The sequence below is a fragment of the Staphylococcus durrellii genome (assembly GCF_015594545.1).
GTDB lineage: Bacteria > Bacillota > Bacilli > Staphylococcales > Staphylococcaceae > Staphylococcus > Staphylococcus durrellii.
The window spans coordinates 1-57,671 of record NZ_JADIIO010000002.1; the positions used below are offsets into that span (position 1 = coordinate 1).

Genomic DNA, 57,671 nt, shown 5'->3' on the forward strand with positions numbered 1-57,671 from the left:
ATGCCCAATTTTGAGAAATACAATTTATCCCAAGTAAAAACTGAAAGGTTTTATCAACTGCCTAAATATTTATTTGAAGATACATATTTCAAGAAAATGTCAGCAGAAGCCAAAATTATGTATGCATTATTAAAAGATCGTTTTGAATTATCCATCCAGAACGAATGGGTAGATAAAAATAATAACATTTACTTTATTTTCAGTAACAAACATTTGTGTGAATACTTAGGATATGCAGAACAAAAAATCATAAAATTAAAAAAAGAATTAGTGAATTTTAATTTGCTAACTCAAGAACGTGTGGGCCTTAATAAACCCAATAGATTGTATTTATTAAAACCTAATTATGATGGTGAATACAGTCGTACCAAGGAACTTCCAAATTCACAGTTCCAGAACAATGAATTTGGAAGTTCTAGAACTATGAATTTAAGTGGTCAAGAACTTCCAAATTCACAGTCTAATGATACTGACTTAAGTAATACTGATTATATAGAGACTGAGAATAATGATACGCATGATATGAATGATATATACAACAATCGAATAAAAAACAATTATTCGGATCATACAAATCATCAACAAACCGAATTTAATAATGATGCGCTTAAGTTCCAAGTGCTCGAAGAATTGCCCCAACAACTTCAAGATTATTTAAGTAAATTTGAAATTAGAGAAATTCGGATTATTAAAAGTGTGTTACTCAAAGGTAAGAAATCATTTAATAATGCACATGATACCTATTACCGTTTAGAAGATGTTGAGTTTGAAATTGTAAGTGTCTTGAAACGTTTTAAAGCGATGCTGCTACAAAAGAATGAAACCGTTGAAGCTATGCAAGGGTATTTAATGCAATCCATTAAAGCTGAATTCGAAGAAACACATGCACTTTATATGCGCCGTCAAAACATGAAACAACATAATATCTTTAATCAGTAATTCAAATAATCTATAGCAATCAAAAAGACCTCGAAATATTCGGTTAAGTCATCAGATTATTTGACCGGAGATAGTGAAAAAGATTCAGAAATTGTTAGTGATTTAGAACAAGGTTTATATCGAAAACGTATGTTGAGTTATGGTGGATTGCTTAAACAAAAACATAAAATTTTAAATTTAGACGACGCCGAAGATGGCAATTTAATTAATACAAGTGACGAAGATAAAACAACAGACAAAGAAGAAAAAGCACATTCAATTACTGCAATTTGGAATTTTGAAAAACAAAATTATTACTTAAAAGATTTGAAACGTTAGCTTAAAAGCTAGCGTTTTTTTATGTTTTTTGCCCCTGCGGGAACTATAGGATTAACCAGCATGGTTATCCAGTTTTTACGCGAAAAATAATTTTGTGCGTAACTGGGCAGTGTCTGAATTTTTTTGCCAGCACATGCCAAATTTTTAATTTGCATGTAACTGGGCAGTGTCTAAAAAAATAGTCACTGGTTTTGCTCAAATTTTTGTTTGTGAAATTAGAATATATTTATTTGGCTCATATTTGCGTTTTAAGAACGTATATAAGCTTTTAGGTATAATTCTATATAAATAACTCTTAATTCTTCAAAATACCCCTTTAAAATTCAAATAAAGGTATATAAAAATAAAGAGCCAACCCAGATAAAATGGATTGGCTCTTTATTGCTTATTTTTGCAAAGTAGATTATAAAAAACTACTGTTAATAAGCGCTAAACGTTATAGCCATATTATAACAAGAACATGCATTTATGCCGAGAAAATTTATTGAGCGTTGAGAAGAACCCTTAACTAAACTTGAAGACGAATGTCGGCATAGCGTGAGCTATTAAGCCGACCATTCGACAAGTTTTGGGATTGTTAAGGGTTCCGAGGCTCAACGTCAATAAAGCAATTGGAATAAAGCATCTATGATTATTTGAAAACATAAGTTATAATACATTCAAAAATATTTTTGAATGAGGTGTAATTATGATTCAGACTATTGTAACTGCTGCTATTCTTTATATTGCGACAGCAGTAGATTTATTAGTGATTTTATTAATATTTTTTGCTAGAGCAAAGACTAGAAAAGAATATAGAGATATTTATGTTGGTCAATATTTAGGGTCTATTATTTTAATATTAGTTAGTTTGTTTTTAGCTTTTGTATTAAATTATGTTCCAGAGAAGTGGATATTAGGTTTATTGGGTTTAATACCAATTTATCTTGGAATTAAAGTAGCTATTTATGATGATTGTGAAGGAGAAAAGAGAGCTAAAAAAGAATTGAATGAAAAAGGATTGTCTAAATTAGTTGGTACGGTTGCAATTGTTACGATAGCAAGTTGTGGTGCTGATAATATTGGTTTATTTGTTCCGTATTTTGTGACATTAAGTGTTATTAATTTATTAATTACTCTGTTTGTCTTTTTAATTTTAATTTTCTTCTTGGTATTTACTGCACAAAAATTAGCTAATATTCCAGGAGTTGGAGAAATTGTTGAGAAATTTAGTCGTTGGATTATGGCTGTTATTTATATAGCTTTAGGTTTATTTATTATTATTGAAAATGACACTATTCAAACAATTTTAGGATTTATATTTTAATTTAGGGTGTGATTTTATATGAGTTATGAAAATGCTTGTGATGTGATCTGTGTACATGAGGATAAAGTTAACAATGCTTTAAGTTTTTTAGAAGATGATAAATCTAAGAAATTACTTAACATTTTAGAAAAAATTTGTGATGAGAAGAAATTGAAAATCATATTATCTTTGATTAAAGAAGATGAGTTGTGTGTTTGTGATATTTCTTTGATATTGAAATTGAGTGTTGCTTCAACTTCACATCATTTAAGGCTTTTATATAAAAATGAGGTACTTGATTTTTATAAAGATGGAAAGATGGCATATTATTTTATTAAAGACGATGAAATAAGAGAGTTTTTCTCTAAAAATCAGGAGGGTTTTTGAAACGAGTGAAACGAGTTTCTTCTTGTCTTGATACTATATAGAAATAATATTCTTAATAAGGATTAAATAAACTTTGAAGCAAAAAATGATTAATGCTTTTACAAAAATAATATTTTAGTTCATTTGGAAAAACTATCAATGCTTCTGTTATATTAGCATATAATTGAAGCATTAAAATAAAGGAAAGAGGTTTTTAAATGAACTTAATTTCTAAATTAATTCAAGAAGATATAGAAAATAATCCGGAATTAGAAACATTGTATAAAGAGCAGGATGAGAATTTCGAATTTGCTATGAGATTAGTTGAATTGCGTAAAGAAATTGGATGTTCACAAAAGCAACTTGCTCAAAAACTAGAAGTGCCTCAGACAACTATTGAAAATATTGAAAACGGAGATACGCGTCCGACCATGTCTCTTTTAAAATCAATTGCTAATGTAACGCAAAAATAATTGCATGTTGAATAGATATAAATTCGTAACAAATAAGACAGTATTTATTATGAAAATTAATTTTTGAAATCTGAAAGATTAGTATATAAATAATGAGAATGAAGTATATAAGTCATACAACAATTTAAACTTTCAGGAGGATAAAATAATGGAAAAAGAAAAAACAATTAAAGAAGAAATCCAAGAATTTTACTTGAATGGTGGAACCTATAATGAAGTAGAAATCGATTTTGGAACACCTAAAGGATCAGAAGCATTATAAAAATTAAATATTACAAATGAAAATGATCAAAAAGCGGTGGACTATTATTTTTGATTATTAGATTTTGGATGTGGACTTCTATCTTTGAGAAGTCCATTTTTAAATTCAATATAAATAATTATTAAGTAGCTATAATGAAAAAATAGAAAGATTAATAGATTAATTTAAGTAGGAGTTGATGTGGAAAGTTTTCAATTAGTAATATCGAAATGAATCACTTCATGATATTTTTAAACTTTTTTGAGTATAAAAAATAAGAGCATAAGGAAATACAATGCCACTTGCGTGTCAATCAGCATAGCTGATGTATTTTCCTTTAATATTTCTGATCCGTTTATTCTATTTAAAACACTGGTGTAATAGCGTTTTATTGATTTTTATACACACTAAAATTAAGTGATTATAAAGTTATACATTTTTATGTAAATGGCATCGAGTATTTTGCACTTTTATTCAAAATCACCTTGATATAGAGCCTTTCATATTGATTTTTATACATGGTGTATAAGTTTTTAATGAGATTTGATACACGATGTATAAGTCGGATTTTATTAAAAACAGAAAGTTTTCAATGGAAAAGTGACTTAGAGTCGAACTAAAAAAGAGGAGAAACATTGAAAGAAATAATAAGTTTTTTACTTTACCTTTTACTTTTTTTGAGTTTATAAAAAGATACTTCTATCGAAAAACATTAGACTATTATGCTCTAATGTTTTTTATTTTATGGAATGAATGTAATCAACATAGTGTGCTGATTGATATATTTTTTATGGTAGATTTGCTATTTAAAAAGGAAGGAAACCTCCACAAAAATTTTGGTTGTCTTGTGGAGGTTTTTGATTTATTAAGGGTATCTATTTCACTTTAATTTTAGAGTTTTTAAAGTGAATAATGAAAGCGTGTTGTGACAACATGGTTTTATTATAATATTTTATTTTTATATAATTTTACGATATGATGTTTCTATAAAGGAGGAGTTCAAATGAATTTAGCAAAAAAACTCTATTTAGAAAGAAAAGATAAAAACTTAACTAAAAAAGAGTTATCTAAAGAACTAAATAAACTAAGTGACTTTTCCAATTATTCGAAAAAGAAGATAACACTTTTAGAATCTAATCAGAAAGAATTTACTTATCGTATCGTTGATGATCTTGCAAAATATTTTAATATGACCATCTATCAATTTTTAACAAAAAATTGGAAATCTTATAACACGGAAGAGATTACTTTGATTGATAATAATATTGAAGAATATTTTCATGGGTATTCAGAGCGAATGCCTAAAACGTTTAAAAATTTATCTGACATAATCTATAAATTTGATTTAGTAAATCATGACGATTGGGTAGGCATCCCTAAATATTATTTTATAATGGGAGAGTATTATGAGTATCTACATCGAGATGTTAGTAAAGAACGTAGCAATATTCTTATTAATAGAGCTGAAGGTCTCCTAGATAAATTGGAGCAATTTAGTTCATATAATCATAAAAATGATTTGCAATTTCCTATAAACTTAGAGACAGATTTTGCAGGATATACTAAATTTAATGACAAACGTGAACCTATTAATATGAATATATTAATTCAAAATATAGAATTCACCTTAGGTGAAATTAGGCAACTTTTTGAAGATGACTATTTTGATTTTGATGAGGAAGATATAAAATATTTTAATTTGTTAAATCATTATAGAGAAAAGTTAGATATAGGATTTGAAGATATTGAAAAGGATTTAGGTATTTCAAGTGCAGAGTATATGAAATGGGAAAAAGGTGAAGTTGATCCTAACATTAGTGATATTATAAAATTATGCGATTACTTAAATATAAATATTGATTTAATTTCTCTAAGATCGTTGCGCACACTGAACAACATTAATTCTCAATCAGTTGGATCATATATCCTCCAAAATACTAATATTCATAACTCTGAAGAGTTATCTAAAGATTATTATTTTTCAGAGAGACAAAGCATCATATTAATTCCTAAATATTGCTACGAATATATGTTTGATTACTTAAAAGATAAAACTCATAAAGACATTGGAATAAAGAAAGCGACTCAATTTACTAGAGAATTTTTTGTGAAATGGTATGAATTTAATAAAGCTAGGCAATTCTTATTTTATTCGTTAACTGGGTTGGTTGCTAAGGAGAATTTTATTCATTACACAGAGAAAGAAATTAAAAGATATTTAGGGGATAGTTACTACCCTGAAAATCCAGTGAAGTTTTTAACACAATTAACGTTAGATAGAGTTGAAAATTATGGATACAAAGATAAAAAACAAATTATCAACAGAATTAAGCATATTGATATAGAAAGAGTCCTAAAATCGTCTGAAAAGGTGAATCTAAGACCTGAGATAAATTGATTTGAATCTATAACAAAATTCCTCTATTAAGTAGAACTTAATAGGGGGATTCGAGAAAGGAATAGCATTATCTGATTATGAAATGCTGATGGTTGTACTCATAATCATTGGTTTAGTATTAATTAGCAATAAAGACCAAAAAATAATCACTCTAAATTTTTGACCGAGTAGGTAAAGTGGATGTTTATTACTTTACTGAAAGCCTAGCGTCTTTCGAAGAGGCTCATTAGGACAACATGTTAGCGCATGTTGTCCTTTTTACACGTTTAAATAATAGCATAGTTTTTTTCAAGTATTCAATAACCTTCTTTAAATAAGATAATAATACATAACTGATAATTTATTGAATACACGTGCATACATTATACATGTAGATTGTATGCACGTATAATGTATGCAGTGAAACACAAAGTAGAAGTTGCGTTGTTTTGAGCGAAGTTGGTTTAATCATAATAAAGTTGAACTGACATAATTCAACTTATCGGAAGTGGATATGCTTCAAAAGATACAGATGGTATAATAGTGGAGTCGCCTTAACTTCCGGCGGTATTTTCGGCGGAAGGAGGTGAAGTCATGAGTTTAATATTTGTTAGCATAATTGCACCCATAGTATCAGGGTGTATGGTTGCGATTTTCACGTTTTGGCTAAACAATCGCAATAAGTAAGGCGACAGAGCCTCACCATTAAAAGAACCCCCAATCTATGACTGTAGATTGGGGGTTCGGTGATTCATGAGTCTAATATTTGTTAAATACATTATAACATTATAGTGGATCGGAATGCAAAATAAGAATAAATATATACATAGTCTAAATAAAGAAAAATTTACTTAGCTTTGCCTCCACTTAATTCATTCACTGCTAGTATAGCTTGCGCTATGTTTTCAGCAGTGAATTCATCATTTAAATTAGAGAAAGTATCATTAGGATCTTTTGCTAATTTTCCTACTTTTATTAAGTCCTCAAAAGAAGCATCATTTAAATTTGTTGGCATTTCTAAGAATTTATAAAAATCAATATATTTTTTAATTTCTTCATAAGGTCTATTTTCTAAAACCATTTGAACCCAAGTCGCATACGCTACTTTTTCGCCGTGTCCAAGTTTATGAATGTCTCCTGATAAAGCTGTAAACCCATTGTGTATTGCGTGGGCTGCAGCAATGCCCTCATTTTCAAAATCAAGCCCTGAAAGTAAAGTGGTTGCTTCGATAATAGACTCCACTTGAGGGGTTACAATACCTTGTGCTGCAGAAAAATAAGCGCTTTTATCGTATTTAAATATTGTTTCTTCTGCTTTTTCAGCAATGCTAAAGAAGCTAATATTGGTTTTCCATCTACGGTTTAAAGTTGCTTTAACTTCTACTAAAGTAGCTAAAGTATCGCTCATGCCTGCCGCAAACGATTTAACTGGTGCTTCGACTATAATTTGTGAATCTGCTAATACTACATTTGGGTTTTTATAGTAAAATCTGTAACCAGTAAAAACACCTTCATCTGAATAGATAACTGATAAAGCACTCATAGGGGCATCTGTAGAAGCAGTTCTTGGGACAATAATAACAGGGGAATTAAGATCATCAGAAATTGCTTTTGCTGTATCTAACGTCTTTCTTCCTCTAATCCGAAGAATTACATTTATGTTATGGTCTTTAGCTATTTGGCTAAGTCTTGCTATTTCATTTTCAGAGGCTTCTCCATTAAATTCTTCGTACTTGTAACTAACCTCGCTAGATTTAAAACTCTTATTTATATCTTTATTTGTTAGTGATCAAACTAAACTATCTGAAATAATCAAGGGTGCGTCATCTAATTTATTAACCTCCTTAGCTAAACTTTTTATTTCTCCTTTTCCTTGTATATATCTACTTGGTGATTGAAAAATGTATTTTGACATACAAACTTCTCCTTAGTATTTGATATACACTTATTTTAGCCTTTCTATTCATAGGTATAAATCATAAATCGTTGTAAATGTGAAAGGCTATATGTAAAACAATTACTTATTCGAATGATTTAACTTCTTTGTTTTTTGAGCACGTTGTATTTGGGGTGTGGGTCGTTTTCTTATTATTTAAATAGGCAAATAAGCTTTTGTTTAAGTCGAAATTTTAATTTTACGTGTTTAATATACTTCTTTTGAGGTTATTTGAGTTTGTAAGTAGGATATTTCTTATGTTTTTTTATCAACGTTAGGAATTACTTAGTATTAACGCAGTTTGAAATATTACATTACTGGAGGGGTTTGATGGATTTTATCATTACAGTAGTAATAGGTTTAATCGTTGGCGTGGCATTTTCAATCTGGTTAACTAAAAATAAAATTACCAATCTTATTATTAGTTTGATTTCAGCAGTGATTGGTGCATTCATTGGTCTAACAATGTTAAATTCTTCAGGCAATGCATTACCAAATTCAGCAGGCATGTTCTTTATAATTCCGACATTTGTTGGTTCTGTTTGTCTGACTTTACTTGTTTTGTTTATTATTAAAACGAACAAAGATATTGTAACAAATTAAAATAGTTTACATGGCTATTGTATATGTGAGATTGTACTAATTTTTAGTTTTGGGTTAAACAAATGTAATAAATAATAAGGCGACATAGTAAAACCAAGAAGCCCCCCTTGCTATTCTCAGTAGTGAGGGGGGTCAATGTTCCAATGGATTTGCTTTTTATTAAACAAATTAAAATACCATAGGCTATGGAAATGAAAAATAGTTACTCCCTCAAATTTCCATTCAAGCACAATTATTTATAATAAAGTGCCGATATCCTTTAGCTTATTAAGAATTAGCTTTTTTGAGGCTTCTATCAGTATTTATTGATTTTCAAGATTATTAGATATGTTTTTAGCGGGTGCAAGTATTTCATAATTAAGATTATAGAATTTTTTATATTTTTGGATAAACAAGCATAAAAAATGAAGAAGTAAAAAGTTATTATATGAATCATATACTTTATAAACTATTATTAAGTTGAGAATCTATAATTTAAATCTTCGAGAAAAGGAATGATCCTTTGAAAATATCCTTAATATTATTAAAGTTTTTCTATCCATTATTTTTTATATTCCAAATTTCTAATTTTTCTATAAAAAATAATGAGGGAAAATATGAACACTTAAAAAAACCAAAATATATTATTAATAGTTTGTTGCTTCCTTTAATGTGGGGAATAGTAAATATGATTTCCAGTATTACTCTTATGTTTTCACATTCACACTATAAAAAAAACTTCTTTTTAGCTTATAACGCCCAATTAATAGCACAGGGCTTTGGGTATTTACTGTTTTTTAAATATCAATCACTGTTTTTCTCATTTATAATTAAAACAGTTCAATCACTGTTTATGATAGTGAGTATTAAATCAGTAACCAATAAGAAAAATGTCATCCGTTTATTTTTAGGAATACATTTAGTGTGGATTATCTATGAAATATATATAATTATAAATTTTTGGTCATTAAATAAAAAACTAGATAAAAGGTGATTATATGAAAAAATTCGTTTCAATTGTATTTATTTTTACTACACTCTATTTATTAAATAATAAGCAAAAAGAAAAATATAATCCTGTTACGAAAAAGAATGGCGCATATTATGTGAATAACCACATTATTGTAAACAGAGAGTATAAAGTTTGTCCGTTTTATATACCTTTTCCAAAATCAGAAGCAAAAAACAATTTAAAACTTATGATTAAAGATGCCCAAAAACAAGGGTTTCAACTAATTATTATTAGTGGCTTTCGGTCGTATTTTAAGCAAATGCGGTTATTCAATATGTACGTTCATCGCGATGGTCTAGAAAAAGCGAAAACTTATAGCGCTGAACCAGGATATTCTGAACACCAAACAGGTTTAGCTTTTGACGTTGCTTCTCCCGGTTTAGATGAATCAATAAAAGAACAGTTTCAATTTACAAAAGAAAGCAAGTGGTTGCAAGATAACGCACATTTCTATGGATTTATTATCCGATATCCTAAGGGTAAAGAACATATTACAGAATTTATGTATGAACCTTGGCATTTAAGATATATAGGAAGAGAAGATGCAGTGGGAATAGCAAACAAAAATCTCACATTTGAAGAATATTTTGATTTAGCTTAAGGCAATTTTTATGTAGGAACTTAAGTTGACCTAAAATCAATATCGGTAAAAAATTCAGACTTTAAGTATCACTGTACACTTTTATATGAATGATGGGATGACTTAAAAAGTATAAAGTTCAAATTTTTTATAAAAAGTGAACTTAACAAGGCAAAAATACGTATATTTTAATGAGTAGCAACAAAAAGGGGGATTTGTTCAAACCTATATTAAATGTACTTCGTAAGATTAAAAGAATCTAATTGTGCTTTTGCGCTTAAGCTTTAACGAAGGTTAGGCAACACGAATGATTCATAAAAATATTAAAAAGGGGCGAAGATTTATGAATAACAAATTATTAGTATTTTCATCATCAGTATTAGCTACAGGTGTATTGTTAGGAGCAAGTAATGGATCAGGTGAAGATAACACAGCACACGCTGATACTACAAATAACAACATGAATAATATGAACCAGAAAGACATGTCTATGAATCACAACATGGACAACATGAACGGTAATATGAATCAAAAAGACATGTCTATGGATGATAACATGAACAATATGAACGATAATATGAATCAAAAAGACATGTCTATGGATGATAACATGAACAATATGAACGATAATATGAATCAAAAAGACATGTCTATGAATCACAACATGGACAACATGAACGGTAATATGAATCAAAAAGACATGTCTATGGATGATAACATGAACAATATGAACGGTAATATGAATCAAAAAGGCATGTCTATGGATGATAACATGAACAATATGAACGGTAATATGAACCAAAAAGGCATGTCTATGAATGATAACATGAACAATATGAACGGTAATATGAACCAACAAGCAATGATGCCGTATTATAATTATACGGGTTATACAACATATGATGGTGATTTTACTCAAGATTATGATTTTGTAAGAGCATTAAAACACGATAACGTTATGATTGATGGATACAAAGTTAATACAGCAGCTGCCGATAAAGACGTTGCCACAAGTAAAAAAATGGATGACACAATTGTAGATATGAATAAAGATGGCCAAGTAGTTCATATCACTTTCGATACTAAGGAACATGCAGTAAGTAAAGATATGTTCAAGAAAGAGCATATGTCTAACCACATGTCTGACGAAGGTCAAACAGAAAATGGATCATATATGACTTACGAAACAAACAACGGTATGTACAAAGCCTTTTTCGATGAGCAAGGTTATTTAATGAAAGTAATGATTAGTTAATATTCAATAACTTCATAAAAAAAAGGACCTCAGTTGAGGTCCTTTTTTTATGATTGTTAATAGTTAAAATAAAGTCGATTCTAATTTAAGAATATATTATTGAAATAAGTCTCTCATCTTTTTATATAATCACAATGTTTTAAGATTTATCTGTTTGTAATAATGTTTTAATGTACATCTGGTCATCATGATCATATTTTTTCCCTTTATAGTTTTGTGGCTCATTAATACCCGTAAGTAAAATCACTTCATTATTTTTATCTGTTGCATGCAGAAGTCCTCGTATTCCTTCTTTTCGTGAGTAAGACTTTAAAACACTATTTTTTTTATAACTATGAGGTAAATGTTCAATCATAAATTCAGTGATTGCTTTAGGATCTTCATAACCCACTTGCTCAGCAGCAAGCATCAACTTATGAACGCCTTCAGGTAATTCCTCCACAGTCATGCCCATTTTGTCAAAACCTCTTAAACCTATTCCTGTTACCATCGTATTTAATTTTTTGCCAATGCTTTCAGTATATTGTAAAGCATTATTTATTGATTCTCTAACTGCTAAAGCAGTATGCGCGAAATCTAATATAACAGTATAATGCTCTATTTCAACTATTTGAAAACGATGTGCTGGTGGCTCAATAATAGTTGAAGCTTTAATGATATCATTTGTAGCAAAACCCAATTTATGCAAACTAAAAATGCTTGTAGCTAAATTAATATAGTTATGTCCTCCTTTAAAGTTCGGTTTAACACAAAAACTCTCTCCATCAATTACAATATCTACATGACTGTTATGGACATTATATTGATAATAAGCTTGCTGTTTATTCGAAAAATGCCATTTATCTTTCACGATAGGGTTATATTCAGTCGTGTTCAAATTAACTAAATTTGATTTGCTCAACTCATTTAATCTCAATTTAGCTTTCAGATAGTTATTCATAGTACCATGATATTCGAGGTGTTCAGGGCTGAAATTAGTGAATACTGATAAATCATTCTGAATAAAATCTGTACGTCGTTGATCTAATGCTATCGATGTTGCTTCGTAAACGATATAATCGTAATTTTCATTATAAAAATGTTCTGTAATTTCACCCATTTCAAAATACATTGGCGTAGTTTGGGTCGTGTGATTAAATTTCATCTTTTCATAATTACAGTCAAAAATACCTAACGTTCCAATAATAGCAACTCTTTTACCCAACTGTGATAATAGGTTCCCAATCATATGACTTGTCGTTGTCTTACCATTTGTCCCTGTAACTGCAATGAATTTTAATCCATCAATTGCTTTTCCGTAAAATAACGTTACTAGATTGTTGGCTACGCTAGGGAAATTATTTATATATATAATAGGCATGTTAAATTCAAGGTGATTAAGTTTAGATGAATGGGCATCTGTAATCATAAGCAAAGGTTTCATTTCATTAGCGCGTTGCGCATAGTAGTCTGTATTATCTGAATCTTTCAACATAAAAATGGTATTTTGTTTTATATCCTGGTACATTGATGTAATATTTTGACAAATTGTATTCGTATTAACTTTCATGCACGTAGGATTTGTAATTGTGTTTTTTTCAATAGATAAAAGAATATCTTGAATCGTAATTTGCATTAATTTTCACCCAACATTTCATTTTTTTTGTAATATCAATTAATATTTCGTATTTTTATTAAAAAATTAATTACAAAATATACGTATAAATATAAAAAAAGGATCACATGAATTTGTGATCCTTTTCAATAAATTTAAAATATCATAATAATCAGATTAAATGTCACTACTAGCCATAACCATTTGACCTTTAGGTTCAGTATTATTAGGGGAAGGTTCTAATGTAAGAGCGATTTTATCATTCTTATCAATATCTATATTACTTAAGTCAAAAACAACCATCCCTTTATTGTTTTCACTAGAAAACGCGCCAGCAGGATAAGGTTTATTATCTTTTAATACCCAAACTTGGTACACTTGGTTGCCTTTTGTAGTTTCGATATCATTGGCTTCCACAATTAATTTTCTATCAGTTTTATTATTAGCATTTGAAAGGTAGGCTTGTCCTTGAGTTTTGTTCTCATCCATAGATTTTAGGTTGATTGTTTTAGCATCACCAGTGTTTATCATTGAAGTAGATTGCTTTTTCGATTCTTTATGCCCAAAAAACTGGACCCCATTGCCAATAAGAGATAACAACAACATTGCTGCTATAATCCCCATAGAGAAACGTTTGATAACTACACTTTTGTTCTTTTTATTATTATTTTGTTTTGACACATTTGAATTTTGTTGAAATTGGTTATTAGTGTCTGAACTAGTAAAACTAAAGTCATCCTCTTCATTTTCATTTTCTGTATCTTTATTTGTGGTTTTATTCTCATTTAGAACTGATTCTAAAATTCTTTGTTTCATTCCTGTCGGAGGTTCAACCTCTTTATTGTTATAAGGAAGTGTATCATGAAGAATTTCGATGTCTTTCAAAGTCTTATGACTTTCAGATGTAGAATTCAATTCTTGTTCAACTTGTACTTTTTCACTTTTGCTCAACTTATCATTGAAATAATCATATATTTTATCAACTTTGCTATCTCTCATTTTCTTCATCCTCCCTTCTTAAGGCTTTTTTAAAGTAGTTATTCAAATGTTGGATTGAAAGTCTCATACGGCTTTTTACAGTACCTAAAGGTATATTTAATTTACTTGCAATTTCTTGCTGACTCAATCCTTTATAATAAAACAAAGAAATAATTTTTTGCTGATCTTTATTTAAAAATGAAATCCTTTTATTGATTTCTTCTGAGACTTCTTTACTTAACAAATCATATTCAGGTAGACTATCAGTTTGTATACCTTGAAAATCCTCATCAAATTGACTCTCTATATTTTTTTTCTTTCTTATAGCATCAATAGATCTATTACGACATAATGTAATAAGCCAAGTTGATAATTTCCCCTTTTCAGGATTGAAAATTGCCTTTTTATTCCATATTTTCATAAAAACATCCTGTAAAACTTCTTCACTAGATTGCACATCTTGTGTTATTTTATAAGCCAAATTGAATAATAACGACTCGTACCGATCATATAATATTTCTAGACTTTTGCTATCATTTGTTTCTAATACCATTTTATATAGATCCTTTTCATCTACCATGCCGTCCCCTCCTTGTTTTAAAATCAAACAATTAGAAACACCCAGTCGATATTCATTTTATTAGCTTTCAATAAATATACGTAATTTAAATATAAAAAGTTCATACAGTGGATAAAAGTGGATAAACTTTTTATATTTAGGTGTACTCTAAAAAATAAAATTGACACTCGTTCTATTAAGCATAAACCTAATGAGTATTTTATCATTAACAGAAATATGTAGCTATTTTAGTTAAACGCTTACAATATGAAAGGCATATTCAAAAAATATATAGTAATTAGTCTAAAAATGAAAAATATTATTTTAAGAATTTTAATTGAAGACATTTGTAGTGAAAATACTAACAATGTTTTGATAATGATAATATAGTGAAATATATAATTGTATTAACCAAGGAGGCAAAATAATGAATAATGTAAAAGATAAAGTAGTCGTTATAACTGGTGCGTCTAGTGGCATTGGTGAGGAAACAGTAAGTTTGCTATCTGAAAATGGGGCTAAGCTTGTTTTAGGAGCAAGACGCGTAGATCGATTAGAAAAAATACAACAAAAAATAGGTAATAATATAAGCATTCAAAAAACTGATGTAACGAAGCCAGATGAAGTAAATGCATTAATTGAAACAGCGTATAAAGATTTTGGACGTGTAGATGTTTTAATTAATAATGCTGGTCTTATGCCTCAATCTTTTTTAGAAAAGAATAAACAAGATGAATGGAACCAAATGATTGATGTTAATATTAAAGGTGTACTATACGGTATTGGTGCAGTGTTGCCTTATATGAGAGAACAAAAATCAGGTCATATTATTAATTTAGCTTCTGTAGCAGGACATGTTGTTTTCCCAGGTAGCGCTGTTTATAGTGGTACTAAATATGCAGTAAGAGCGATAACTGAAGGATTAAGACAAGAAGAAGCTTCGGTGGGCTCAAATATTAGAACAACAATCCTTTCTCCAGGTGCTATTGATACTGAGTTAACAGACCATATTAGCGATAAAGAAATGAAACAAGGTATAGATGAAGTATATAAAGATGCAATTAAACCAGATGCTATTGCTAGAGCTATTAATTACGCCATTAATGAACCGGAGGAATCATCTGTAAATGAATTTATAATTCGTCCTAGTAGTCAAAATCTATAATTGAGAAGTGATAAATCATAAATCGTATATTAAAAGCCTAAATGCTGTTAAATTAGCACTTCAGGCTTTTATTTAATGACATAATTTAACTTATCAGAAGTGGATATGCTTGTGAATTCACAGATGGTATAATATAAAAGTCGTCGTTTTACTTCTGTGTTTTAATTAACATGGAAGGAGGTGACACCATGTTAAACACTCTATTTGTAGCACTTGTAGCTCCTATTATAGTAGGAGTTATAATTACGTTGTTTTCACATTGGTTAAACAAGCGTGATAAATAATCCGACGACATAACCAATACACCAAAAAAGAGCCCGATAACTACTGACATAGTTATCGGGCTCGGTGTTTACCATGTAAACACTCTATTTGTTAATTACATTATAACATCATAGCAAGTGGGAATGCAAAAAGGATAGTTTTCGTTAAATTTGGTTAACATATTCGCGTAATTTATTCAGTGCATACTTGATATTTTCATTACTTTCATAAGAAAAAGAAAGCCTAATTGTATTTTGAGTACTGCCATAAATGTATCCTGGATTAATAAGAATATGTTCTTTGTCAGCTAACTCTACAAAGAGTTTTTTAATATTAATACCGTCTTTAAAAGTAATCCACACAAAAAATCCACCTTCTGGTACATTCCACGTAGCAATTGAAGAAAAATCACTATTTAAAATGTTTAACATAAAGTCTCTTTTATTTTGTAATTCATAACGTACATTTTGAGTATGTTCATCATAAGCACCACTTTTCAACATTTCATAGACGACCATTTGGGATAATATACTAGATCCATAATCTATTTGCATCCTAATATCTCCAAGTTGTTCTACCACTTTTTCAGATGCAGCAATCCAACCAATGCGCATAGCTGGCGCGATAGTTTTTGAAAAGCTACTAATATAAATAACATTTCCATTTTTATCTAATGATTTAATCGAGGCATTAGGCTCATTTTCAAACCATATATCTCTATAAATATCATCTTCTATTATAGGTATATTATATAGATTACTATAATTCAAAATCTGTTCTCGTACCTTTTTAGAAAGTATATCTCCTGTAGGATTATTAAACGTTGATTCGATATATAAAGCTTTATTATAAGCATTTGAATAACTATTTAATATCGATTTAGATTGTTTGAGATAGTTATAGTTAATGTTGATACTGCGCATATTTAATATATCGAAAACATTTGTGGAGTCGACATAAGAAGGCGTATTACGAAATATGATTGTATTTTGACTCAAAAACCCAATTGAAAGTAATTGTATAGCGTGAAGCGCACCTGAAGTAATCAATATATTTTCACTTGAAACGTTAATATTTTGTTTTTCTAACCTTTTGGCAATCAGTTCTCGTAATTTAATATAACCATGACCGTTATTGTATCCAAACGATAGATCACCTATATAGTTTGAGACACGATTCATTGCCCTTTTTAACTCTTTATGCGGAAGTATTTCATCCCCTAATTCTCCCTTACTTATATGTATATATTCATTATGTGTTTCTAATTTATTAATAAGGTGTACAGTGTATTGACTACGCGTTCTTGATGACCATTCCATCATTTCATCCCATTTATTTATAATATAGGGTTTGTCCAAATAGTCATTAACATAAGTTCCACTTCCTTGGACAGTATATATAAATCCTTCAGATTCTAATAACTCAATGCTTTTGATGATTGTAACTCTATTTACATTAAATTGGTCTGATAATTTTCTTTGTGAAGGAATACGCATTCCATAAAACCAGTCTCCATTAATGATTTTCTCTCTTATATAAGAAGCAATATCTTTATATTTCATAAATACCTTCCTTTAAAATTGGTTGGGTTATTTTTATTTGAATTGGTTGTACTTAGTGTAACGTTAATTTCGTATTCTGAACATATATCAAATTACAGGTAGGTGTTCAGAGATGAAATATAATCAAACAAAGATAAAAGTGTGTTTTGCTTTTATACTTACAATATTTTTATGGGCTTCTGCATTTCCAATGATCAAAATAGCATTAAATGATTTCAAAGCAGAGAATTTATCTGCTTTAAGATTAATGATTGCTTGTTTCATCCTTTTGATTATTGCAGTAATAAAAAAAGTCTCATTACCGGAACTTAAAGACGTGCCTCTTATATTTATTTTAGGGTTTTGTGGATTCACTGTATATCATACTGCACTAAGTTTTGGAGAATATTATGTAAGTGCTGGAATTGCGAGTTTAATTGTATCAACAACACCGATATTTGCAGCACTTTTAGCTACATATTTCTTAAGAGAAAAATTCTCGAAAATAGCTTGGATTGGATCTATCATTGCATTTCTAGGCGTTGCTTTAATATCGTTAGGTAACGGAGAACAATTTCACGCGATGATAATCGGCGTAGTATTAGTGTTAGTAGCTTCGATTGGAGAAAGTATCTATTTTGCATTTCAAGCTAACTATTTAAAAAAGTATGGTTTTATTCCATTTACTATATATACTATTATTGCTGGTGCATTATTTACTTTAATATTCTTACCGGGCGCATTTTCTGACCTTCAAAATGCGAGTGCTACTTCAATAGTATCAGTTATATATTTAGGTGCATTTCCAACTGTAATCCCATACATTGCTTTAGCATATACAATACATAAGGTAGGTGTGTCTGATGCGACAATGTCTCTCTATTTAACACCAGCAGTTTCTCTCATTCTGGCATATTTATTGCTTGGAGAAGTTCCCAGTATAGTAGCCATTATAGGTGGTATTATTACTTTAATAGGCGTAACCATAACTTCTAATTATTCAAATGAAAGTATTTAAAAATGGAGAACATACGTTCTTTTTGTGGTATAATTATACTTGAAATGAGGATGATATAAGGTGAATGAAACAATTTTAACCAGTAAAATAAGGAAGCTAGAAAGTAATATTGAAAATATTGATAAAAAATTAAAAAAGGAAGAAGAAAGCGAAAGTAAGTTATATAAAGAACTAGCAAAAATACAAAAGAAATTATCTAACGCAAAAACTTCAACCTCATTTAAATCTTGTAAGAGGAAAGAAAATAGTATAACTAGTTCTCTTGAAAAGACTAAATATAATAAAAGTAATTTATTGAAAAGAAAATCTAGTGAATTAAAAACGTTAAGTAAACAAAGAGTAAAACTATCAAATTTAAGAAGAGAAGGAAGTAAGAAAGTAGAGCAAATGGCGAGTCAGTTATATAGCCAATCTACCACTCTAAAAATTGAAGAGATAGAAGAGGATATTAAATATATTAATAAAGAGAAATTTGAAAGTAAAAATCATGATGTGTTTATTTCTCATTCCTCGAGTGACAAAGAAAGTTTTGTTAATGATTTAATAGAGTCTTTGAGAAATAGAGGTATTGATGCTTGGTATGATGAAGATAACATTAACTGGGGTAATAGTATTAGGCAAAGTATCGATAAAGGAATTAGAAATTCCAGATTTTGTATAATTGTAATTTCTAAGAAATTTTTGAATAGTTATTGGACTAATTACGAACTTGATAGTATATTCCAAAAAGATTCTACTGTGGTAGATTCCTCCATCATTTTACCTATATGGCATGATATAAATAAAGATGAAATACAGAAACATAGTTATAAATTATCTGATATACAAGCTTTAAGTTCTGAAGTGGATACAGAAGAAATAACAGAAGCATTAGAAAACTTGTTAAATAATAAGGTGTTTTATGTATGATTAGAGTAAGCCTTAATCAGTCAGTAGGCAAAGTGGTTTTTTTAAGGTTTTAATTACATGATTAGGGTGTAACAAAAGTAAAAAATATCGTGGGCGTATTCCTAATGAAAAAAGTATTAGAAATTAATTTCCAATAACGAACAGTTATAGCTGAATAAGAGGTGGAATAAAATGAGAACAGACAATCAAATAGTCAATGCAATGAATGTAGTTAAAGATATAGTGTTATTTGTTATATTTAGTATGGTTGTATGGGGTAACAAATCTAACATAGAAGAAATGGTCATTTCTAAAACTGATAATGAGTTTTTAGCACTTAGTTTTTCAATCAGTATATTTGTAGTAATATTATTCATCTTTTTTCTTATTAGAATAGTTTTACACAAATTGGTATTTAAAATTTTTGGTGATGAAGATAATTAATAACATCTGGAGGAGAAAAATGAATAATAAAGAAGCTCAAATTGGAAATGATAGAAAAAATTTATTACTTGATTCACTAACAGAATTAACGAAAGTAGAGTTTAATAATCTATGTGAAAAGAGTTCTAAACCACGCAACAAGCTCTTATATAAAGCTTATAAAAGGACTAATTCATTAAAAAAAATATGGAGATTATCAAAATTATATGAATTATCTATACCTCATGAAGAATATGCGTCAACTATAATACCTTTCATATTTAAAAGAGTTATGACAAATCCTAGTGTAGATTCATTTAGACAAGCGAAAGGTTATTTAGAAACATACAATATGGTAATTAATTTTAGTAGTAGTGAATTTTCTGCAACAGAAGTAAAGTCATGTTTTAATATATATACATTTGAGTATTTTAGAAAAAACTATTTAAAATAATTTATTTGACTAAATAAGGAGTAAATATAATGAAAATAATAGTAATAATGGAAAAGTAATTTAGTAACATTACTAAAACCAATAACGAAGAAATTTGTACAAAATAACAATAGAGGGTGTATACCAATGAAAAATATAAGGAATGAAATAATAGTAGAACAAATTCATAAAATAAAACAGAATTTAATACCGTCTTTAGTTTTTGGAATAATAGCCATTCTTTTATGTTTAATTAGTGGTTCGTATATTATTAAATCAAAAACAGGATCAGATTCATTTATTGAATCATTTCACATACTAAGCACATCACTATTACCCATGTTGACTATTGGATTTATTGGTTTTATTACTTTTATTATCTGTTTGTTACTGGAAGATCCATTTTAAATGCAACAAAAAACCAAAGAATTTAAATAAATTGATAAAATATTAAAAACCATTAACGAACCTTTTTGTTACAAATTTTGCACGTCTGCAATTTAACAAGTAAAATTTTTGCCAAATACCTCTCAAACTTATAAAAAACAAGGAAATATTAACTTCAATATTTTTTTGTCTATGAAAACCAATACTTGTAACATAATCAATGTTACAATATTACTATGATTCACGAGAAAAGTTACAAAATCATTGTCTTTCATTTGCTTTGAGAAAAATTTTAAATAGTTTAATAAAAAAATTGATATTTAAGGAGAGGTAATATGAGTAAAAGACTAGAGGAAGTAATTGAAACAGTTAGAGTAAACCAATGGTTTGAAAAGGAATATAAGGCTTTACAAGAAAATCATAAAAATAATAATGAGCCTTTTATAAATGAAGAAGCATATCAACTTGTTATAAATTTTATCGCAAATGAAGTGTTATCTATTAATTACAGTCCAGAAGAACTTCATGGTAATTATTTTTCTGACGCAAATGAAGCACTTCTTAAGTGCTGTAATCTAATTAAAAAGCAATTAAATGAGGATTTTAACAGTATTGAAACACTGATTTGTGAAATTAATGATTTTTGGCTTATTGCTTCTAATAAAATAAATTTACAACTATTTAAAGAAACAGAAGGTATAATAAGTTCAGAAACAGCAACATCTGATTTCGTTCAAATATTAATAAATCATAATTCAGAAAAATCAAAAATATATTTTCATCGCAACAATAGTTATTCTTTTTCGGAATTTGAAATTGATACTTCACATGCAACTAAAGTAAGAGAATTTAAAGTAAATATTGATAATGAACGTATGAAAGAGCGATCAATTAATATGCAAAAGAAATATATGCAAGCTATTTTCTTCTATACTAAAGAAAATGAATATTATGAAAAAAATGAAGAACATCAATTTATTTGTGTACTGTTGGATAGAATCTATCAATTTATATTACGCAATAATTTAAATATAGATGAAGAAACATTTGCATACATTTTAAATGTATTATTAGTTGAAATTGATGATGAATATTCATCTATATACACAAGTGATGTTAAACAAATAAGTATTAATGACCAATTAAAGAACGAAATAAGTATATCAACATTTTTTCATGGTAAAGAACTATCTAAAATTGGAGAGAATGAGATATTTATGATTGATTCTCTAGTTGGCGCTTGTCTTTGTTATTTTAATGATTACAAATCTTAAGGAGTGAAATAAAACGATATATTTTTAATAGTTTAGTAAATCAAGATTGATAAACGAGGTTATAGATATGGCTAAAATTGGTTATGCACGTGTATCAACACAAGATCAAAGTCTTGATGGACAGATTGATACACTTGAGGAATATGGTTGTGAACGTATCTTTAGCGAGAAAGCGAGTGGTCGTAAAACTAAAAGAACGGAACTTGATAAGTGTTTAGATTATTTACGTGAAGGAGATATCCTAGTTATCTATAAACTAGACCGTCTTGGACGTACAACGAAACAATTAATTGAATTATCACAATGGTTAGATGAAAACAGCATTGATCTACATATTATAGATATGAACGTATCGACTAAAGATGCGATGGGCAAGATGTTCTTTACCATGATGAGTGCATTCGCTGAACTTGAAGCTAACTTATTAAGTGAACGTACGAAAAAAGGGTTGGAAGCTGCAAGAGCAAGAGGGAGAAAAGGTGGCCGTCCTTCATTGCCAGATTATAAAAGACGAGAAATCAAGTTTTTATATGATGAACAAAAACTTACTGGTGCAGAAATCGCTGAAAAAACAGGTGTCAGTAGGACTACTGTATATCGCATTATAAAAGAATAGTGCGAAAAGTAAATACACATGTGTAATTTAGACAAATGTATTTTACACATGTGTAAAGGAGGATTTGTTATGAATAGAAGTGATAGAGAAAATTACGAGGAAGAGAAAAGACAGGCTTATCTTGAAGAAGAAGAACGTAAAAGGTCATATTATAATGAGAGAGATTATAGACGAGAACAAGAATTATATGAGGAAAACAGAAAAAATAAACGTAGTAAAAGAGGACTATCATTCCTTGTTGTAGTTTTATTAATAGTTGCAATGGTATTTGCTTTTAAATCTTGTAGTAATAATAATAATACAGAGCAAGCAAATGTATCAGATAGTCCATCACAGCAGCAACAACAACAACAACCAAACAATGAACAGTATGTACAACAAAAAGACGATGATATTCAAAGCAAAATTGAAGATACAAAATCTAGTATAGAAAATTCAAATGAAGATACTCAATCAACTTTACAGAGTTTAAAAGATGAAGTGAATAGTTTAAAGCAAAATGCTAGTAATGAAAAAACAGAAAAAGTAGCAAATGATTACCAAGATACTGTAAATCAGCTAGATGAAGCAAATACAGCTAAGCAAAATGGTGATGATAGTAAAGTAAAAGAGGAACTAAATAAAGTTAATAGTAAGCTAGATGATATTAAAAATGAAATTTCAGGTTGGTTTAGTAAAGATGAAGAAAACTAATAATTTAATATAATATTTAAAAAGGACATTTATATGACTAATAACGAAGATAATAATACAAAAAATATAAAGAAGAAATACATAATCATTTCTTCTATTTTAAGTGTCTTACTTATAGTGGGATTGCTAGTCTATTTCATTTTAAGTCAAACAAATGCACAAGGACAGATTGAGGATTTTAAAAATGCAGCACATGATAAAGACTATAAAAAGCTTACTGCTTATTTATCTAGTGGTGAACGTGATTTATCAAATATGGAAGCAAAGGCATTTGCAAAATATATAAATGAACCTGAAAATAAAAAGAAATTTGATAAAGAAATAAAAGTAATCGAAGATAATATAAAAGATAATAATAATTATGATTTGAAGTTAGGATCAATAACAGATAATAATAATCGAAGTATAATAGATGTTAAAAAAAATGGGAAGAAATTTTTATTTATAGATAAAGTTCTTTTTAAGCCAAAGTATACTAATGTTTATGTGAAAGAAAACAATAATACTGGGATATATGATTATAAAAATGATAAAAAGCGTCATGTTGCATCAGATAGAAATGGTTTTTCGAGTATTGGAGAATTTTTCACTGGTAAATATAGTATGGATACTAAAAAGAAAATTGAAGATACAGAATTAACAGGTGCAAGTAATGGAAAACTAGAGTTTAATACAGAGGTAACTAACAAAAATAATAATGTAGTTGCCATGCAAGATTTCAATCAGTCTAGTTTCAAAATCAACTTGAAAAATAGTGATGATTTAGATGATAGGACTATAAAAATTATGATTAATGATAAAGAACAAGATTACGAGAAAAATAAAATTTATGGTAATTACTATAATGCCAATGAGTTGAATGTATATGCAATAGGGGAAATAGACGGAGAAAATTTTAAAAGTAATGATGTAGAAGTGAAAAGAAATAAATATCAAAGTCCACAAGAATTAAATTTAAGATTTAATCAAGATAAGATAAATAAGTATAAATTGGAAAATAAAAAAATAGAATCTAAAGCAAAAGATTTTATGAAAGAATATACTAAAGGATTAAATATGGCATATAAAAAATCTAATTATAAATACATTAGTGAACATATAAAAGAAGATACTAAAGTATCAAAACATATGAAAAAAATGGTTACCTCAAATGCAAAAAATAAATACAGTAATTTAGAATTTCAAAGTGTTAAGAAAAATAATGAAAATGTTCAAGTTATCTTAACAAAAGAAGTTAGTAAGGAAAAAGTAACTTCTAAATATTTGTTAGAGGTTACTGATAGTAAATTCAAGATAACAAATTATAAGGATATATAAAAAAGGGGGAAACCCCTTTTTTTATTGGAACATACCACTAAGTCTATTTATAACAAATGCAACAATACTTATTGATAAATCTACATTAGGAGTATTATTTGGTTTTTCATATAAACTATCTTCAATAACACTTCTTAACGAAGCTGATCCATGTATATTAGATGAAAAGTTCTTATAACATATATGATAATATACAGGAAAGCCTAAATGGTAGCATAAATCTTTAAAATTATATAATTCGATTGGTACGTTATTCCCCTTATCATCTGTTTCATATTCATCAGTTTGTGAATACCATTTAAAATTTTTATTATTAATATTAGTGAAACCATTTCTGAATTTATCTTTTTTCATCGTTAAATTATTCATATTAAATGCTTGCGAAAATTCATTGTCGTTTTGATTAATACCTATATAATTTCTTATATCTGAATATGAAGTTTCTTTAGTATCATTATGATAAACGAATTCATGATATTTTTGAATTTCATATTCCGTATAGTCTAAATATTTTTTTGCTCTATCATTAGCATAGTTTTTACTTTTGTTTAAAAACATTATATATATATATCGTTCAAATAAAATTCTAGCTAAAGCAGGTAAAGTAGTATTATGTTGATTATTAATTAAAAGTTCAATAGATTCATATAATTCACTAACTTCTAATAATAAATTGTAATTGGCTAAATCAATATCTTTTAAACTAGTCTGTTCTGACATTACGTCTGCAACAATATTTATTCTTTCTTTGAATTCTGATGCAGTCACAATAAACATTATAAATTTCCACCTCTATTTTATATTACATTACAAACCACAGAAAAATCTATATTTTCTATATCACCTTGCTCATTAATCAAAGTGATCAATTCATTAATAGTATCTACTTTCTTAATAAAACCTGACCCAATCCTCATATATCCATTCTTCCAGTAATTAATTGTGCAAAATGAATTAGTAGCTATCTTCTCATTAATTATATCATTAATAATTTCCAATTGTTCTTGTGATAGTAAAGGCATTTCTATTTTATTTTGATCTTCTACATATTGCTCTAGCATTTCGTATTGAATTGGTAAACTCTTAAACGGTTGCCATTTTTTAATTCCTCTACCTTGTGGGATTCGAGGATTAAGATATTCTCTAGGTATCTTTCTATAATCAGTTTCATATTTATATGTGTCTGGCATATCAGGGTTAATTATTTTCATTAAAAGCACCTCAAAACCATTATAGAACATGTGTTCGTTATAAGCAATATCATATATTTGAAATAGGACGCTGTGAGAACCTCTCATTTGCATCGAAAACAAAAATGGGTGAGTGTATGTGCGTAATGCGCACATACACTCACATTAAAACTAAATTCAAAATGGAGGGAAAGTGAGGATTCACTTTCCCTTTATTTCCATTTTTTAGAATTTATTTTTTTGTGTTGAAACGCTCACACGTACAATCAGAGATTGTACTTTTAACAAGCCTACTCAATCTTGCAAGGGGCAAAAAACTTTTTATTTGTGGCCATACGGCCAGTCTAAAAACTTTTATTGCTTGAACCCTTGCAAGATCAACGTAACGGCTTGTTGCAGTGGCTTCACAACACAGCAAAAATAAATAATTTCTAAAAGATAAAATTTCAGGGGGTCATTAAAATGACAGTAGAAGATAGAATTGAATTGTACGTTTTTGAAAATGAATACAAGGAAGTTGTTGGAATTTATGAAACAATTGAGTTAGATGAATTTTACAATCGTTATACTACAAGAGTAATAGAGTCAGCAGAAGAACATTATTGCTTAGATGAAAGATTAAAATATCATATGGTAAATTTTGGTTATTTAGCAAAATTTTATGATATATATCCAACTATTGATGAAAATGATTCTGAATTAAAAGATTATCTAAAAACATATAATGAAGTTACTCAAGAAAAACTATCTTTTGAAAAAATCGAAGTTTTAGAAGAAGATGAACAAGTTATCATTAACTATATTTTTAAAAATGGTTTAGATAAATATAAAAAGAATAAAGATAAAACTAAAAATCTTATACCATCTATTGAGATATTGTGGAATAAGCAAGATGAGAAACCAATTGTTTTAAAAGAATATACATGCAATGTTGAAAAACTAGTTGAGTGTATTTTAACTTCTGAAATGAGTAGAATATATCAAGAACATTCCACAGAAGAATTGTTGTTTGAAAAGACTAATTACCTTAAAAACTTAATCCGATTTGTAGATGAATTGAACGAGGTCTTAAATGATAAAGTCGAAACTTTATATAAGTTACAAGAAGTCTATAACAACGAGTTTTATTTCTGTGATAATGAGATCATTGTTAATGAATACTAATATCAAAGCCCTCGAAAAAATCGGGGGCTTTGCTTTTGGCATAAAGCGGCCAAAAACAAAGCCGAAACAAAAGGAGTGAATGTGATGTGCATAACGCACACACATCACATTCACATTAAAACTAAATTCAAAAATGGAGGGAAAGTGAGGATTCACTTTCCCTTTATTTCTATTTTTTAGAATTTATTTTTTTGTGTTGAAACGCTCACACGTACAATCAAAGATTGTACTTTTAACAAGCCTACTCAATCTTGCAAGGGGCAAAAAACTTTTTATTTATGGCCATACGGCCAGTCTAAAAACTTTTATTGCTTGAACCCTTGCAAGATCAACGTAACGGCTTGTTGCAGTGGCTTCACAACACAGCAAAAATAAATAATTTCTAAAAGAAAATTTTCAGGAGGGATTAATATGATTCTTGTAATTATCATTTTATTTATATTGGTATACTTCGCTAGTTTAACATTTGAAATATTAAATTCTTTTATTAAGGAGTGGTCAAAATGAGTATTTATTATGATTATGATAATACAGGCGTTCAGTATGACTGGATAGAAATAAATGAAACTAAAAAAACAATTAGATATGGTAACAGTGGAATACAAATTCCCGATACACACAACATTGAATGTATCTACGTTAGAGATTTAAGTCGATTAATAATTAATAATATTAATAAATATCAAGATATTTCAAAAGGAGTTAATTAATATGTTAAAAATAAATGAACTTGTAGAGTATGATGGGAATTTGATTGAAGTGAAAAACCTTAATGATTATTACACTATTAATGATATGAATTCTAATGAAGAAGTAGGTTTTATGTTTAACGATTGGGAATAAAAAAAATTCAGGAGTGATTAAATGGAAATTAAAAATGCAGACCAGTTAAGAGATAGTAATATAAAAGCAAAAGAGCGATTTGAAAAAGCAATAGAAAGACAATATAAAGAAATATTGAAGGCAAATGATGCAGGTAAAAGAGCAACAATATTCTGGTATGATAATGATCTACGATATGAAGATATAAGTAATCAGATTAAAAAGTATTTCAGTGATAAAGGTTATAGTTTTGCAAGAGATAGAGTAAGTCAAGGCGTTCCACAATTAACATTATATATAGAATGGTAATAATTAAAGCCCTCGAAAAAATCGGGGGCTTTGCTTTTGGCATAAAACAGCCAAAAACAAAGCCGAAACAAAAGGAGTGAATGTGATGTGCATAACGCACACACATCACATTCACATTAAAACTAAATTCAAAATGGAGGGAAAGTGAAGATTCACTTTCTCTTTATTTCCATTTTTTTTGAATTTATTTTTTTGTGTTGAAACGCTCACACGTACAATCAAAGATTGTACTTTTAACAAGCCTACTCAATCTTACAAGGGGCAAAAAACTTTTTATTTGTGGCCATACGGCCAGTCTAAAAACTTTTATTGCTTGAACCCTTGCAAGATCAACGTAACGGCTTGTTGCAGTGGCTTCACAACACAGCAAAAATAAATAATTTCTAAAAGAAAAATTTCAGGAGGAGTTAATATGATTAATATAGAAAATTTAAAAGCGTCAGAAAGTTACTTGAAAATTTGTAAGGATATTAAAGAATACGAAATGATAGAATTTGAACGTGATTACAATGAAGATGAAGAAGTATTTGATTCTAATTTAAAATGTGATTTGGCATATACTACAAAAGGTGATGATGAAGAATTTGAAATCCAAGTTTCTTTAGATTTAAAGAATAATAGATTAATTAGGGAATTGTCACATCTATATGATAATTATATAGAATACGATTATTTTGATAGTTGGAATGATATTGCGTTAATGACAGAATACCTTAACTTTGATGATTTAATTATGACTGATGTTGACGTAGATGAATTACAAGATACATTTAATAAAAATCAGGCAAAATATTAAACTTACTAGGAGGTCATTTAAGATGGAACAATCTCAAAATTACAAAGACTTAGTAGCAGAAATGAAGAAAATGGAATATATGGAAACTCTAAAAGCTGTATTTTGTTTTGAAACTGGTATTGAAGATGAAGAATATTTAAGCAATATGGCAGATTATTTTATTAATAGTAAGCAGATTCATAATTTCTTAGATGAAGAATTGTTTAATAAGCAATTAGAATATTATCAAAATTTTTAATTAAAACTAGCCCTCGAAAAATCGGGGGCTTTGCTTTTGGCATAAGACGGCCAAAACAAAGCCGAACCAAAAGGAGTGAATGTGATGTGCATAACGCACACACATAACATTCACATTTTAAGTAAATTCAAAATGGAGGGAAAGTGAAGATTCACTTTCCCTTTATTTCCATTTTTAGAATTTATTTTTTTGTGTTGAAACGCTCACACGTACAATCAAAGATTGTACTTTTAACAAGCCTACTCAATCTTACAAGGGGCAATAAAACTTTTTATTTGTGGCCATACGGCCAGTCTAAAAACTTTTATTGCTTGAACCCTTGCAAGATCAACGTAACGGCTTGTTGCAGTGGCTTCACAACACAGCAAAAATAAATAATTTCTAAAAGAAAAATTTCAGAAGTGTTTAAGATGATTTATTGAATAATAGTTATCTCAAAAAGGTTGAATATCGGATTAGAAAAGGAGGTGATATAAGTGAAAAGAACACAGAGAGAGGAAAAAGAACAAAAAAATAAGATTACAAAAGCTACTTTGGTACTACTATACCTCAACATAGCTTATGCAATCTTACAGATTCTCGGAAAAATATTTTAGTTCTTAAAGTAGGGGCTCACACCCCCTACTACCTTTCTTCTATTATATCATAGGAGGGTAAAAATGAAAAATTACAATAAGAAAATGTTTGTTTTATTACTATTCCTTACGTTTTTAAATATCATTAATTTACTGATGGAGGTTTTATAATGAATAAAAATAAGCAAATAGAAATATTGAAAAACCATTACGTTAAGGGCTTAAGAGTGGAATTAATTAAAATAACTGATGATATTACTAAACTTAAAAAAGGTGATTTAGGTACAATTACTAAAGTTGATGATATAGGTCAAATACATGTTAATTGGGATAACGGTTCTACATTGGCTTTAGTGTATGGTGAAGATAGGTTCATAGCATCAACGCCATATTCATCACAAGAATATGTATGATAATTAATGCCCTCGAAAATACGAGGGCATTGCTTTTGGCATAAAACGGCCAAAAACAATGCCGAAACAAAGGAGTGAATGTGATGTGCATAATGCACATCACATTCACATTAAAAGTAAATTCAAAATGGAGGGAAAGTGAATCTTCACTTTCCGTTTATTTCCATTTTTTAGAATTTATTTTTTTGTGTTGAAACGCTCACACGTACAATCAGAGATTGTACTTTTAACAAGCCTACTCAATCTTACAAGGGGCAAAAAACTTTTTATTTGTGGCCATACGGCCAGTCTAAAAACTTTTATTGCTTGAACCCTTGCAAGATCAACGTAACGGCTTGTTGCAGTGGCTTCACAACACAGCAAAAATAAATAATTTCTAAAAGAAAAATTTCAGGAGTGATTATTATGTATAAAGAATTATCAGTAGAAAAATATATACCTCAAAAGTATAGACCTTATGTAGAAGAATTTTGGAAAGACATTGACGGTTGTTGGTTAAATTTAAAAGATGATTACATTTCGACAACCACAGAAGCAAGTACAATTCATGAAAATTCCATTAAAGAAGTTAAAAAGTGTTTAAAAACAATTATGCTTGAAGAAGAATATTTGAATAGTTGGAAGAATAAGCAATTCATGAGAAAAGATAAACTTAAATAATAAATTAAAGCAGTGCAGCAATCATTTGCACTGCTTTTAATTTATATGTTTATTTTGAATCTAAGGCTTTTAATATTTTAACCTTTTTTAATAATAGCTTTTTATTATCTTCGATTTCTTCTAAATAAATATCCTTGTGTGCTAATCCCATAAAATTTAAAATGCCTTTCGGAATATATTTATAGATATTAATTTGCTTGTTATAGTCTATTTCAATCTCTTTGAGTATTGAATAATACTTGTTTAGTATAGCGATGTGTTCAATATATTCACTAGCATTTTTATTAAAAGTATATGGATTAATATCTTCAAATATTACTCCCATATAAGTGAATCTTTTAGCATTTATTTTAATGAATTCTCCATCATCAGATAAGTTAAATGCCTTGCTAGTTTTTAAGAATGACTGTAGTTTTTCAATAATGATTTTTAAATCTTCATATATTCTATGCTTTTCTGGATTATATTCATATACATAAACCTTTTTAGAAGTTACATAATTAACACCTAATACTTTTGCTAATATAATTCTATGTGTACCATCATTCACCCCAATATATATTGGACTTTCGCCTGTTTTAATATATTTATTAAAGGCATATAAAGATAATCCACTATTTCCATCTTCATATAATGTTTTTAACTCTTTGAAATTCATTTTGGTTAAATTTGTTAATAAATCATAGAATCTTATAGTTGATAAATTAGCATCTTTATTTTGGGGTAGTCCATAAACTCCCCAAAATAAAAGGTTATACCAACTATGACCATTATTTCCAGATCTAGCAGGCGCATGTATATAGTTAGTATCAATCCATGCTAATTGAGTTTGTTTTTCTTTAGAATCGTAATAATAATCAAATTCAGGTACATAATCTACTTTATCATTCATTGCTGCATGTAAATCTGATATTTCTACACCTCTATTTGTCAAAAACTTGTCTAATGGTTCAACTTCTTTTAAATGTTTCTCAATTTCTTCTCTGTTCATATGCACACCTCTTATATATTTTTAGTATATTTGCAATTTGGATAGTTAGAACAGCCTAAAAACTGCCCGTTTTTACCTGTTCTAACCACTAATTCATTGCTACATTTAGGGCAATTATTACTATTAGAAAAATCGGGGTTAATTTTGATTATCCATTTTGATAATGTGTTTCTATCTTTCATTATTATTGAGCAAGCATTACCTAATTCGATTGCACTTTTAGTATAAAAACTATTTGTTACTATCCATGCTTCATCTGCATTATGATATCGTTGAGCTGCATATATTTCTTGTACAGCTTTGATACCAATTTTCCCGTTACTTCTTTTTGCTTGTACGACTATTTTTTTATTTTCATTTTTTAGTATTAAATCTGCACCATAGTCATGTGATGCTTTAGTTACTGTTGGTTTATATTTCAATTTGGAAAATAGTGCTTCTAAATAATATTCAAATTCGATACCGTCCATCTTATCTACATCACGTATTCTAGCTTTTCGATATAGATTTTGAATCTTTTTCTTTTTAAAGAAGTTTATTATGACTGGCAAACTTTTATAAGCGATAACTAATACAAGTATTAGAATTATAATATTCAACAATAAGTTATTATCCATATTTAACGTTCCATTTCGCTATCTTTATCATTATCAATAACTTTTGATGCTTGATTAGTTGATTGTGGTTTTTCATATGTTATTTCTCCATTAGTTATCGCCTTATCCTTTTTTAGCTGTTCGTTCCAATCTTTTGTGTCTTGTGGTAAGTCTATATTTATTTCCCCTTTGTATTCATATTTTTCTAGAAAATTACTTATAAATTGCTTGCCAGCTTCATCACTATCTACTGCAAAAGTTAAATTCACATTAATATCATCATTGGGAAAGTTATTACGATTATGTTTATATACCTCATTTAAATGCCCTATCAATACATTTTCTTTAACACCTGACATTGATGCTACTCTTGTTTGTTCTATACCTTTATGTGCTTCATAATAGCTTAAAGCATCAATAGGAGATTCTGTGATAACAAAGTTTTCTATTGGTTTGTTTTTATTTTGTAATACATCAATGTGAAAACCATAGTTTTCTTTTGATCCCTGTACTATTTGTTGGAATTTATTAGTTGAAGTACCTCTTTTATCTACACCAACAATATTATTATCATTATCTAACCATTTAAATGTTGCATTATTACGTTCGTCTTGACCAATAACACCTGTTTTGATACCCCAATCAACTAAATTAGGGTGTAACCCTCTTTCTTTTTCTAAATAGGATTTAACTTTATTTGGCTGTTTTTCATCATTAATACTATATTTTAAAGATTCTGTGTTTTTATTTTCTTTAAGATTACTTCCATCATGTTCATTATATTTTCCATCTACCAACATTTTCATAGCATCTTGAAATTTATAATCAAGAACTTCTGTAGCAAATGATATTCCACCACTACCATGTATATTTTGTGAGTTCCAATGGAATGAATTGTTTTTAGCGTCTATAATCATTGAATCATGTTCGTTACAGTGATACCATTTAGCCCCATCTTTTGCAAAACTAAATCCATGTTGTTCTCCAATTTCCATTATATCCATGTTGCGTGCTTTCTCTTTATCTTCACTTGTAAAAACTCTATGATTTTTTGACATAATAATTACCTCCTAAAAAAGCAACCCTGATATACAGAGTTGCTTAAAAATTTTTTATTCAATTTTATTTGTTAAAACAATAAAGTATCAAATTATCTTATATTAGATGTTGGTTTATAAAGTCTTTAGTCACTGATATTGTAATTGTAGAATCATTTTTAATTCTGTCAGTAGAAATGTTACTTAATTCTTTGATTTTTAAATTTTTTAAATTCGTACTTCTAAGCCTTAAAGAATGCATTATATCAATTTCTTCTCTATTTTCATCTGTTTCGATTTTTAATTTGTCTGGGTATACTTCTCTGAAAACATCACTATTAAATACAAATTTCAATTCACCAGATTCATCTTTGATTATATGGTTAACATTATATAGCACTAAATCTCTATCCAATACTCTCTCATACTTTTCAACGAATTCTTTTGCTCTGTTTACATGTCCTGTATGATTTATATGGTATATGACTTTACCTATTATTATAAAAACAATTAAAATAACTCCACTCATAGTTTAGGCACCTCTACTTTTTATATAATTTTAGCACTAATTAAAACTTAAACCAATTCGTTTAATCCCTTTTTCTTTATCATCTTCTAGTTTTAAATAAGCCTCATATGGCTTTCCTGCTTTGCTTTTGAATTTTAGTTTTTGAGAAGTTTTCCCATTTGATATCAATGCTTTCAACTGTTTATCAGACAGTTTTTTCTTAAAGAAATTTTTAAAGAATATTTGTTCACATTCGTTACATTTGATGACCTTGCCTTTATCTGTAAGTGTTCCCTTATTACAGTTTGGACATTTCCCTATTTGCTTAGCTTGATTTAATTTATCAGCTTGTACTTGAATGTTAGTATATTCTGATTTTTGATTATGTTCTTGTAATTCTTTTTCTATAAACTTACTTGTATTTTCTATGAAGCTATCAATTGTAGCTGCACCTTGTCCTATTAATACTAATCTCTTTTCCCATTCTGCTGTCATTGTTGCACTAGATAATAAACTTCCTTTAATACTTTCACAAAGTAGACGACCTTTATCTGTTATATAGACTTTGTTTTTATTGATAATAATATAATTTCTATCTTTTAATGTTTTAATAATACTATCTCTTGTGGCTTCTGTTCCTAATCCTTGTATATCTTTTAGTATTTCTGAATTTTCATCGTCATCAATGTTTTTACCACATGTTTTCATCAACGGGATTAATTGTCCTTCTGTATAGTTTGGAGGTTGAGTTGTTGTTCCCTCTTGTGTTTTTATATTAGCATGTACATTCTCATTTTTTTCAAGTTGTGGAAGATGTTCTGCTTTATCATCATTTTCTTGTTTTTTCTGTATATTTATATTAAATAACTCTTTCCAGCCATTCTCTACTACTTGCTTACCATTAGAATAAAATATTAGACCATTCACATCAGTTTCTACTTTAGTTTCATTGTAAATGTGATCTTCGGCAAACATACTTAAAGTTGTAGATATAACTTCATTAAGGACATTCTTTTCATCTTCTTTTAAATTCTCAACGACTTCTTTGTTTGGTACTTTAGACGTTGGAATAATAGCATGATGTTCTTGTACCTTGCTACCATCTACATATTTTTTCCTTGAAGATAAATAATCTTCTTTTGTTTTAAAATTATAGTTATATAAATATTTAAATTCTTCTAAATGTGTTTTTAAATATTTAAATTCTTCTTCTGTAATTAAGTTGCTATCTGTTCTTGGATAACTTAAAATTTTTCGTTCATATAATACTTGTACAATTTTTTTGGTTTTTTCAGGACTATATTTATATTTTTTATTTATTGATGATTGTAACGTAGATAACGAATGTAATTTGGGTGATTTTTGATTTTTTTTAATTGTTTCTAAGTAAGTAATATTACCTTGCTTGCTTTGACTTAAATGATGCTGTTCTTCAAGAAGAAAAATGTCTTTCGCATCTTTTGTTTTAATTTTAGCTTTCCCTTTGTATTGTCCGTTATGTGCTTTAAATTCCCCTATTACTTCATAAAATTTTTCGGGTTTAAAACTTTCAATTTCTAGTTGTCTTTCATAGATTAAGTAAAGTGTGGGTGTCTGTACTCTACCTATAGAAAATGTATCTTTATATCCTTGCTTTTGAAATAGAATTGAATATAGTGGACTTAAATTCATTCCAATTAGATAATCACTTATTTGTCTAGCATAGGCTTCTTGATACATCATATAATCTTTTGAATTATTGTTTAAATTTCTAAAGCCTTTAATTATTTCACTAGATACTAATGAGTTTATCCATAATCTTTGTATTTCTGTTTTTTTAATTCCAGTTTGTTGTAACGTAGAATAAAATATATTACTTCCCTCTCGGTCAATATCAGTTGCATTAATTAGTGTATCTGCATCTTTGAAAAGCCCTTTAACAATCTTGAATTGTTTGTTTTTATCTTTATCAATTTTAAATTCAAACTTTTCAGGTTTAAAAGGAAGATTTTCAATTTTCCATGTATTTATTGGTGATTTATATTCTTTAGGTAATTTCAGACTAACTAGGTGTCCAAAGCCCCATGTAATTACAGCATTTTGTATAACATCGCTATCTTTAACTTTTATATATCCATCATGTTTACTTTTAATTCCTAATGCTTGTGCATAATCTCTAGCTTGTGATGGTTTTTCTGCAAATATAACTTTCATTTATGCCCCTCTTTTCTTTTAAAAAAAATAAGCCTATAGGCTTTTTATCTTTCGAATGCTTCATTTTCTTCTATAAATGGTGGTATTTGTGATTCTAGCGACGATAAATTACTGTTTTCTGGGGCGTTTCTGGGCGTATTATCTACTTCTTTACTTAAATTTTCTTGTTGTTCTGTTTGCTTATCTTCATTTTCAATTGCTTGATAAGTTAATTTATTGGAATTTTCATCAAATGTAAAAGTGTAATTATTTGGATTAGTTTCAATTTTATTATAATCTTCGTCATTTACTGATACAGAATAAACTTCTTCGTTAATATTTAGAAATACTTGGTTGTTGTTTACATCTACAATTTCACAATTTGTATTTTTATTCTCTTGGTTTTCATTATCGGTCGTTTTACCATTAATTTGTTGGAAAACAGGATTCTCTTGTAGTTTATAAGATTCGCTTATTTTTTCATTGCTTTCATTTTCATTTTTATGAGCTTGGCTAATCGTATCGATTTCATGTGGGTGAAGATTATTCTCCATTTTTTTCACTTCTGTACTAAAGTTATTGTATTGTTCAGTTTCAGGTAATTGAATGGTTTTATTGCTATTCAAATGACTAATTCTACTTTCATTCAATTCTTTCATTGGTACGTGATTTTCAATTTCCTGTATTGTGCTTAAAGAAAATTGTTCAATTTGAAGATTGTTTGTATTATGATTTCGTTCGTAAGGATTACTATAGTCAATCATTGTTTGCGTGTCTTTCATAGAATTATAAATATCAAATACTTGTGATTTATCACTATAATCTATATTTTGTTTAAGACCATCAATATTATATATATCCTTATTTTCATTCGATATATCTAGTCGCTGATCTATTTCACTTAATCTATTTGATTGGTTGAAATCACGTAACTGATGGATTTGGTTTGATTCGTTAATAGTCTGATGTGCTGTATTCATTAAATCTTGTAAGTTCTCAAACTTATCAGAAATACTAGGTTCATCTGTACGTTCAATGGTATTAATTTGCTTTTCTTCATTTAAAAAAATACTTTGCACTTTAGAAAAAGTGTTATCTAGTTTTTCTATTGTTGGATTTTCAGTGTTCCAATTTATGAAATCTTTAGCATTTTCTTTAATGGCTTCGGGTGTAAGTGAATGATCTTCAAAAAATTGTTTTACACCTTGAATTTGTAAGTCTATTTTTTCTTTACTAAATATTCCTTTTAGCCCATTTTTAGTTTGGCTAATATTATTTGGTAAGTTGTTATAATGTTCGTTATCGCCCATTTTTTCCCTATCTGTTTTAGGTATACGTTTTAAAACTTCTTGTTCTACTTGCTGGGCTATTAGTTCATGTAAATCTTTATTATCAATATCAATACCATACTTATCTTTTAACATTTCAGAAATTGGTACTTCCATAATATCCTCTCCTTATCGTTCATTTTCGTTTCCATTTTCTTCTTCAATAATATTGTTTTTTCTATATTGAGGCGTGTTCTCTAACCCTTGTGATTCATAGCCTACGATTTTTTCTTCTTCATCTTTTGGCTCGTGATAATAAATTTGTTCTGAATGTCTATCAAATGTAAAATCATATTTGTTTGGATTTTCTAACATATCTAAATAGTCTTGATGAGGTATACTTACTGTGTATTTAGCTTCTTCAGTTTCAAGGTTAATACTTCCATCTGAAATACTTGTTACATAGCATTGTCTTTCAGGTTGGGTGAAGTCTGTTTGGTTTTCAATAGTCGCAATTTGATACTTATGGTTAATATTATTAAATTCTTCCTTAGTATTATCATATCCTTGATATATTCTTTCTTCTAATGGGCTATATGAAGCATCAAGAACGCTTAAATCATTTTCATCTTTTAATATTTCTTCCATATTCTCTATTGCTTTGATTGAATTGTCTAAACTTTTAAAAGGGTCTGTAATTTGCTTAACATTTTCTTCAACTACATTTTGAACACCCTCATTCAATTGGCTTTGAATATACTCTTTCTCTTTAGTTTCCTCATTATTTAGTGGTGGCACAGAAAATTCGTTTTTATTAGAAAAAAAATCTCTTAGTAAATATGTTTGATATTTTTGGCCTAGTTCATTCTGATTCATAATATCTCCTACCTTTCAATTGAATTATCATCATCTTGTATAAATATATTTTCATTGTCTTTAACAATATTGAGATTTGGTTGTTGAGCAATTTTATCTTGATTCTGTTCTTTATCAACAGCTTTATCGACTGAACTACTTTCTGTTTCACTATAGTCTTTAATATGTTCATATAGTGTATCTTGTTTCAAATTCGTTTGGTTTGGTGAATAACTATAATCGAACGATTGAATTACGTTAATAGCATTGTTTTGATGTAATACAAAATTCGGGCTAATAACTGTATTCATTTCTTGCGATAGATAATTGGCGTCTTGTAAGGTATATAATTGATCTTCTCTTAACATTGAATTATTTTTAACTTCTTCTGGCTTAATATATGCTCGTTCTGTGTTTTTATTAGCTTCAAAGTATATTTCTTGTGCATCATCGCCATTAATAGCTTTGATTAAGCTGCTTGATGTTTTTTGAACGTCCTTCATTAAATCTAGTTTACTTTCATTGTTGAGGTCTTTAGCGTACCCATGCACATAGCCTATAGCCTTATCATCATTCTCTAACCCCATATACTTACCAACTATTAAAGCTGTCATTTCAGCTTGAAATTCTTTATGTTCAGTTGGCTTATCACCCTGTGTTTGCTTTACTTCTCCGTTGTGCATTATTCCATGTGCTAATTCATGCACCATTGTAGATACATTTTGTTTTTCCTCATTGTTCTTATTTAATTGAATTACTTTATCACCTTGTTGTGATTCACCATAAAACCCCTTTGCGCCCTCCATACTATCTTGACTTTGCCTAGTTTCAATACCTAATGAAGTTGCTATATCTTTTAAATTATTCATCTTTTCATCATAGTTAGGTACTTCACCTAATAATTCTTTATACACTTTAGGATATTCTTCTTTAGGCAAATTTGTTTGTTGAACATCAAATACATTTCCTTTAACAAATGCTACTTGTTTATTAACTGGTATTTCGTTATTTTTAATTTTTTCCTTTTCTTCTTTTGTTGCTTTATTTATAGGAACAACTTCTTTTTTATCTTGATCGTGCCTTATAAATGTTTTACGCTCTTGTGGTACTAATATTTTTATAGCTTTTTCACCTTTATTAACATTACAACCTAGCTCTTGCCACTTTTTATAAGGTGCTACGGCTGTTGCGCCCTCATATTGATTACCAATTAATAATTGATTTCTTGAAGAATATTTATAGAATTGTGATTGAAAATTTAAATATTCATTAATGTTTTCAGGCGATTCAAAATAGTTGTCCAACTGATTAAGAGCTTGTTGTGATGTTTCTTTTATGAATGATTCTATGCTTTGTTTTTTCACAATTAGTCCTCCTCTGCTAGTTGGTTACCTATTTCTAAATCCCCCTCATCGTAGCCCTCTAAATCATTTAGTAGTATCTTTTGCATTTCAGGGCTATAAGAAAAATAGACTTCATCAACACTTTTATTTTGTTCTGCTTCTACTAATGCATCTTGAATTATATTAAAGTGATTCTGTGTTAAATACACTATTTTTTCTTCACCGTTTTCCGTTTTAATATCTGCATAATATAAATTATCTCTAACGTATATAGCTTGAATTTCACATTTTAACTTTGTTGTCGGTTGGTTTTCTATCGCTAAATAGTAATCTGCTACACTATCAATTTCAGCTTGTTCTTCTATAGATAATTCTGTGTTAAATATTATAATTCCTTTTTGTACATTAATAGTGAATGTAGCATCTTTTTTATTTGCTAGTTGTTGATGGCATTGGTCAAGTTGTGCTTCTGTTAATTCAAAAATATACTGTGTATCTTCAGTTTCTACAGTTAATTGATTTCCTTCTATACTTACAAATTGTGCTTGTTCACTACCCTCTAATCTATTCAAAAAATTATCCATTATATTCCCCCTCAATTTAGTTTGATAGATGTTTTGTACGTCTAATTTGGATTTTATTCTTTACTTCTTCACTAGCTTCTTTATACCAATCTGTTGGTTGCGTTTGAGAACTTGTGTTGTTTGTTATTACTAAATCCTTACTTGCAGAATTAGAAAATTCTTCAAGTATAGAAAGCATTTTATTATTATCGTTAGTAGTTTTTAAAATTTTATCAATCTTTTCTTCGATAGTTTTTTCATTATTAGTTTCTATATTTTCATTAGTCATGTAATAATCAATTAATGAATCAATAACATTCGAGTAAGAGTCTTTATTATTAATTGATTTTAGTTCTTTTAGTTGTGTTAATGTTTTTTCATCTACTCTTATTCTGTAACTATTCATATAATCACCTCTTATTATCTTTCATTAGTTTTATCAATACCAAATTCATAGTCATATTGTTTAATATTCTTGTCTTTATCAAAATCCGAGCGTAAGTTGTGTTTTAAATTAAATATAGCTGCTGATGTATACATTCTATTATGAAACTCTTGTTTAATATTAGTGTTAGGTTTACTAACTTTTTTATTTTCTGAATCACCTTTTTTAAATGAAATCTTACCATCATATTCTTTGATTTCTTTTAATATAGTATTACCTGATCTTTGATATAAATCGCTCATTTTAGTATCAATATATTGCTTATAGTTTGAATTATCCCCATAAGTTGATTTATAAATTTCCGATTGTTGTTCTAACTTTTTATTAAATTCTTTAAATTCCTTTGGCTGATATTTTTCTATATACATATTTGTAAATTTATCAATTTCTGGTCTGATATTCTTCATAACATTGTTATTATACTGCCAATTATTTTTGGGTATATCTTGTATGGTTTCATGAATTTTTTTGAATTGCTTTTTTAAATTTTTATCATAATTAGGTGAATCTTGTTCTTTAATACCTTTTACAACTCTATCTCTAATAAATTCATTTATTGCTTTTCTTTCTCCTGATATATCAAATACATCATTAGCAAATGTAGACTTCATATCATCAATTGTAGATTGCTTAACTTTCCCTCTATCTTTAGAAACATTTTTTTCTACAGTTGCTACATGAATATGAATATTATCTGTATTGTAATGTATTGAAGCACCCCAAGAAGTATTGTTAGATAATCCTTCTTTTTTTTCAAATGTTTCCATCATTTTCCTTGTTGCAGTTTTGAATTTTTGTTCATCTAATAATCCAGTTTTTTCATCATAAAGACCTTCTTGAACTAAAACACTATTATCAAATGAAATAACATCTTTCCACATTATCCCACCATTTTTTTGTGAATTATTAAAATCTTTACCTAATTTTTCTACCTCACCTTTATCCATATGATTTGTTTCATTATTGAACATGTTATCTGTTTTTTCTATATCGAAAACATAACTAATATATATATCATAATTGATTGATTTATCATTTGGATTTTTAGCTTCTTCTCTATCCATGTACTTCAAGAAGTTTTTATAATCTTTTTTGTTAGTAGCTTGTTCAAACTGTTTTTTTGTTACAATTTTTGGAGCCATAATTTCATCAACTTTCTTCTTCTAAGTTTTTAAATTTTTCTAAAATTGTATCTGTATTTTTAGTTAATTCTTTTAAAACTTTTAATAGTTGTGTGTTTTGATGTTTAGTTTCTTCATATAATTTTCTATAGTGATTCAATGGATCTTCTGTTTCTAATAAATTATTTATGTGCTTATTGAATGTTATGTTTTTTTCATTTGCTATCTGTTCATGTCTATTTTTTACACCAGCATCTATACCCCTAATAGTCATCTTAACACTGTTTTTTTCATTCATTTTTTTCACCTCATATCTATGTTGTTGCACAAGACGTTGCCCCCTAGTAAAGAGCATAAGGGATATGTGCCATCACTTTTAGTGGTGGGTCTGGCGAAGCCAGACATATCAAGGGTTTAAAGATTATTAAAGTGCCATCACTTTTCTTCCTTGTTGCACATAATGTTGCACCTATATCTTGTGTTGTTGCACATGTTGTTGCACCTATATCTTGTGTTGTTGCACACACTGTGCAACGCCTTGTTTTATCAATTTCTAATTCTATTATTCTGTGAATTGTTTTGTATCTTCATATTTACTCTCTAATAATTTGATTGTTTCTTCTTCCTCTGTTATTGATTCTTCTTTATCTTTTATGCTTAATTTTTCTTCCTCAATCTCATCTTTCAAACTACTAATTTTTGAATCAGTAACTTGTTTTTCTGATTTAGTTTGATATGTTTTTTCTTCATCTTTCTTGGAAATATCTTTGTTTAGATTATCAATTTTATCTTCATGTTTTTGTATTTTTTTCTGATTATTTTCTATTGAATTTTTAACTTCTATTTGGTCATTCTCGATAAATTCTAATAGATAATCTTGTTTATTTTTAAGTTCATTATCTTTAGAAATACTCACTTTATTTTCATTTCCTAATAAAACAATATATTTTTCTTTTGCATCACTACTGTTTTTTTCTTTGCCATATATAGTCATTCCTATTACTTCAAATCCATCATGAACATTATAAACTCTGATTGCTTCTTTATTACTTTCTTTAGATATTTCTTTATATTTCAGCTTAGAATCAGGACTATTATTAGGACTGAATTTGTAAGAGTATTCTTCTTCTTCTGTGTTACTCATTAGATCTTTATTTTTATATTCCAATACTACATCTAATGTGTTTTGCTTTTTATTTAATTCCCATTTATTAATTTTTACTGAATTTGAACTAGACCCTAAACTATGAAAACTACCTACTTTTGTATGTGCATCTACTATTCTATCTTGAACAAAAACATTGCTAAATAAAAGAAAAGTAAAACCCATAATCCCTACTAAAATTAAAAAATAATTAATCCAACTACCTTTATTTCTGATACTAAACTTGTCTGTTCTAAACGCATTAAAATACTTTTTTACGCTCTTTAATATGCTCATGTTTTTGCACCTCCTTGTTATTCTCTGCCACCATCTTTAATTTCTTCTTCTCCAATTTGTTTAAATTTTTTAACTTTCCAACCATCTTTTGTTTGAACTAAATCAATTTCTGACACTAAATCTCTTTGTGAATTTAGTGTTCCATCGGGGTCTTGTATAACTTGTTTTAAAGTAGCAAACATTTTATACTCTTTCTTTGCTGGTGAATATTCATCGTTATAGATATTTACATCTTGTATATCAGTTTTATACTTAATTGGTGTTTTTCTTTTATCTCCAAAGTATTTATTAGCTAATTCACTTGTCATTACTTTTTTAGCTTCTTCATATCTTTTCTTATCATTAGTTTTGGGGTCACTTATATATAAAGTATCAATAAAGTCTTTACCTTGTTTTCTCACTTCTTTTTCTTCTTTTTTAACGTTATCTTCATCTAATCTTTCGATTATTTCTTGTTTACTTTTATTACTTTTTTTCAATTGACTATTTGATTGCTGTAATGTTTCGTTTTGTTCTTTTGTTTCTTTGTTACTCATATTAATCATATACATTGCTATTATTCCTAAAGCTATAATTAAAAATGTTACTCCTAGAATTTTGCTAATTGGATTCTTTTTTTGTTTATTTTTATTATTTTTTTTCATATTATTCACCACTTTTTAATAGATAAATGTTAAATCTTTTTTCGGTTTGAACGTTCTTTCTCCATAAGCAAAAGGTTTAATATTATGTTCACTAACTCTTATTTCTCCGTTCTTTTTAACTTCTTCTACAAAAGCTATATGCCCATATACTGTACTTCCAAAATCTTCGGAATTGTAAGGCCATGAAACCATTGCGCCAACTTTTGGCTCTTTACCTGTTTTATAACCTTGTGCTTTTGCTTTTTTAACCCAATCTCCACCATTGCCAAATGTTAGTGTAACTGGTAGCCCTAATTCTTTTCTTCGGTTATATACATACCAAGTACATTCTTTATAATTATAGGTATTAGGTTCAAAGACTTTATGTTTTGTTTTAGGTAATTTACCTCCATTTTTCTTAACAACTTTTTTAAGTTTTTCAATAGATTTACCAGTTGGAACATCACTATCACAGCTGACTTTTGAAGTGCTTTTTTTATCATCTTCTCCTAGTGAATTCATTATTTTTTTAATTGTTGGAGTCCAATTACTATTTAAGTTAGTAGGATCATTTGATACACCTATCGGCGCGTATTTCTTTTGTATTTTCTCTACAGTCGTTAAACCTTTACTGAAATACAAGTCATATAAGTTTTTAGCTGCTGCATCAATTCCATCTTCTATAGAATCAAATTTAAATAACTCTCCACTACCCATCATACCGGCAACATTATTATGTGTTTTAACTGCTTCCGACTTTCCGTAACCTGTTTCATGCGCTACAATTGCCATGAAAATTTTGGGGTCTATTTTATGTTTTTTAGCACTCTTTACCATGTACTCACTTTTGCCCTCTAAAGCGCCACCTTTAGCATTTTTTTCAAAAGTCGCAATACCTGAATCATCTACATCACCGCCAGTTACTTTACAACCTCCACTATTATCAGCTTGTTTTTGTTGTTTCTCTAATTCGTCTGAAATTAATACCGTAACTGCGCCAACTATAGCAGTAACAAGAAGAATGGCTAACAGTGCTGCACCAACTGTTAGCCATACTTTCCACATTGCTATTCCTTTAACTTTTGAAACAGCTTTCAAAACTTTTTTTGCGCCTTTTGCCCCTTTTTTTATGGCATTTTTAGCTGTTCCGTTTTCATTCAATATTAAGCACCTCCACCGAATAAATCATCTTCTTCTTCTGTCATTTCAATATTAAATTTAATGTTTCTTACTCCAGCTATATTTAATATTGTCTGACCTAAACTTAGTTGTGGTATTTGAGCTAATTCTGAATTACTTAACTCACTTGAGAATATTTGACTTAATTTTTCTACATTAGAAGTATCTTGACGCATAATAAATCTATATGTTGTTTGAGAGAACAATGTTTTTACTTTTGCAATGTTCTTTTGTTCTGCGCCCTCTGGAATAAAGTCTTTAATATCTTGTGATGCAAATATAAATCCAGCAAAATATTTTCTATCTTCACGAATGAATTTTTCACATTTATCTACAACTGGCGCATCTGTTTCGGAAGCTGAAATTAAATTATGAGCTTCATCAAATATAAGGCGATATTTTACTGCATCTTCAAATTTTAATTCACGTCTATTAAATGCTTGAAATTGTGGTGTTCCAAAATAAACCATTTCATCAAATAATAAGTTCATAACATTAAACAATTGGGCTTTTTTTACATCATCGCCCATAGCATTTAATTGTCTAATAGAAAAGTTAATAATTGGATATTCTTTGAAATTTTCTATTGTCGTATGTCCATCAAATATTGTTCCGTTACTACTTATAATATCTTCTATCGTTAATTCAATAGCTTCATATTCTTTAACTCTTTCTTTTGATAAATTTGAGTTTACTGTGCGAGTTTCTTTATCTGTATATAAATTTGATTGAATAAATTCAAGGAAATCTGAAAACGTTGGGTATTTTTCAGATGGGAGATTAGTAATACTGGAATTGTCACCTGTTTTCCACAATCCTTTATCTTGATAAAATTTATCTAATAATACTCTGAAAAGCTGTTTATCTTTTACCTCTGCATCTGGATTCATAAGTCCATAAAATGTACTTAATTTTTGCTTATGTTGGTTGAATGAAGTTGATTCATCTACCTCTGAAACTAATTGACCCAAATCATCTTTTGTTTCTTTTACTGATACGGCATGTACATCAAAAGGGTTTATCATTCCGTCTGTTCCATCTAATGATATTGTTTTACCTCCTAAATTTTCTATTAGATTAATAAATTCTCCAGTAGAATCAATTGTTCTAACTCTGTTTCCTTGTATCGCTTCTTCTAACACTATTTTTTTAAGTGTATGTGATTTTCCAGCGCCTTTAGATCCAACTAGTACACCGTCATATGAAGTACGTCTTTTATCCTTATGGAATAAATCTAGTATTATGTTACCTCCTGTATCTGATGTCCCGTAATAAGTCCCTAAAGGGTCATTAGCTGAAACACTGTGAAATGGAACACCAGCAGCTATTGTTGAGGACGGTATATCTTTTGTGACTCTCGGTAACATATCCTTTTGTTGAGTTAAACTCATAGTCAATGATTTTAATTCATATTTTTGTTCGTTCATATAGACAGCACCTTTAAAATCTACTGCGTTTAAAAAACTTGTTATATCTTTTATTTGTTTATCTACATCATCAATTGTCTTACCATTAATAAATATTCTAATTATGCATTCTTTAATAACCTCTCCACCATTACGAATACTTGTTAATAACTCAGATAATTCTTGATACCCCTCTTTTGCTTCACCTCTTGAAACGGCATCTTTATCGTTGTGCATACGGTCTATATACTCTGTTATACCTTTGCTCAAATTACTTTTTATTTCTTGTCTTTGTTTTGTTCTCATATCAATTGAAACAATCGTTTTGTCTAATGTCATAAGTTGCCCTAACCAAAAATCATCTACATCAGTTGGTGTCTCATAAATTGTTATACAAGTTTCATAACCAGTTCCTTTTCTTACATAAAAATCATTTTTGTATGAATAGCCACCTTTGGGCTGTATTTCTTGTAAAAACTCTAAATCAAAATCTTCTATTCTATACTCTGAATCAGTATTTGCACTATTTTTAATATTTCTTCTGCTTTTAAGTTTTTCATATAAACTAGCCATAATATTCCTCCTATTTAATTTCTTCGCTTTGATTATTAAATTTAAATAGTATTTTCTTTTCATTTTCAAATGATAATTTTTTTACTGGAAAACCATTTGCCATTGATCGAGTGAAGATGGACAATTGATGACTTAATTGTTGTGGACTTTCAGCGAACATCATCGCTAAAAATGAACGTTCCATGCGTGATGACTGCTCTAAAAATACTAGTTTTTCAATTTTTTCTTCGAGAAAATGTCTATATACTTTATTTTGTGTTCTATCTAGTTTTCTCAACAAATGATTTCTTTGAGATTCTGTATCTATTGGCATGTTCAAGGCTATTAACTTGTTGTCTTTGTTATATTGTTTGAGCATATTCATGACTACTCCCATATCTTGAATTTGCTCGTTATTATTACGGCTCATAATATCTTTAGGATAGACTTGAACGAATTTCATATAAGTATTATCTCTTAATAGATATAGTGTATCTCCACTGTATCTAATAGGCTTTTTAATAGTAGTATCGTCTATAAATGTTCTTTTTACTCTGTGTTTGGCAAATCCTATTGTATTTTTCTTTTTAGATTTTGTGCTTTTAAATTTTAATTTTTTCATTGTATTTTTTTCTTTTTTCCGTTTAGATGTATCGAATAAATAATTATCTTCTTTCGTATTATCTTCATCGCTTACTTTTTGCTTGAATATAGAATTCGTTGGATTTTTTTCTTTTGAATCTCTTTTTTTATCTGAAAATATAGGGGGAGTATCTTCATTATTATAATTATTTTCAAAATTTAGATTTTGTTTTTCGTAATTACTATCTTCTTTAAATAACGCATTAGAAAAAGCACTATCATTTTTCGATAGTGCTTTCTCTATATCTTCTGATTTTTCATTCTGATTTGTTGAGGACGTCTTTGTAAGTACGTTTTGCTTGAACATTGGCATTAGAATTTTCCTCCTTATATTTTTCTACTAAATACGCTGGTATTTCTTCATAAACATTTCTATCTTTTTTAATAGTTATTAATAATGCTCTATAGTTACGTCTTTTAGGATTAGTAGCAAAAGGTCTAACTACAAGAATAATGGCATATGCAATGCCAAATATCCACGCAAACCCTGTATATTCAGGTGGTATGATGGCCATGGCGTACAATATATAAATTAAACCTAATACTAAAAGTATTACTGCAAGGTCTTTCATATAAAGAAATTTGAATAGTTTTGCTTCTACATTAGTATTTTCAGGTATTTTATTTTCCATTGTCAGTTATACCCCCTATCGTTTTGTAGATTTGAATTTATTGGTGTTAGAATTTCCTTTTGGTACAGGTTTTGGTTGGTTAGTAGATTTTCGTGGAGAACTATTCACTACATTTGATTGCTTAGCTTCTTTAGGAATATTAGTTCTCGGACTGTAATTAGCACCGTTCTGTGATGATTGTGGTGTTTTACTATATTGACCATTGCTTGATGCTGATTGTGATTGTGGTGCTTTACTATATTGACCGTTGCTTGATGTTGGTTGTGATTGTGGCGCTTTACTATATTGGCCGTTGCTTGATGCTGATTGTGATTGTGGTGCTTTACTATATTGACCGTTGCTTGATGTTGATTGTGATTGTGGCGCTTTACTATATTGACCGTTGCTTGATGTTGCATTTTTAGGTTGATTATATCCTGTACCACCACTACTAGAATTAGAAAATGCATTTGTTTTACCACCACTTACAGTATCATTATTTGTTTTGTGATTGATTACTGCTTCTTTTCCTCCAGCATTGCCATTTGAATTATAATTGTTTGTTCCATTCTTATCATTCATTGCATTTTCAACGTTTTGTGGACTTAATATACTGCCCTCTGGTTTATTTCCCCACAATTGACTATGTTGATCTCCACCACTCACTGTTTGAGACTGTTCTGAATGTGTTTTTTCAGTTTCTAAATCATTTGTATTTGATGTACTGTAATATCCCTCGTTTCCATTTGCTGTTTCTGTACCGTTACTACTTTCTGTATTAACGTTTTCTTGCCCCGTATTATAGGATTGTTCTGATGTTTTATTTTCATTGTTACTAGCAACATTTGTATTGTTATTAGTTGCACTCATAGCGTTACCATTTTTTTGAGAAGCATTACTTTTCTCTGATTTACTTGAATTACTATTATTGCTATTAGTAGACTTTTCATTATTATTTGTTGCTGTTTCATTATTGTTACTAGATGATTTAGTTAATTTATCTGTTAAAGGTGATGCAGCGTTACCTCCAGCTTTTGATATTGTTTGATTTGCTGATTTAATTGCAGATGTTCCACCTTTGATTAAACCGTATGTTGTTAATGCTGTTCTGAAAGGTGCAGACAGACCAGAATCATAGCCAAATTTACGCTCAATCATCTTCGGCCCATCTATCATGAATTTACAACCAGCAATCATACCTATAATATATAAAGCCATGTTTTTATTCATAATAAACGCAACTAATTCTTTAAAGATAAACATACAAATAAAAACAAATACTATTGCGACTAAACCGTTGAGTATATCAACAATAGTAGATTTCAATTTATCGCCTTGTAATGTTGAAGCACCAAAGAAAGCAATGAATAGTCCTACTATCGTTTCTAGAATGATACTTGCAACTGCAAATCCTCCAAAGAAATAACCAATACCAGCACAAATAAGTCCTAGGTTTCCTTTAAACCAGTGTAGAGAGTATCTATAATACTCTTTATCCCCGATTCCCCAAAAACCACCATCTAGTTTTTCTACCTTAGATTTTCCACCAGCTTCCATAGATATTTTACTTTCTGACATTTTTTTACCTAATTCAGTTTCACCTTTACCTGCTTCAATTGTTTCGTTAATATCTATATAATTAACAGTGGAATTTTTTAGAGTATTATAAGTGCCGTCTGTATCATTGTTTGTAGGTTTTACCCAGTTTTTTTCTTTATCCATATATTTCAAATCAATCACACTAGCTTTTAATATATCAGTACCGACTTTATCTCCACTTTTTGAATCTTCACTCCCACCTTGACCATCTACTGAATAATTAACAACATCTTCACTAGCTTGTTCTGTAATGTCTGTAGCTTGTTTTGTGGTAGTTGATAAAGTAGTTAAAAATATAATCGCTATTATAAGTGTGGTAAATTTCTCGAAATTATTTACTCTCGAACCTAATATCATTTTGGTTCCTAAATAAAGTAATGTAAGTGCAAATAATGCCATAAACACTGGCTGAGCATCTTTTAGAAATTGAATCACATTCCCTTGATCTATCAAGCCAAATAGTGTTAATGCTTGTAAACCAGCGTCTGACATCCAGTCTGTAAATTTCACTAAAAAACGCATTATAGCCCAATCAATACTTCGAATCATGTCATTGAATGGGCCAGCAATTTGTAGATGGTCGTCATATTCTTTTAACTTTTTTAATAACTTATCATCACTTATTGCTAAAAGTGGCATAAAAAAAGAAAAGTTAGTCATCTTTTCCCTCCTTTCTATTTATTTAAAAACTTCATTAAATCCTTTTCTGCAACTTCTTTATCTTCAATATCTGTGTCTGTTGTAAAACTAAATACATTTTTGTCTTTTATAGTTTTACCGTTATTTGTTTTCATAATTCCGTCTTTCTCATTAGGGTATTTACTGGTAAATTCTTTTTGGTAATAATCAGATGTAGTTATATCATCATTTAATTCTACATAATAAATTTTATGGTCTTGTGATGCGTTTTTTAATTGCTCATTTTCTGCTTCAAAATTTTCCCCATCTTTATCAATAAAGGCTAAATATTCATTTTGTGAATTATTCAACTTTTTTTCAGCATCTTCAAATGATATTTTTTCTAATCCTTTTTGGCCACAGCCTACTAAAACTAAGGTTAAAGTTAAAAGCGTTATTAAAGCTAAGGTTGATTTTTTCATTTCTTAAACACCCTTCTGTTTTTTACTTTCAATCAATTCAATAAATTTATTGTATTTATTTTCGTCTATATTTCCATCTTCAAATGATTTTTTAATTCCATTACGAATTTCAGCTTTTGTTAATTTTTCAATCGGCTTCTTGAATGAATCAAAATCAACAATACCTCTTAATCGTCTTATAACTATTTCAAAACTTCTTTCTCCTACACTTTTAGAATAAAAAGGCTCTGCTTTAATAATGTTTGCAGAAGAAGAATTATTATTTTTATATTGCTCTATATCATTTGTATTTGTTGGTTTAATAACACTTTGACTTTCATTTTCATCTTGCTTACTTTCATTGTTATTGTATTGATCTTGCATTTTATCTATTTTAGTTTGCCAATCGACTAAAGTATTTTTTAAATTTAAATCTCTATGTTCACATAACTCTTTAAATCTACCTTTATAATGAATAATACTTCTATTGGTATCTAAAATTTTATCTATAAATTCATATCTATATTTCATTGAATATTTACCATAATTAAAAATAGGATATGGCGTTACTTTCTTTCTATTTTTATCTTGTCTTTTGAGATTTCTTACAACAACGGATTCACCCTCACGTAATCTCGCTAATTCATCAGGTCTAAGTAAAGCACGTTCAATTCCATCTTCTGTAAAGTTTGTTTCTAATTTACCAGCTTGACCTGAACGATTTGTTTTTACAACTTGCTCACTACCTATCATCTTACTAAAAGTTTCTAACGTGTCTTGTTGAGTTGCCATAATATATACTTTGTTTTGACATGCGTCCATAATCGCATCATAGGCATCACCGTAAGTGTCTTTAATTTGTGAAAATGCTTGTACAAAGAAGTTAAAACGAATACCTCTACCAAGCATCACATTAACTTTTTGAGATAAATTAGGTATCATTGGCATTTGTCCTGTTTCATCTAAATGAAATACTACTCGTCGATGCGTTTTTTGATGCTCTGTATAAAGTTGCGCATTTTTGGCAAGTTGGAATACAACTTGATTAACTAAAATTGAAGCAATACCATGATTAGCGCTATTATAATCAGGTACAACCATAAATACAGCAATTGGTTTTTCAAAACTATTAAATTTTCTAATACGAATATCAGGATTATTATTATTTGTTTGATTTTTAAAGGTTATATTACCTTTTTTATCTTTATATTTTACATATAAATAAGTTATTAATTCTTCTCCATTAACAAGTTGTTTTAATTCAACTCTGTCATTCTCATATAGAATGTTTTCAAAAGGATATTGCCAATAACCATATTCATTAACATGAGCAACAATGCCCTCGACCTCTTTATAACTGTCTTTATGTTCATCATATTTCTGAATTCCAATTTCAAAACTACTATCAAGCTTTGCATATCCATCTAAAATATTAGGAAAACCAATCTTATTAATATCCATAGATGTATGACTTGTTAGTTTAGCTATTGTGTCTGTCGTAAACGGTTGTAACGCTTTTAATGCAGTACCTATAATTGAAGAACGCATTTTATCTGGTGCTGCTTCAACCGTTGCATATTGCGTTTTAGCTGGGTCATCTGAAGAAAATTGATTCATATATTCATCTAAAGCTGAAACTTCAATAACCTTTATTTGTCCTCCAATTTTTATACCTTTATAAAAAGTTTTTGTACTTAATGTTTGTAACATATTTGAAACACTGTACAGTGTTACTTTTTCAGGTTGTTTTGGTAAGCACTCACTACACAATGCTAAAATCATAGCGTTAATTAAAGCTGCTGACATTACATTCCATTCATTATCCTCTACGCCCTCATTGTTGGTTAAAGTGTGAGTAACTTGTTTCGTCATTTCCTGTGCTTCTCCTAAATCTCCTTTAATGTATTCATCTATAACAAGTTGTAACACATTAAAAGACATTGTTGATTCCATAGGTTGATCTAAATTAAAAACTTCCCAATGATAGCCACGTTTTTCTAAAGTTTGGATTGATGCTGATACTAGCTCTCCTTTCATATCATTAACTAATAATGATGGCTGGTGAGAAGAACGAGTATAATTTTCAATCATAGGTAAAACATACAGCTCACCTTTACCCGAACGAGAAGTACCAGCAAATATATTATTTACTGCCGATTCATCAATGAATGTAAAATTTTCTCTTTTGAAAAGACTACCTATTAATTCACTTCTCAAATCTTTTCTTATTTCTTGAATATCAGTTTTCTTATTTTCATTAGGAATCGTTTCATCTTCATATATTCTTTCTTTTGCTGATTTCAATTGATCTCTATAACTATCAAATTTAACTCCCCAACCAAACGTTTTAAACATAGCAACTGGTAAACCACCTTCGCCCTCAAAAGTTTTTTCTTTTTGAGGTATGGCTTTATATTGCTTCATAATTTCGTGTCGTGTAGTCCAGCGACCTGATGCTTGTTCAGAGTTATCTAATTTTTTGAATTTTTGACGTATTTTATATATCTGTTTAGCCCATAAGCCGACAATAATGAGATAAAAAGGTACATAAAATAAGATTGATATAGTATTATTCTTAAAGAAATAACTACTTAACTCACCATTCATGTCCTTTATATTTTCAAATACAGATTGTCCGTTACTAAATAACTCTAGAAAATAATTAATTACAAAGTTTGCAATTAAATGAGCCACTATAAAGCCCACCACAAGAAATATGATTAGTGCTACTGGGTGGGCTAAATAGTGCTTATTTTGAGAAAAAGACCACCAATTTTTTTGGTGGCCAGCTTTTCTATAATTATTACTCATGTTAATACTCCTTTCTTTATTTGCTTAATAGCACATTTATTAAAATGGTAATGGTTTATCTTGGAAACCTTCTGCTTTTTCTTTATCCTCATTATTTTGAGGATTATTATTAAATACTTCACTGACATCTTGCTTAATTTCTTTTGCACCATCATTGGTATGATTTTCTATTTCCTTATTATCCTCTTTCGATTTCGGGGAAAGATACTTGATACTATCAGCAACTATGTTTTCAAAATATTGATAGCTTCCATCGTCTTTCTTTCTTCTATTGGTATTAATATAGCCTGATATGTGTAATAACTCGCCTTTGTTATTGTATTTAACAAGGTTTTTAGCTCGTTCTCCGAATACTGTAATTGTTGGATAATCAGTATTCCCTTTATATCTTTCAACTGCTAGTTTGAATGTACAGCGAGCTAAATCATTATCATCAACTGTATATTCAAGGTCATGTGCTATTCTTCCTAATAGAAATACATTATTAATCATATTACTCCCCCCTATTCATTTTCATTTCTTAATTCTTTAATTTCACTTTCAAGCTTTTCTATATCTTCTTTTAGTTCATCTGCTTCTTTGTCTTTCTTGTCTTTGTCTTTAATTTTGTCATATTCTTTTTCTTTTTTGTCTAACTGTTTTTCCTTGCTTGATGCAATTTCTGACTCTTTATTTTGAATTAATTGAGTAACTTTATCGCTCTCTATAGTTGAAGAAAGCTTTTTAGCACTATTTAAATCATCAGTTTCAATATATGCTTTAGCTAAATTTATTTTTCTTTTTTCAGTTTTATCAATATCATCTACTAATTTCAGCGCATCTTGATAATTTTTATTTTGAATATACACATCAAAATCACCATTATTAGTTGGATACTGTTCATTAAATTTTTCTAATTGCTTATACTTATCTTTTTCAAATAACAGGTTTTCAACGTACTTAGACCCATTGATTTTTTTAGCTTTTGAAAAATGTTCATTATCTATAAGTAAATTGATATAGATTTTTTTGTCTTTTTTATTTAAATCTTCTTTAGGAATTTTTTCAAAATTGCTTATAGCTTTTTCTTCCTGACCTAGTAATGCTTGTTGATAAATATCTTCTTTAGTTATTTTATCTTCTGACTTACTAGATGTTGGCATTGTACTATATAAATAAACCATGACTAATATCGCTACTAAAACCAGTGCTAAAAAGCCTTTTCCTTTAGGAGATTTCATGAAATTAGTAACGGTTTCTTTATTGATGCCTTTATTTTGCTTTGCATTCATATATGAAGTATTTGGCGTATATTGAATTTTTTTCTTTTGATTTTGCTTTTGTGTTTTGAAATTTTCTTCTGCTGATTTTTTGTAATATTTAGCTTCATCATCAAGTTGTTTTAATATCGTTTGCTTAATACGTTTCATATCTTTATCTTGTGTTTCTATTTCACTTAATACTGTTTTAGCATGTCTATATATATTTACATTGTTAGTATTAATTATATAATGAGCTTCTAAAATTTCTTGATTATCTCCATCATCATATAAAACATAATTGAAATCATTTTTAGCATTGGGATATTTTCCATTCTCTAAATCTTCTGTAACTTTAATCATTTCTTGTAATGTAAAGTCGCTTTTATTATTTATTTCATAATCAATAGTTTTGATTTTCAGCAATGTCTTACTCCTTTCTTAGCAAAATAAAAAAGGCTCAATATGAGCCTTTTTCTTATAATGTATTAGATTTACTATTTACGACTTGTTGTAACATTTGTTGATCTAATTGAATTGAACTTACTTTCAATGTATCTTCTGAACTTCTTGCGAAAACTAACGCCCCAGCTGCGATAACAAAACCTATAATTGAGAAAATAAGCGTTGTCTTAGCCCAACGTCTACCCATATCACCAAACATCATTACTGTACCAGCAACTACAAAACATAATGCTAGCAATGGTACTAATACTGGTTGCCAATCTTGAATTAAATTAATTATTGTTTCTTGTAGTCCACTAAACATGCTCTTCACCTCTTAAATTATTTTGGTTATTATTTTGTTTTTCATGGTAAAACTCTAATGCTTTTGAAACAACATCTGTATTGTTTGCTAAATATTCTTGATGTTTGTTATATAACCATTCTTGATAATTTTCATTATTAACTTTCATTATTTGCTGAACTTGTTTTTTTTGTTTACTAGTATCTTGGGCTGTTATTTTTTCTGCCATTAATGGCACCTCCTGTAAATAATAAAAAACCTATTGTCTTGCAATAGGTTTAACGGTCTGTATTTTGTATTCTGTTTAATTTACTTTAATGCTTACGGCATCAGTCAGATTATATTTCATTATAGAATTTGAAAGCATAAAAACTATGCACTTAAATCTTTAAGGCATTTAATCTCGCTAAAATTGTTTTTACGTCTAGCTATTATTCCATAGCGTTCGCTGTATACAGTTTTAGCTTCATACATAATTTCATTTAACGGAATAAAATTACAATTATCTTTTTGTGACGTATTATCTTTTCTTAAAGCACGAACACCTTTAATTTTATATCTTTTACCATTAAACGTTCTAACTTCATCAGCGTATAATACAAAACCTTTAAAATTTAGTGTGTCATATTTTTTATAAGCTATTCTATTCATGATTATATTCCTCCCTAAAACCAAATTATTTTATTTATAAAATAATTAAAATGCTTTAATTAAAATGCTCTGCTTTATGTGATAATATAATCATACGTCAAGATAATTAATGATTAGGCTTGTCGGCACTTTTCACCGCCCTAATCTTGCAGTTCTTTCGGCTTCCTGCTGGCGTCACCAGTCTTTTATATATTACTCACGATTCTTTGGAACTTCCCCTCTCGATTTCCAATATAAAAGGTTTTGAATAGGTTGAATTTAAATTCTATAATGAAATACACAGGTTCAGGATTACCCGTTTAACCGATAGCCGTATACCCAACCTAAATGGTATTTCTCTCATTTAGAGGCACGCATATGAATAAGTCAATGTTCAAACTTAAACAGAAACATTTAAGTTATTTTAATTATACCACTATTGTATAAGCAAATCAAGGAGTTGTAGTAATTTTGAGAAATCAAATGGTGTTCCGTATTCAACCTGAATTAAAAAGAAAAATAGCTCATACTAGTATAGAGCAAAATATAAACATGTCTGATTTAGTGAATAACATAATTCAAGATACAGACTTAAATAACTTAAATTTAGAGGAATTAAGTAATCAACCTAAACTAAGTAAAAAAAATGTTCAAGTTGCTTATCAAATTGAAGATATAAACAGAAAGAAGTTTCTAAATATAATTAACAACGATCAATTTAATATAACTAATTCACAATTGATGAATAGTCTTTTAGAATACTATTTTAAAAAGTAACTAATAGTATAAAAAATGTATGTTTTAAATTTACCACAGTGAAAGTTAATTTCAATGCTTTTTAGCGAATTTTACAAAAAATTGAGCTAGACTAGATTTATTACATTATAAAAGATTAAAATATCTTAATTCGCCTAACTAAAATGTTAGGCTTTTTTAATCACTGATACTAACAAATAACATAAACGCTAAAATAAAAATTGCGAGGATAATACTAGAAAAAACAAAAATGCTTATTAAGACTAATATATAACCTAATGATAAGCCTAATATGTCTTTAGTCCATGACCATGACGTAATCATTTTGAATAGAGTAAAAACTACACTTATTATAAATATGCTTCCACATACGACCCAACAAGCTAGATCATTAATATTTGAAACCAATAGAATGCCCGATATTGTTATAATCAAGATCATATATTTAGGCTGAATATTATTTAATCTTTCTGTCATACTATCCCCCCTTTCTTAATTAACGAAAATTTATCACATATTAAAAATATTGTTATCTGACATATTTTTTCTTCTCATATCAGCAGAATGTAATTCTTCAAGTAAAGTTAAAATGGTTTGCATTAAATATCCTTGCATTGATTTTACACTTTCAATTTTCCCTTTAACTTCTCTATCGTGAATAGCTTTCTTAAATCTCTTTAATGATTTTAATAATTCATCTTCAATATCTTCTAGCATAAAATGTGATTCTTCATGAGTTGAATTAAATGCTTTTTTTGCTTTAAGAATAGTTTGTT

At 28.6% G+C, this 57,671-nt stretch carries 63 protein-coding genes and 2 pseudogenes (1 of these 65 running past the window's edge); 30 read left to right on the forward strand and 35 right to left on the reverse strand.

Annotation, left to right across the window (positions count from 1 at the left end; translation table 11 throughout):
- The 7 genes and pseudogenes from ISP02_RS12405 (at window position 1) to ISP02_RS12435 (ending at window position 6,686) form a co-directional block, all read left to right on the forward strand.
- Complete coding sequence (locus tag ISP02_RS12405) at window positions 1-939, forward strand: replication initiator protein A (protein WP_195721891.1); 939 nt, start codon at window positions 1-3, stop codon at window positions 937-939.
- Between the two features lie 15 nt (window positions 940-954).
- A pseudogene (locus ISP02_RS12410) lies at window positions 955-1,257 on the forward strand (protein rep); the annotation flags it as partial.
- Between the two features lie 688 nt (window positions 1,258-1,945).
- Window positions 1,946-2,563, forward strand: a complete 618-nt coding sequence (gene cadD / locus ISP02_RS12415) for a cadmium resistance transporter CadD (RefSeq protein ID WP_195721892.1) — start codon at window positions 1,946-1,948, stop codon at window positions 2,561-2,563.
- An 18-nt stretch (window positions 2,564-2,581) separates the two neighbouring features.
- Window positions 2,582-2,929 (forward strand): helix-turn-helix domain-containing protein, encoded by a 348-nt coding sequence (locus ISP02_RS12420; protein ID WP_195721893.1) that lies wholly within the window; start codon window positions 2,582-2,584, stop codon window positions 2,927-2,929.
- Between the two features lie 197 nt (window positions 2,930-3,126).
- A complete protein-coding gene (locus ISP02_RS12425; RefSeq protein ID WP_195721894.1) occupies window positions 3,127-3,381 on the forward strand; it encodes a helix-turn-helix domain-containing protein in 255 nt (84 codons plus the stop codon).
- Between the two features lie 1,244 nt (window positions 3,382-4,625).
- On the forward strand, window positions 4,626-6,020 hold the full coding sequence (locus ISP02_RS12430) for a helix-turn-helix transcriptional regulator (protein ID WP_195721895.1): 1,395 nt from the start codon (window positions 4,626-4,628) through the stop codon (window positions 6,018-6,020).
- A 573-nt stretch (window positions 6,021-6,593) separates the two neighbouring features.
- Window positions 6,594-6,686: a type I toxin-antitoxin system Fst family toxin gene (locus tag ISP02_RS12435; RefSeq protein ID WP_119597117.1), complete on the forward strand. Its 93-nt coding sequence runs from the start codon at window positions 6,594-6,596 to the stop codon at window positions 6,684-6,686.
- A 160-nt stretch (window positions 6,687-6,846) separates the two neighbouring features.
- Here the strand turns inward: ISP02_RS12435 and ISP02_RS12440 are convergent.
- Window positions 6,847-7,914: pseudogene (locus ISP02_RS12440) on the reverse strand (glycerol dehydrogenase).
- A gap of 351 nt (window positions 7,915-8,265) precedes the next feature.
- Between ISP02_RS12440 and ISP02_RS12445 the strand changes: the two are divergent.
- From ISP02_RS12445 to isaB, 4 genes are all read left to right on the forward strand, one after another.
- The gene (locus tag ISP02_RS12445; protein ID WP_069820952.1) at window positions 8,266-8,538 is read left to right on the forward strand and encodes a hypothetical protein; all 273 of its coding nucleotides are present in this window, start codon (window positions 8,266-8,268) and stop codon (window positions 8,536-8,538) included.
- A 502-nt stretch (window positions 8,539-9,040) separates the two neighbouring features.
- Window positions 9,041-9,511, forward strand: a complete 471-nt coding sequence (locus tag ISP02_RS13310) for a tryptophan-rich sensory protein (RefSeq protein WP_069820951.1) — start codon at window positions 9,041-9,043, stop codon at window positions 9,509-9,511.
- 4 nt (window positions 9,512-9,515) lie between these two features.
- Window positions 9,516-10,130: a M15 family metallopeptidase gene (locus ISP02_RS12455; protein WP_195721896.1), complete on the forward strand. Its 615-nt coding sequence runs from the start codon at window positions 9,516-9,518 to the stop codon at window positions 10,128-10,130.
- 322 nt (window positions 10,131-10,452) lie between these two features.
- Window positions 10,453-11,364 carry an immunodominant staphylococcal antigen IsaB family protein gene (isaB, locus tag ISP02_RS12460; RefSeq protein WP_195721897.1) on the forward strand — a complete coding sequence of 304 codons (912 nt, stop codon included), beginning with the start codon at window positions 10,453-10,455 and terminating at the stop codon, window positions 11,362-11,364.
- A gap of 139 nt (window positions 11,365-11,503) precedes the next feature.
- On the opposite strand, the gene ISP02_RS12465 is transcribed toward isaB, so the two are convergent.
- From ISP02_RS12465 to ISP02_RS12475, 3 genes are all read right to left on the reverse strand, one after another.
- The gene (locus ISP02_RS12465) at window positions 11,504-12,979 is read right to left on the reverse strand and encodes a Mur ligase family protein (protein ID WP_195721898.1); all 1,476 of its coding nucleotides are present in this window, start codon (window positions 12,977-12,979) and stop codon (window positions 11,504-11,506) included.
- Between the two features lie 156 nt (window positions 12,980-13,135).
- A complete protein-coding gene (locus ISP02_RS12470) occupies window positions 13,136-13,957 on the reverse strand; it encodes an anti-sigma factor (protein ID WP_195721899.1) in 822 nt (273 codons plus the stop codon).
- Window positions 13,947-14,516, reverse strand: coding sequence for an RNA polymerase sigma factor (locus tag ISP02_RS12475; protein ID WP_069820947.1), 570 nt, complete (start codon window positions 14,514-14,516; stop codon window positions 13,947-13,949). The genes ISP02_RS12470 and ISP02_RS12475 overlap by 11 nt, the downstream gene beginning before the upstream one ends.
- Before the next feature lie 406 nt (window positions 14,517-14,922).
- On the opposite strand from ISP02_RS12475, the gene ISP02_RS12480 reads away from it, so the two are divergent.
- Both ISP02_RS12480 and ISP02_RS12485 read left to right on the forward strand, forming a co-directional pair.
- Entirely contained in the window at window positions 14,923-15,660 is a 738-nt protein-coding gene (locus ISP02_RS12480; protein WP_195721900.1) for an SDR family oxidoreductase, read from the forward strand.
- Window positions 15,661-15,848: 188 nt separating this feature from the next.
- A complete protein-coding gene (locus tag ISP02_RS12485; protein WP_107547012.1) occupies window positions 15,849-15,944 on the forward strand; it encodes a type I toxin-antitoxin system Fst family toxin in 96 nt (31 codons plus the stop codon).
- Window positions 15,945-16,088: 144 nt separating this feature from the next.
- Here ISP02_RS12485 and ISP02_RS12490 read toward each other — a convergent pair whose 3' ends face one another.
- Entirely contained in the window at window positions 16,089-17,486 is a 1,398-nt protein-coding gene (locus ISP02_RS12490; protein WP_195721901.1) for an aminotransferase-like domain-containing protein, read from the reverse strand.
- A 112-nt stretch (window positions 17,487-17,598) separates the two neighbouring features.
- On the opposite strand from ISP02_RS12490, the gene ISP02_RS12495 reads away from it, so the two are divergent.
- From ISP02_RS12495 to ISP02_RS12530, 8 genes are all read left to right on the forward strand, one after another.
- Complete coding sequence (locus ISP02_RS12495) at window positions 17,599-18,483, forward strand: DMT family transporter (protein WP_195721902.1); 885 nt, start codon at window positions 17,599-17,601, stop codon at window positions 18,481-18,483.
- 60 nt (window positions 18,484-18,543) lie between these two features.
- The gene (locus ISP02_RS13230; protein WP_195721903.1) at window positions 18,544-19,392 is read left to right on the forward strand and encodes a toll/interleukin-1 receptor domain-containing protein; all 849 of its coding nucleotides are present in this window, start codon (window positions 18,544-18,546) and stop codon (window positions 19,390-19,392) included.
- Between the two features lie 171 nt (window positions 19,393-19,563).
- Window positions 19,564-19,815 carry a hypothetical protein gene (locus tag ISP02_RS12505; protein WP_119523259.1) on the forward strand — a complete coding sequence of 84 codons (252 nt, stop codon included), beginning with the start codon at window positions 19,564-19,566 and terminating at the stop codon, window positions 19,813-19,815.
- Window positions 19,816-19,834: 19 nt separating this feature from the next.
- Window positions 19,835-20,248: a hypothetical protein gene (locus ISP02_RS12510; RefSeq protein WP_119555496.1), complete on the forward strand. Its 414-nt coding sequence runs from the start codon at window positions 19,835-19,837 to the stop codon at window positions 20,246-20,248.
- Window positions 20,249-20,949: 701 nt separating this feature from the next.
- Entirely contained in the window at window positions 20,950-21,888 is a 939-nt protein-coding gene (locus ISP02_RS12515) for a hypothetical protein (RefSeq protein ID WP_107554135.1), read from the forward strand.
- Between the two features lie 67 nt (window positions 21,889-21,955).
- On the forward strand, window positions 21,956-22,504 hold the full coding sequence (locus ISP02_RS12520; protein WP_195721904.1) for a recombinase family protein: 549 nt from the start codon (window positions 21,956-21,958) through the stop codon (window positions 22,502-22,504).
- 69 nt (window positions 22,505-22,573) lie between these two features.
- A complete protein-coding gene (locus ISP02_RS12525) occupies window positions 22,574-23,197 on the forward strand; it encodes a hypothetical protein (RefSeq protein WP_195721905.1) in 624 nt (207 codons plus the stop codon).
- 33 nt (window positions 23,198-23,230) lie between these two features.
- Window positions 23,231-24,514 carry a TcaA NTF2-like domain-containing protein gene (locus ISP02_RS12530; RefSeq protein ID WP_195721906.1) on the forward strand — a complete coding sequence of 428 codons (1,284 nt, stop codon included), beginning with the start codon at window positions 23,231-23,233 and terminating at the stop codon, window positions 24,512-24,514.
- Between the two features lie 21 nt (window positions 24,515-24,535).
- Here the strand turns inward: ISP02_RS12530 and ISP02_RS12535 are convergent, their stop codons facing one another.
- Window positions 24,536-25,291 carry a DUF5677 domain-containing protein gene (locus tag ISP02_RS12535; RefSeq protein WP_195721907.1) on the reverse strand — a complete coding sequence of 252 codons (756 nt, stop codon included), beginning with the start codon at window positions 25,289-25,291 and terminating at the stop codon, window positions 24,536-24,538.
- 20 nt (window positions 25,292-25,311) lie between these two features.
- Window positions 25,312-25,818, reverse strand: a complete 507-nt coding sequence (locus tag ISP02_RS12540) for a YolD-like family protein (protein ID WP_235980554.1) — start codon at window positions 25,816-25,818, stop codon at window positions 25,312-25,314.
- Between the two features lie 348 nt (window positions 25,819-26,166).
- Here ISP02_RS12540 and ISP02_RS12545 point away from each other — a divergent pair, with 348 nt between their 5' ends.
- The 8 genes from ISP02_RS12545 (at window position 26,167) to ISP02_RS12575 (ending at window position 30,681) form a co-directional block, all read left to right on the forward strand.
- Window positions 26,167-26,868, forward strand: coding sequence for a hypothetical protein (locus ISP02_RS12545; protein ID WP_195721909.1), 702 nt, complete (start codon window positions 26,167-26,169; stop codon window positions 26,866-26,868).
- Between the two features lie 503 nt (window positions 26,869-27,371).
- Window positions 27,372-27,578 carry a hypothetical protein gene (locus tag ISP02_RS12550; RefSeq protein ID WP_186330795.1) on the forward strand — a complete coding sequence of 69 codons (207 nt, stop codon included), beginning with the start codon at window positions 27,372-27,374 and terminating at the stop codon, window positions 27,576-27,578.
- 1 nt (window position 27,579) lies between these two features.
- The gene (locus ISP02_RS13160; RefSeq protein ID WP_260979193.1) at window positions 27,580-27,711 is read left to right on the forward strand and encodes a hypothetical protein; all 132 of its coding nucleotides are present in this window, start codon (window positions 27,580-27,582) and stop codon (window positions 27,709-27,711) included.
- 21 nt (window positions 27,712-27,732) lie between these two features.
- Entirely contained in the window at window positions 27,733-27,999 is a 267-nt protein-coding gene (locus ISP02_RS12555) for a hypothetical protein (protein WP_186330793.1), read from the forward strand.
- A gap of 412 nt (window positions 28,000-28,411) precedes the next feature.
- Window positions 28,412-28,795, forward strand: a complete 384-nt coding sequence (locus tag ISP02_RS12560) for a hypothetical protein (RefSeq protein WP_186330792.1) — start codon at window positions 28,412-28,414, stop codon at window positions 28,793-28,795.
- A gap of 22 nt (window positions 28,796-28,817) precedes the next feature.
- Window positions 28,818-29,033, forward strand: coding sequence for a hypothetical protein (locus ISP02_RS12565; protein ID WP_186330791.1), 216 nt, complete (start codon window positions 28,818-28,820; stop codon window positions 29,031-29,033).
- 745 nt (window positions 29,034-29,778) lie between these two features.
- On the forward strand, window positions 29,779-30,021 hold the full coding sequence (locus tag ISP02_RS12570) for a DUF4314 domain-containing protein (RefSeq protein WP_195721910.1): 243 nt from the start codon (window positions 29,779-29,781) through the stop codon (window positions 30,019-30,021).
- Between the two features lie 405 nt (window positions 30,022-30,426).
- Window positions 30,427-30,681, forward strand: coding sequence for a hypothetical protein (locus ISP02_RS12575; RefSeq protein ID WP_195721911.1), 255 nt, complete (start codon window positions 30,427-30,429; stop codon window positions 30,679-30,681).
- Between the two features lie 49 nt (window positions 30,682-30,730).
- On the opposite strand, the gene ISP02_RS12580 is transcribed toward ISP02_RS12575, so the two are convergent.
- The 27 genes from ISP02_RS12580 to ISP02_RS12710 all read right to left on the reverse strand — a co-directional run bounded on the left by ISP02_RS12580 (window position 30,731) and on the right by ISP02_RS12710 (window position 56,160).
- Window positions 30,731-31,672: a hypothetical protein gene (locus tag ISP02_RS12580; RefSeq protein ID WP_195721912.1), complete on the reverse strand. Its 942-nt coding sequence runs from the start codon at window positions 31,670-31,672 to the stop codon at window positions 30,731-30,733.
- An 11-nt stretch (window positions 31,673-31,683) separates the two neighbouring features.
- Window positions 31,684-32,289 carry a restriction endonuclease gene (locus tag ISP02_RS12585; RefSeq protein WP_195721913.1) on the reverse strand — a complete coding sequence of 202 codons (606 nt, stop codon included), beginning with the start codon at window positions 32,287-32,289 and terminating at the stop codon, window positions 31,684-31,686.
- A 2-nt stretch (window positions 32,290-32,291) separates the two neighbouring features.
- Window positions 32,292-33,326: a DUF3991 and TOPRIM domain-containing protein gene (locus tag ISP02_RS12590; RefSeq protein ID WP_195721914.1), complete on the reverse strand. Its 1,035-nt coding sequence runs from the start codon at window positions 33,324-33,326 to the stop codon at window positions 32,292-32,294.
- Between the two features lie 97 nt (window positions 33,327-33,423).
- Complete coding sequence (locus ISP02_RS12595) at window positions 33,424-33,834, reverse strand: hypothetical protein (protein ID WP_195721915.1); 411 nt, start codon at window positions 33,832-33,834, stop codon at window positions 33,424-33,426.
- Between the two features lie 36 nt (window positions 33,835-33,870).
- On the reverse strand, window positions 33,871-36,006 hold the full coding sequence (gene topB / locus ISP02_RS12600) for a type IA DNA topoisomerase (RefSeq protein WP_195721916.1): 2,136 nt from the start codon (window positions 36,004-36,006) through the stop codon (window positions 33,871-33,873).
- Window positions 36,007-36,050: 44 nt separating this feature from the next.
- Complete coding sequence (locus ISP02_RS12605; RefSeq protein ID WP_195721917.1) at window positions 36,051-37,430, reverse strand: hypothetical protein; 1,380 nt, start codon at window positions 37,428-37,430, stop codon at window positions 36,051-36,053.
- 12 nt (window positions 37,431-37,442) lie between these two features.
- Window positions 37,443-38,129 (reverse strand): hypothetical protein, encoded by a 687-nt coding sequence (locus ISP02_RS12610; protein ID WP_195721918.1) that lies wholly within the window; start codon window positions 38,127-38,129, stop codon window positions 37,443-37,445.
- An 8-nt stretch (window positions 38,130-38,137) separates the two neighbouring features.
- On the reverse strand, window positions 38,138-39,472 hold the full coding sequence (locus ISP02_RS12615; protein ID WP_195721919.1) for an ArdC-like ssDNA-binding domain-containing protein: 1,335 nt from the start codon (window positions 39,470-39,472) through the stop codon (window positions 38,138-38,140).
- Between the two features lie 2 nt (window positions 39,473-39,474).
- Window positions 39,475-40,035: a hypothetical protein gene (locus ISP02_RS12620; protein WP_195721920.1), complete on the reverse strand. Its 561-nt coding sequence runs from the start codon at window positions 40,033-40,035 to the stop codon at window positions 39,475-39,477.
- Window positions 40,036-40,051: 16 nt separating this feature from the next.
- Window positions 40,052-40,420 (reverse strand): hypothetical protein, encoded by a 369-nt coding sequence (locus tag ISP02_RS12625; protein ID WP_195721921.1) that lies wholly within the window; start codon window positions 40,418-40,420, stop codon window positions 40,052-40,054.
- 14 nt (window positions 40,421-40,434) lie between these two features.
- Window positions 40,435-41,601 carry a MobP2 family relaxase gene (mobP2, locus tag ISP02_RS12630; RefSeq protein WP_195721922.1) on the reverse strand — a complete coding sequence of 389 codons (1,167 nt, stop codon included), beginning with the start codon at window positions 41,599-41,601 and terminating at the stop codon, window positions 40,435-40,437.
- Between the two features lie 7 nt (window positions 41,602-41,608).
- A complete protein-coding gene (locus ISP02_RS12635; RefSeq protein WP_328806069.1) occupies window positions 41,609-41,908 on the reverse strand; it encodes a hypothetical protein in 300 nt (99 codons plus the stop codon).
- A 13-nt stretch (window positions 41,909-41,921) separates the two neighbouring features.
- On the reverse strand, window positions 41,922-42,107 hold the full coding sequence (locus ISP02_RS12640) for a hypothetical protein (RefSeq protein ID WP_195721923.1): 186 nt from the start codon (window positions 42,105-42,107) through the stop codon (window positions 41,922-41,924).
- Between the two features lie 35 nt (window positions 42,108-42,142).
- Complete coding sequence (locus ISP02_RS12645; protein ID WP_195721924.1) at window positions 42,143-43,021, reverse strand: hypothetical protein; 879 nt, start codon at window positions 43,019-43,021, stop codon at window positions 42,143-42,145.
- A 17-nt stretch (window positions 43,022-43,038) separates the two neighbouring features.
- Entirely contained in the window at window positions 43,039-43,665 is a 627-nt protein-coding gene (locus tag ISP02_RS12650; RefSeq protein WP_195721925.1) for a hypothetical protein, read from the reverse strand.
- A 15-nt stretch (window positions 43,666-43,680) separates the two neighbouring features.
- Window positions 43,681-44,805 carry a CHAP domain-containing protein gene (locus tag ISP02_RS12655; protein ID WP_235980556.1) on the reverse strand — a complete coding sequence of 375 codons (1,125 nt, stop codon included), beginning with the start codon at window positions 44,803-44,805 and terminating at the stop codon, window positions 43,681-43,683.
- 2 nt (window positions 44,806-44,807) lie between these two features.
- Complete coding sequence (locus ISP02_RS12660; protein ID WP_195721926.1) at window positions 44,808-46,802, reverse strand: VirB4 family type IV secretion system protein; 1,995 nt, start codon at window positions 46,800-46,802, stop codon at window positions 44,808-44,810.
- Window positions 46,803-46,812: 10 nt separating this feature from the next.
- Window positions 46,813-47,736, reverse strand: coding sequence for a hypothetical protein (locus ISP02_RS12665; protein ID WP_235980558.1), 924 nt, complete (start codon window positions 47,734-47,736; stop codon window positions 46,813-46,815).
- Complete coding sequence (locus ISP02_RS12670; protein WP_195721927.1) at window positions 47,681-48,055, reverse strand: DUF5592 family protein; 375 nt, start codon at window positions 48,053-48,055, stop codon at window positions 47,681-47,683. The genes ISP02_RS12665 and ISP02_RS12670 overlap by 56 nt, the downstream gene beginning before the upstream one ends.
- A 15-nt stretch (window positions 48,056-48,070) precedes the next feature.
- The gene (locus ISP02_RS12675) at window positions 48,071-50,293 is read right to left on the reverse strand and encodes a pLS20_p028 family conjugation system transmembrane protein (protein ID WP_195721928.1); all 2,223 of its coding nucleotides are present in this window, start codon (window positions 50,291-50,293) and stop codon (window positions 48,071-48,073) included.
- 14 nt (window positions 50,294-50,307) lie between these two features.
- Window positions 50,308-50,733: a hypothetical protein gene (locus ISP02_RS12680; protein ID WP_195721929.1), complete on the reverse strand. Its 426-nt coding sequence runs from the start codon at window positions 50,731-50,733 to the stop codon at window positions 50,308-50,310.
- 3 nt (window positions 50,734-50,736) lie between these two features.
- The gene (locus ISP02_RS12685; protein ID WP_195721930.1) at window positions 50,737-53,523 is read right to left on the reverse strand and encodes a VirD4-like conjugal transfer protein, CD1115 family; all 2,787 of its coding nucleotides are present in this window, start codon (window positions 53,521-53,523) and stop codon (window positions 50,737-50,739) included.
- Window positions 53,524-53,562: 39 nt separating this feature from the next.
- The gene (locus ISP02_RS12690) at window positions 53,563-54,015 is read right to left on the reverse strand and encodes a single-stranded DNA-binding protein (protein WP_195721931.1); all 453 of its coding nucleotides are present in this window, start codon (window positions 54,013-54,015) and stop codon (window positions 53,563-53,565) included.
- Between the two features lie 11 nt (window positions 54,016-54,026).
- The gene (locus ISP02_RS12695) at window positions 54,027-55,187 is read right to left on the reverse strand and encodes a hypothetical protein (protein WP_195721932.1); all 1,161 of its coding nucleotides are present in this window, start codon (window positions 55,185-55,187) and stop codon (window positions 54,027-54,029) included.
- A gap of 52 nt (window positions 55,188-55,239) precedes the next feature.
- A complete protein-coding gene (locus ISP02_RS12700; protein WP_195721933.1) occupies window positions 55,240-55,530 on the reverse strand; it encodes a hypothetical protein in 291 nt (96 codons plus the stop codon).
- Window positions 55,523-55,738 (reverse strand): hypothetical protein, encoded by a 216-nt coding sequence (locus ISP02_RS12705; RefSeq protein ID WP_195721934.1) that lies wholly within the window; start codon window positions 55,736-55,738, stop codon window positions 55,523-55,525. Before ISP02_RS12705 ends, ISP02_RS12700 begins: the two co-directional genes overlap by 8 nt.
- A 143-nt stretch (window positions 55,739-55,881) precedes the next feature.
- On the reverse strand, window positions 55,882-56,160 hold the full coding sequence (locus ISP02_RS12710; RefSeq protein ID WP_195721935.1) for a hypothetical protein: 279 nt from the start codon (window positions 56,158-56,160) through the stop codon (window positions 55,882-55,884).
- Window positions 56,161-56,610: 450 nt separating this feature from the next.
- On the opposite strand from ISP02_RS12710, the gene ISP02_RS12715 reads away from it, so the two are divergent.
- Window positions 56,611-56,916: a hypothetical protein gene (locus ISP02_RS12715; protein ID WP_195721936.1), complete on the forward strand. Its 306-nt coding sequence runs from the start codon at window positions 56,611-56,613 to the stop codon at window positions 56,914-56,916.
- A 489-nt stretch (window positions 56,917-57,405) separates the two neighbouring features.
- On the opposite strand, the gene ISP02_RS12720 is transcribed toward ISP02_RS12715, so the two are convergent.
- On the reverse strand, window positions 57,406-57,671 hold the end of the coding sequence (locus ISP02_RS12720; RefSeq protein ID WP_195721937.1) for a replication initiator protein A. Its footprint extends 730 nt past the window's final position; the window shows 266 of its 996 coding nt (coding positions 731-996); the start codon falls outside the window, past its right edge; its stop codon occupies window positions 57,406-57,408.

What these genes read in the sequence shown, in the direction of transcription:
- ISP02_RS12405 (WP_195721891.1), top strand. Translation starts at nt 1, where the DNA reads ATGCCCAATTTTGAGAAATACAATTTATCCCAAGTAAAAACTGAAAGG.
- cadD (WP_195721892.1), top strand. Translation starts at nt 1,946, where the DNA reads ATGATTCAGACTATTGTAACTGCTGCTATTCTTTATATTGCGACAGCA.
- ISP02_RS12420 (WP_195721893.1), top strand. Translation starts at nt 2,582, where the DNA reads ATGAGTTATGAAAATGCTTGTGATGTGATCTGTGTACATGAGGATAAA.
- ISP02_RS12425 (WP_195721894.1), top strand. Translation starts at nt 3,127, where the DNA reads ATGAACTTAATTTCTAAATTAATTCAAGAAGATATAGAAAATAATCCG.
- ISP02_RS12430 (WP_195721895.1), top strand. Translation starts at nt 4,626, where the DNA reads ATGAATTTAGCAAAAAAACTCTATTTAGAAAGAAAAGATAAAAACTTA.
- ISP02_RS12435 (WP_119597117.1), top strand. Translation starts at nt 6,594, where the DNA reads ATGAGTTTAATATTTGTTAGCATAATTGCACCCATAGTATCAGGGTGT.
- ISP02_RS12445 (WP_069820952.1), top strand. Translation starts at nt 8,266, where the DNA reads ATGGATTTTATCATTACAGTAGTAATAGGTTTAATCGTTGGCGTGGCA.
- ISP02_RS12455 (WP_195721896.1), top strand. Translation starts at nt 9,516, where the DNA reads ATGAAAAAATTCGTTTCAATTGTATTTATTTTTACTACACTCTATTTA.
- isaB (WP_195721897.1), top strand. Translation starts at nt 10,453, where the DNA reads ATGAATAACAAATTATTAGTATTTTCATCATCAGTATTAGCTACAGGT.
- ISP02_RS12465 (WP_195721898.1), bottom strand. Translation starts at nt 12,979, where the DNA reads ATGCAAATTACGATTCAAGATATTCTTTTATCTATTGAAAAAAACACA.
- ISP02_RS12470 (WP_195721899.1), bottom strand. Translation starts at nt 13,957, where the DNA reads ATGAGAGATAGCAAAGTTGATAAAATATATGATTATTTCAATGATAAG.
- ISP02_RS12475 (WP_069820947.1), bottom strand. Translation starts at nt 14,516, where the DNA reads ATGGTAGATGAAAAGGATCTATATAAAATGGTATTAGAAACAAATGAT.
- ISP02_RS12480 (WP_195721900.1), top strand. Translation starts at nt 14,923, where the DNA reads ATGAATAATGTAAAAGATAAAGTAGTCGTTATAACTGGTGCGTCTAGT.
- ISP02_RS12485 (WP_107547012.1), top strand. Translation starts at nt 15,849, where the DNA reads ATGTTAAACACTCTATTTGTAGCACTTGTAGCTCCTATTATAGTAGGA.
- ISP02_RS12490 (WP_195721901.1), bottom strand. Translation starts at nt 17,486, where the DNA reads ATGAAATATAAAGATATTGCTTCTTATATAAGAGAGAAAATCATTAAT.
- ISP02_RS12495 (WP_195721902.1), top strand. Translation starts at nt 17,599, where the DNA reads ATGAAATATAATCAAACAAAGATAAAAGTGTGTTTTGCTTTTATACTT.
- ISP02_RS12505 (WP_119523259.1), top strand. Translation starts at nt 19,564, where the DNA reads ATGAGAACAGACAATCAAATAGTCAATGCAATGAATGTAGTTAAAGAT.
- ISP02_RS12510 (WP_119555496.1), top strand. Translation starts at nt 19,835, where the DNA reads ATGAATAATAAAGAAGCTCAAATTGGAAATGATAGAAAAAATTTATTA.
- ISP02_RS12515 (WP_107554135.1), top strand. Translation starts at nt 20,950, where the DNA reads ATGAGTAAAAGACTAGAGGAAGTAATTGAAACAGTTAGAGTAAACCAA.
- ISP02_RS12520 (WP_195721904.1), top strand. Translation starts at nt 21,956, where the DNA reads ATGGCTAAAATTGGTTATGCACGTGTATCAACACAAGATCAAAGTCTT.
- ISP02_RS12525 (WP_195721905.1), top strand. Translation starts at nt 22,574, where the DNA reads ATGAATAGAAGTGATAGAGAAAATTACGAGGAAGAGAAAAGACAGGCT.
- ISP02_RS12530 (WP_195721906.1), top strand. Translation starts at nt 23,231, where the DNA reads ATGACTAATAACGAAGATAATAATACAAAAAATATAAAGAAGAAATAC.
- ISP02_RS12535 (WP_195721907.1), bottom strand. Translation starts at nt 25,291, where the DNA reads ATGTTTATTGTGACTGCATCAGAATTCAAAGAAAGAATAAATATTGTT.
- ISP02_RS12540 (WP_235980554.1), bottom strand. Translation starts at nt 25,818, where the DNA reads ATGCAAATGAGAGGTTCTCACAGCGTCCTATTTCAAATATATGATATT.
- ISP02_RS12545 (WP_195721909.1), top strand. Translation starts at nt 26,167, where the DNA reads ATGACAGTAGAAGATAGAATTGAATTGTACGTTTTTGAAAATGAATAC.
- ISP02_RS12550 (WP_186330795.1), top strand. Translation starts at nt 27,372, where the DNA reads ATGAGTATTTATTATGATTATGATAATACAGGCGTTCAGTATGACTGG.
- ISP02_RS13160 (WP_260979193.1), top strand. Translation starts at nt 27,580, where the DNA reads ATGTTAAAAATAAATGAACTTGTAGAGTATGATGGGAATTTGATTGAA.
- ISP02_RS12555 (WP_186330793.1), top strand. Translation starts at nt 27,733, where the DNA reads ATGGAAATTAAAAATGCAGACCAGTTAAGAGATAGTAATATAAAAGCA.
- ISP02_RS12560 (WP_186330792.1), top strand. Translation starts at nt 28,412, where the DNA reads ATGATTAATATAGAAAATTTAAAAGCGTCAGAAAGTTACTTGAAAATT.
- ISP02_RS12565 (WP_186330791.1), top strand. Translation starts at nt 28,818, where the DNA reads ATGGAACAATCTCAAAATTACAAAGACTTAGTAGCAGAAATGAAGAAA.
- ISP02_RS12570 (WP_195721910.1), top strand. Translation starts at nt 29,779, where the DNA reads ATGAATAAAAATAAGCAAATAGAAATATTGAAAAACCATTACGTTAAG.
- ISP02_RS12575 (WP_195721911.1), top strand. Translation starts at nt 30,427, where the DNA reads ATGTATAAAGAATTATCAGTAGAAAAATATATACCTCAAAAGTATAGA.
- ISP02_RS12580 (WP_195721912.1), bottom strand. Translation starts at nt 31,672, where the DNA reads ATGAACAGAGAAGAAATTGAGAAACATTTAAAAGAAGTTGAACCATTA.
- ISP02_RS12585 (WP_195721913.1), bottom strand. Translation starts at nt 32,289, where the DNA reads ATGGATAATAACTTATTGTTGAATATTATAATTCTAATACTTGTATTA.
- ISP02_RS12590 (WP_195721914.1), bottom strand. Translation starts at nt 33,326, where the DNA reads ATGTCAAAAAATCATAGAGTTTTTACAAGTGAAGATAAAGAGAAAGCA.
- ISP02_RS12595 (WP_195721915.1), bottom strand. Translation starts at nt 33,834, where the DNA reads ATGAGTGGAGTTATTTTAATTGTTTTTATAATAATAGGTAAAGTCATA.
- topB (WP_195721916.1), bottom strand. Translation starts at nt 36,006, where the DNA reads ATGAAAGTTATATTTGCAGAAAAACCATCACAAGCTAGAGATTATGCA.
- ISP02_RS12605 (WP_195721917.1), bottom strand. Translation starts at nt 37,430, where the DNA reads ATGGAAGTACCAATTTCTGAAATGTTAAAAGATAAGTATGGTATTGAT.
- ISP02_RS12610 (WP_195721918.1), bottom strand. Translation starts at nt 38,129, where the DNA reads ATGAATCAGAATGAACTAGGCCAAAAATATCAAACATATTTACTAAGA.
- ISP02_RS12620 (WP_195721920.1), bottom strand. Translation starts at nt 40,035, where the DNA reads ATGGATAATTTTTTGAATAGATTAGAGGGTAGTGAACAAGCACAATTT.
- ISP02_RS12625 (WP_195721921.1), bottom strand. Translation starts at nt 40,420, where the DNA reads ATGAATAGTTACAGAATAAGAGTAGATGAAAAAACATTAACACAACTA.
- mobP2 (WP_195721922.1), bottom strand. Translation starts at nt 41,601, where the DNA reads ATGGCTCCAAAAATTGTAACAAAAAAACAGTTTGAACAAGCTACTAAC.
- ISP02_RS12645 (WP_195721924.1), bottom strand. Translation starts at nt 43,021, where the DNA reads ATGAGCATATTAAAGAGCGTAAAAAAGTATTTTAATGCGTTTAGAACA.
- ISP02_RS12650 (WP_195721925.1), bottom strand. Translation starts at nt 43,665, where the DNA reads ATGAAAAAAAATAATAAAAATAAACAAAAAAAGAATCCAATTAGCAAA.
- ISP02_RS12660 (WP_195721926.1), bottom strand. Translation starts at nt 46,802, where the DNA reads ATGGCTAGTTTATATGAAAAACTTAAAAGCAGAAGAAATATTAAAAAT.
- ISP02_RS12665 (WP_235980558.1), bottom strand. Translation starts at nt 47,736, where the DNA reads ATGCCAATGTTCAAGCAAAACGTACTTACAAAGACGTCCTCAACAAAT.
- ISP02_RS12670 (WP_195721927.1), bottom strand. Translation starts at nt 48,055, where the DNA reads ATGGAAAATAAAATACCTGAAAATACTAATGTAGAAGCAAAACTATTC.
- ISP02_RS12675 (WP_195721928.1), bottom strand. Translation starts at nt 50,293, where the DNA reads ATGACTAACTTTTCTTTTTTTATGCCACTTTTAGCAATAAGTGATGAT.
- ISP02_RS12680 (WP_195721929.1), bottom strand. Translation starts at nt 50,733, where the DNA reads ATGAAAAAATCAACCTTAGCTTTAATAACGCTTTTAACTTTAACCTTA.
- ISP02_RS12685 (WP_195721930.1), bottom strand. Translation starts at nt 53,523, where the DNA reads ATGAGTAATAATTATAGAAAAGCTGGCCACCAAAAAAATTGGTGGTCT.
- ISP02_RS12690 (WP_195721931.1), bottom strand. Translation starts at nt 54,015, where the DNA reads ATGATTAATAATGTATTTCTATTAGGAAGAATAGCACATGACCTTGAA.
- ISP02_RS12700 (WP_195721933.1), bottom strand. Translation starts at nt 55,530, where the DNA reads ATGTTTAGTGGACTACAAGAAACAATAATTAATTTAATTCAAGATTGG.
- ISP02_RS12705 (WP_195721934.1), bottom strand. Translation starts at nt 55,738, where the DNA reads ATGGCAGAAAAAATAACAGCCCAAGATACTAGTAAACAAAAAAAACAA.
- ISP02_RS12710 (WP_195721935.1), bottom strand. Translation starts at nt 56,160, where the DNA reads ATGAATAGAATAGCTTATAAAAAATATGACACACTAAATTTTAAAGGT.